The sequence below is a fragment of the Sebaldella sp. S0638 genome (assembly GCF_024158605.1).
In the GTDB taxonomy this organism is placed as follows: Bacteria; Fusobacteriota; Fusobacteriia; order Fusobacteriales; family Leptotrichiaceae; genus Sebaldella.
On sequence record NZ_JAMZGM010000002.1, the window covers coordinates 1 to 57,671 of the forward strand.

47 protein-coding genes and 1 riboswitch (1 of these 48 running past the window's edge) are annotated in these 57,671 nt (G+C 33.7%); of the genes, 9 read left to right on the plus strand and 38 right to left on the minus strand.

The window, feature by feature from the left end; all coding sequences use genetic code 11:
* Positions 1–216: 216 nt before the first annotated feature.
* The 10 genes from NK213_RS01005 to NK213_RS01050 all read right to left on the minus strand — a co-directional run bounded on the left by NK213_RS01005 (position 217) and on the right by NK213_RS01050 (position 7,888).
* The gene (locus NK213_RS01005) at positions 217–915 is read right to left on the minus strand and encodes an SMI1/KNR4 family protein (protein WP_253346075.1); all 699 of its coding nucleotides are present in this window, start codon (positions 913–915) and stop codon (positions 217–219) included.
* A 26-nt stretch (positions 916–941) separates the two neighbouring features.
* Positions 942–1,094 carry a hypothetical protein gene (locus NK213_RS01010; protein WP_253346076.1) on the minus strand — a complete coding sequence of 51 codons (153 nt, stop codon included), beginning with the start codon at positions 1,092–1,094 and terminating at the stop codon, positions 942–944.
* Positions 1,095–1,544: 450 nt separating this feature from the next.
* Positions 1,545–1,805 carry an HPr family phosphocarrier protein gene (locus NK213_RS01015; RefSeq protein ID WP_253346077.1) on the minus strand — a complete coding sequence of 87 codons (261 nt, stop codon included), beginning with the start codon at positions 1,803–1,805 and terminating at the stop codon, positions 1,545–1,547.
* The gene (locus tag NK213_RS01020) at positions 1,783–1,965 is read right to left on the minus strand and encodes a hypothetical protein (RefSeq protein WP_253346078.1); all 183 of its coding nucleotides are present in this window, start codon (positions 1,963–1,965) and stop codon (positions 1,783–1,785) included. The genes NK213_RS01015 and NK213_RS01020 overlap by 23 nt, the downstream gene beginning before the upstream one ends.
* Position 1,966: 1 nt before the next feature.
* Positions 1,967–2,626 carry a class II aldolase/adducin family protein gene (locus NK213_RS01025; protein WP_253346079.1) on the minus strand — a complete coding sequence of 220 codons (660 nt, stop codon included), beginning with the start codon at positions 2,624–2,626 and terminating at the stop codon, positions 1,967–1,969.
* A 15-nt stretch (positions 2,627–2,641) separates the two neighbouring features.
* Entirely contained in the window at positions 2,642–3,583 is a 942-nt protein-coding gene (locus NK213_RS01030; RefSeq protein ID WP_253346080.1) for a 1-phosphofructokinase family hexose kinase, read from the minus strand.
* 1 nt (position 3,584) lies between these two features.
* Positions 3,585–4,946, minus strand: coding sequence for a PTS galactitol transporter subunit IIC (locus tag NK213_RS01035; RefSeq protein WP_253346081.1), 1,362 nt, complete (start codon positions 4,944–4,946; stop codon positions 3,585–3,587).
* 24 nt (positions 4,947–4,970) lie between these two features.
* Positions 4,971–5,249 (minus strand): PTS sugar transporter subunit IIB, encoded by a 279-nt coding sequence (locus NK213_RS01040; protein ID WP_012861187.1) that lies wholly within the window; start codon positions 5,247–5,249, stop codon positions 4,971–4,973.
* 15 nt (positions 5,250–5,264) lie between these two features.
* The gene (locus NK213_RS01045) at positions 5,265–5,735 is read right to left on the minus strand and encodes a PTS sugar transporter subunit IIA (protein ID WP_253346082.1); all 471 of its coding nucleotides are present in this window, start codon (positions 5,733–5,735) and stop codon (positions 5,265–5,267) included.
* Positions 5,736–5,815: 80 nt separating this feature from the next.
* Entirely contained in the window at positions 5,816–7,888 is a 2,073-nt protein-coding gene (locus tag NK213_RS01050) for a BglG family transcription antiterminator (RefSeq protein WP_253346083.1), read from the minus strand.
* Between the two features lie 391 nt (positions 7,889–8,279).
* Here NK213_RS01050 and NK213_RS01055 point away from each other — a divergent pair, with 391 nt between their 5' ends.
* The gene (locus tag NK213_RS01055) at positions 8,280–8,609 is read left to right on the plus strand and encodes a DUF1622 domain-containing protein (protein WP_253346084.1); all 330 of its coding nucleotides are present in this window, start codon (positions 8,280–8,282) and stop codon (positions 8,607–8,609) included.
* Between the two features lie 139 nt (positions 8,610–8,748).
* Here the strand turns inward: NK213_RS01055 and NK213_RS01060 are convergent, their stop codons facing one another.
* The 3 genes from NK213_RS01060 to metK all read right to left on the minus strand — a co-directional run bounded on the left by NK213_RS01060 (position 8,749) and on the right by metK (position 18,077).
* Complete coding sequence (locus NK213_RS01060) at positions 8,749–15,420, minus strand: autotransporter domain-containing protein (protein ID WP_253346085.1); 6,672 nt, start codon at positions 15,418–15,420, stop codon at positions 8,749–8,751.
* 551 nt (positions 15,421–15,971) lie between these two features.
* Positions 15,972–16,778: a Cof-type HAD-IIB family hydrolase gene (locus tag NK213_RS01065; RefSeq protein WP_253346086.1), complete on the minus strand. Its 807-nt coding sequence runs from the start codon at positions 16,776–16,778 to the stop codon at positions 15,972–15,974.
* Positions 16,779–16,922: 144 nt separating this feature from the next.
* Positions 16,923–18,077: a methionine adenosyltransferase gene (gene metK, locus NK213_RS01070; protein ID WP_253346087.1), complete on the minus strand. Its 1,155-nt coding sequence runs from the start codon at positions 18,075–18,077 to the stop codon at positions 16,923–16,925.
* A gap of 148 nt (positions 18,078–18,225) precedes the next feature.
* Positions 18,226–18,313: riboswitch (SAM riboswitch) on the minus strand.
* 286 nt (positions 18,314–18,599) lie between these two features.
* On the opposite strand from metK, the gene NK213_RS01075 reads away from it, so the two are divergent.
* From NK213_RS01075 to NK213_RS01085, 3 genes are all read left to right on the plus strand, one after another.
* Positions 18,600–19,091, plus strand: a complete 492-nt coding sequence (locus NK213_RS01075) for a hypothetical protein (protein ID WP_253346088.1) — start codon at positions 18,600–18,602, stop codon at positions 19,089–19,091.
* A gap of 5 nt (positions 19,092–19,096) precedes the next feature.
* Entirely contained in the window at positions 19,097–19,366 is a 270-nt protein-coding gene (locus NK213_RS01080) for a hypothetical protein (RefSeq protein ID WP_253346089.1), read from the plus strand.
* Positions 19,367–19,461: 95 nt separating this feature from the next.
* A complete protein-coding gene (locus NK213_RS01085) occupies positions 19,462–19,845 on the plus strand; it encodes a hypothetical protein (protein WP_253346090.1) in 384 nt (127 codons plus the stop codon).
* A gap of 41 nt (positions 19,846–19,886) precedes the next feature.
* Here the strand turns inward: NK213_RS01085 and NK213_RS01090 are convergent, their stop codons facing one another.
* The 21 genes from NK213_RS01090 to NK213_RS01185 form a co-directional block, all read right to left on the minus strand.
* Positions 19,887–20,615 (minus strand): sulfite exporter TauE/SafE family protein, encoded by a 729-nt coding sequence (locus NK213_RS01090; RefSeq protein WP_253346091.1) that lies wholly within the window; start codon positions 20,613–20,615, stop codon positions 19,887–19,889.
* A gap of 90 nt (positions 20,616–20,705) precedes the next feature.
* Complete coding sequence (locus tag NK213_RS01095) at positions 20,706–21,923, minus strand: ROK family transcriptional regulator (protein ID WP_253346092.1); 1,218 nt, start codon at positions 21,921–21,923, stop codon at positions 20,706–20,708.
* Between the two features lie 110 nt (positions 21,924–22,033).
* Positions 22,034–23,398: a sulfatase gene (locus NK213_RS01100; RefSeq protein WP_253346093.1), complete on the minus strand. Its 1,365-nt coding sequence runs from the start codon at positions 23,396–23,398 to the stop codon at positions 22,034–22,036.
* Positions 23,399–23,415: 17 nt separating this feature from the next.
* Complete coding sequence (locus NK213_RS01105; protein ID WP_253346094.1) at positions 23,416–24,969, minus strand: DUF3604 domain-containing protein; 1,554 nt, start codon at positions 24,967–24,969, stop codon at positions 23,416–23,418.
* A gap of 17 nt (positions 24,970–24,986) precedes the next feature.
* The gene (locus tag NK213_RS01110) at positions 24,987–26,567 is read right to left on the minus strand and encodes a PTS transporter subunit EIIC (RefSeq protein ID WP_253346095.1); all 1,581 of its coding nucleotides are present in this window, start codon (positions 26,565–26,567) and stop codon (positions 24,987–24,989) included.
* A gap of 361 nt (positions 26,568–26,928) precedes the next feature.
* Positions 26,929–33,867, minus strand: a complete 6,939-nt coding sequence (locus NK213_RS01115) for an autotransporter domain-containing protein (protein ID WP_253346096.1) — start codon at positions 33,865–33,867, stop codon at positions 26,929–26,931.
* Between the two features lie 146 nt (positions 33,868–34,013).
* Entirely contained in the window at positions 34,014–34,139 is a 126-nt protein-coding gene (locus NK213_RS20365) for a hypothetical protein (RefSeq protein ID WP_256478624.1), read from the minus strand.
* Positions 34,140–34,902: 763 nt separating this feature from the next.
* A complete protein-coding gene (recR, locus tag NK213_RS01120; protein ID WP_253346097.1) occupies positions 34,903–35,487 on the minus strand; it encodes a recombination mediator RecR in 585 nt (194 codons plus the stop codon).
* A 17-nt stretch (positions 35,488–35,504) separates the two neighbouring features.
* A complete protein-coding gene (locus NK213_RS01125) occupies positions 35,505–36,212 on the minus strand; it encodes a GH25 family lysozyme (protein ID WP_253346098.1) in 708 nt (235 codons plus the stop codon).
* 129 nt (positions 36,213–36,341) lie between these two features.
* Entirely contained in the window at positions 36,342–36,998 is a 657-nt protein-coding gene (locus NK213_RS01130) for a nitroreductase family protein (RefSeq protein WP_253346099.1), read from the minus strand.
* 210 nt (positions 36,999–37,208) lie between these two features.
* The gene (gene pykF, locus NK213_RS01135; RefSeq protein WP_253346100.1) at positions 37,209–38,618 is read right to left on the minus strand and encodes a pyruvate kinase PykF; all 1,410 of its coding nucleotides are present in this window, start codon (positions 38,616–38,618) and stop codon (positions 37,209–37,211) included.
* Between the two features lie 20 nt (positions 38,619–38,638).
* Positions 38,639–39,601: a 6-phosphofructokinase gene (pfkA, locus tag NK213_RS01140; protein WP_253346101.1), complete on the minus strand. Its 963-nt coding sequence runs from the start codon at positions 39,599–39,601 to the stop codon at positions 38,639–38,641.
* An 8-nt stretch (positions 39,602–39,609) separates the two neighbouring features.
* Complete coding sequence (locus NK213_RS01145; RefSeq protein ID WP_253346102.1) at positions 39,610–40,554, minus strand: acetyl-CoA carboxylase carboxyltransferase subunit alpha; 945 nt, start codon at positions 40,552–40,554, stop codon at positions 39,610–39,612.
* Between the two features lie 12 nt (positions 40,555–40,566).
* Positions 40,567–41,418 carry an acetyl-CoA carboxylase, carboxyltransferase subunit beta gene (accD, locus tag NK213_RS01150; protein WP_253346103.1) on the minus strand — a complete coding sequence of 284 codons (852 nt, stop codon included), beginning with the start codon at positions 41,416–41,418 and terminating at the stop codon, positions 40,567–40,569.
* Between the two features lie 99 nt (positions 41,419–41,517).
* Positions 41,518–42,447 (minus strand): tRNA-dihydrouridine synthase, encoded by a 930-nt coding sequence (locus NK213_RS01155; protein WP_253346104.1) that lies wholly within the window; start codon positions 42,445–42,447, stop codon positions 41,518–41,520.
* A 27-nt stretch (positions 42,448–42,474) separates the two neighbouring features.
* Positions 42,475–43,287: a hypothetical protein gene (locus tag NK213_RS01160; protein ID WP_253346105.1), complete on the minus strand. Its 813-nt coding sequence runs from the start codon at positions 43,285–43,287 to the stop codon at positions 42,475–42,477.
* A gap of 549 nt (positions 43,288–43,836) precedes the next feature.
* Entirely contained in the window at positions 43,837–44,439 is a 603-nt protein-coding gene (locus tag NK213_RS01165; RefSeq protein ID WP_253346106.1) for a TetR/AcrR family transcriptional regulator, read from the minus strand.
* A 268-nt stretch (positions 44,440–44,707) separates the two neighbouring features.
* Entirely contained in the window at positions 44,708–45,577 is an 870-nt protein-coding gene (locus NK213_RS01170; protein ID WP_253346107.1) for a histidinol-phosphatase, read from the minus strand.
* Positions 45,578–45,676: 99 nt separating this feature from the next.
* The gene (locus tag NK213_RS01175; RefSeq protein WP_253346108.1) at positions 45,677–46,222 is read right to left on the minus strand and encodes a hypothetical protein; all 546 of its coding nucleotides are present in this window, start codon (positions 46,220–46,222) and stop codon (positions 45,677–45,679) included.
* A gap of 19 nt (positions 46,223–46,241) precedes the next feature.
* The gene (locus tag NK213_RS01180) at positions 46,242–46,814 is read right to left on the minus strand and encodes a dihydrofolate reductase family protein (protein WP_253346109.1); all 573 of its coding nucleotides are present in this window, start codon (positions 46,812–46,814) and stop codon (positions 46,242–46,244) included.
* A 32-nt stretch (positions 46,815–46,846) separates the two neighbouring features.
* Entirely contained in the window at positions 46,847–47,533 is a 687-nt protein-coding gene (locus tag NK213_RS01185; protein ID WP_253346110.1) for a tRNA1(Val) (adenine(37)-N6)-methyltransferase, read from the minus strand.
* A gap of 711 nt (positions 47,534–48,244) precedes the next feature.
* Between NK213_RS01185 and NK213_RS01190 the strand changes: the two genes are divergently transcribed.
* Entirely contained in the window at positions 48,245–48,574 is a 330-nt protein-coding gene (locus tag NK213_RS01190; RefSeq protein WP_253346111.1) for a hypothetical protein, read from the plus strand.
* Positions 48,575–48,703: 129 nt separating this feature from the next.
* On the opposite strand, the gene mglC is transcribed toward NK213_RS01190, so the two are convergent.
* From mglC to NK213_RS01210, 4 genes are all read right to left on the minus strand, one after another.
* Positions 48,704–49,696, minus strand: a complete 993-nt coding sequence (gene mglC, locus NK213_RS01195) for a galactose/methyl galactoside ABC transporter permease MglC (protein ID WP_253346112.1) — start codon at positions 49,694–49,696, stop codon at positions 48,704–48,706.
* Positions 49,697–49,713: 17 nt separating this feature from the next.
* A complete protein-coding gene (locus NK213_RS01200) occupies positions 49,714–51,234 on the minus strand; it encodes a sugar ABC transporter ATP-binding protein (protein ID WP_253346113.1) in 1,521 nt (506 codons plus the stop codon).
* Between the two features lie 68 nt (positions 51,235–51,302).
* Positions 51,303–52,364, minus strand: a complete 1,062-nt coding sequence (locus NK213_RS01205; protein WP_253346114.1) for a galactose ABC transporter substrate-binding protein — start codon at positions 52,362–52,364, stop codon at positions 51,303–51,305.
* A 337-nt stretch (positions 52,365–52,701) separates the two neighbouring features.
* A complete protein-coding gene (locus NK213_RS01210; protein ID WP_253346115.1) occupies positions 52,702–53,571 on the minus strand; it encodes a cation diffusion facilitator family transporter in 870 nt (289 codons plus the stop codon).
* 300 nt (positions 53,572–53,871) lie between these two features.
* On the opposite strand from NK213_RS01210, the gene NK213_RS01215 reads away from it, so the two are divergent.
* The 4 genes from NK213_RS01215 to NK213_RS01230 form a co-directional block, all read left to right on the plus strand.
* Entirely contained in the window at positions 53,872–55,623 is a 1,752-nt protein-coding gene (locus NK213_RS01215) for a hypothetical protein (RefSeq protein ID WP_253346116.1), read from the plus strand.
* Complete coding sequence (locus NK213_RS01220; RefSeq protein WP_253346117.1) at positions 55,616–56,302, plus strand: LytTR family transcriptional regulator DNA-binding domain-containing protein; 687 nt, start codon at positions 55,616–55,618, stop codon at positions 56,300–56,302. Before NK213_RS01215 ends, NK213_RS01220 begins: the two co-directional genes overlap by 8 nt.
* Positions 56,303–56,312: 10 nt before the next feature.
* Complete coding sequence (locus NK213_RS01225; RefSeq protein WP_253346118.1) at positions 56,313–56,966, plus strand: hypothetical protein; 654 nt, start codon at positions 56,313–56,315, stop codon at positions 56,964–56,966.
* A gap of 225 nt (positions 56,967–57,191) precedes the next feature.
* A protein-coding gene (locus NK213_RS01230) for a hypothetical protein (RefSeq protein ID WP_253346119.1) crosses the window boundary here: on the plus strand, positions 57,192–57,671 show its 5' portion. The gene runs 93 nt beyond the window's last position; only the first 480 of its 573 coding nucleotides appear in the window; its start codon is at positions 57,192–57,194; the stop codon falls past the right edge of the window.

Below are 57,671 nucleotides of genomic sequence, written 5' to 3' on the forward strand. Positions count from 1 at the left end.
AATAGATAAATCAATATATGAAAAACAAATCTTTTATTATATCAGATTTAATTTACAGACTTTCTTGCACACTCCCCACAATTGACCCACCTGCTTTATTTTGTTTTTCTGTTACTATTTTTTTCTCTTAAATATTATATAGCAATTAATTGTAATAATTTACTTAATTTTATGTCTTCGCATAATATCCAATCTTTTTTCGAAAGTCATCATTTACTACATTTCCAAACCTATATTTATCCACTCATCTACTACATCCCAAAAATTTATATTATAATCCGGCTGATCATCATGAAACCATAAAACACCTTTATCAATACCTGAATTTTCTAAATCTACCGCAACACAATCTCCAGATCCATTTTCAAAAAATCCGAAAGTACAAGCTAGGTCTATTTGAAGCGGTTCCTCTAATTCATCCAGTATCCCCCACTCATAATCTTCAAGTAAAATAACATCTTCCAACGGCATTAATCCCATTGAAATGCTCGAATAATGATAAAATCCATTATGTATTTCTTCGTAAAATCTTTTTAATTTATCTGGAACTAATTCCCATTTTTCATTTAATTTTATATTCTCAAATTTTTCTTTTGGAAATTTACCTTCATAATAGTTTATTTCCCCACTTAAACTTTTTATAGTGTACAAAACTGAATATTCTTCTCTTGATTTGATAATTTCAGCTTTAACTAAATTATCTTCCAAATGGGAAATTGTATTATTCATATTATGTCCTATTTTTTCTTTCCAGAAGCTAATAATTTCTTTATTTATAGTTTCATCATTTTTAGAATTAAAAATCTTTTTCCATTGATCTGGCAAAAAACTTAAATTAATATTTAGAAATTTATCATAATTTACTATTTCTACATCACTTCTATATTGTTTCAGATAGTCTGACTTTTCTATCATTGCTCACTCCCTATTTTATTATAATTTTATTTCATATCAATAAAAGCTTTATCGTATAATTCTTTGCTCTCAATATATCTGGCAGTTTCTTCATAAAACTTTATTTCCCCTTTCTCTCTTTTAAAAATAAAGCCGCTTAAATCGTATTCAAAAAATACAAAATCTTCATCAGTAAACATTCTATAATTCTTTTACTTTTTAAATTTTCTGAAATATCTTCAAAAACTTCACTTATATAATATAGATCTTCTTTATTGCAGTTATTCAAATAATTAATTGTTTTATTTTCATTTTCAGAAAGTATTTCAGTAATTTCTTTCCAGCATTTTTCTATTCCAAAGTCATAATTTACACATTACAAATTTCTATAAAATTTCAAATTATTATCAATAATTTTTTTTGATAAAACATTAAATAAAACATCACTTTGTAAGTATAACACACTTTATATTAACTTAAAATATATTTTTGCTCAGATATATTAATATAAACTAATATGAAATTTAAACCTACAAAACATTATAAATTTTATAAGAAAAAACACTAAACCCTAACATCCCCACCAAAAATAACCCCAAAACAAAAAACAGACACGCCCCACGCGTGCCTGTTTCCCAAAAGCTAATCTTCTACTCGCCGAAATTATTATAAAACAATCTTTTTATTTCAACCATTGCCTCTTCCTCATCTTCTCCCTCAATGACTATTTTTATCCTGCTTCCCTTACTTGCCCCTAATTTCAAAAGAGATAAAATTCTCTTTGCATTTGCTGTTTTATCTCCGTTATACAACATAATTTCTGATTTAAATTTTACTGCTGTATTTACCAGCTTTCCCGCCGGTCTGGAATGCAGCCCTGATATATTGTTAACTGTCAGCTCTATTTCCATTTTTTCCTCCTCTGTAAGTATCCGGTTTTTTGTTTTTTTTCCATAATAATAAACTTATAAAAAGGGCAAACAGACTAATTATAATACTTCCCGAAATATAACCTATAATCAGAAGCAGAAAACTCAGAATAACCAATACTCTTTGTTCGAACTTTGTCACTTTATTCCTCCATATTATAATTTAATTTTCTATTATCACTCAAATCAATGTGTTCTGTAAGTCTCAAAAGTTTTGCCTGAATATTTACATATGCCTCATACTCTATTCTTTCCAGTACATCATATGCTGCTTTTAGCCCGCCCTTATCTGCAAGTATAAGCCCGTGTTTATTCAAAAGTGCTGCTATCGGATGCTTTTCCAGCTCGTCTTTTCTTTTCTCCATATAATCCTTTACCGTCTTTGCGAGTTCCTCAGTAGTAGCTGTAGAAAACGGAAGTGTCTCTACTTTCCCCAGTTTCACCGTATTCTCACAAAGATGTTCTATTTCCAGCCCGAGACATGCGAAAACCATTGCTTCTTTCGGATGAGCATGTATTACTGATTTTACTGCATCAGATACCTCATACACAGCCATATGCATATTTATTTCCCTTGTTACTTTTCCTCTCCCTTCTATTATATTAAGGTCTTTATCTACCACAAGAATATCCTCAGGCTCAAGTTTGCAAAGCTTCTGCTGCGCCATTAACGTAGGAGTCATAATAAAGTGATCTTTATTCATTCTTTCACTGAGATTCCCCCCCGCTGCATTTGTCAGATCCCTGTCAAACATTACCTTTACTACTTCGCACATCTCTTCTCTTTCTTTTTGATATAACATTTTATTCCTCCTCTGTTATTTTAGTTTTTTTATTTTTATTTCTTTTAAAAACTCTTTTACTTCCTTATTGTCAAATCCCGAACTCATCCCGCTCGCTACTTTTGAAGCGCTTATTGCCGTGGCAGATTTCACAGCCTCAAGCAGATCGCCGTCTTTAGCAATTCCTGCTACTACTCCCCCAACGAATGAATCTCCTGCTCCTGTATCATTTACTTCTTTTATTTTAGGCGGGTATATTCTGTAAATTTCCCTGTTTTCCATTGCAAGCATACTTCCGTCTTTTCCCAGAGACAACAAAACATTTTTCACACCCGAATCCAAAAGTTTTTCCATATGCGGGATATACTCATTTTCATCATTTATTCCAGTCTTTGATATAAATTCTTCAAATTCATCCTTGTTAGGCTTTATCAAAAAAGGGTTTTCGTTTATTGCTGTTTTAAGAAATTTTCCCGAACAGTCTATAAAAAGTTTTGTCTCCTTTTCATTTGCTATTCTTAGCAATTTTCTGTACTTTTCCTCATCTATTCCCGGTGGAGGACTTCCTGCGAATACTGCTACATCACCGTTTTTCAGCTTTTGGTTCATATAGCTGGTAATTTTTTCATATGAATCTTCATTTATGGTGAAACCTTTTTCAGTAATCATAAAACTTCCCTTACCTGAATTATCCACAAGTATAAAAGATTCCCTTGTTTTTCCTTCCTGAACTATAAATTCAGATTTCACATTATATTTTCCTAAAAGTTCTGTAAGAATCTCACCTTTTTCAGTTCCGATAAATCCTGTAGCGATATTGTCTATCCCCAGCTGTGATAAAATTATGGAAACATGGGTTGCTTTTCCGCCCACATCATATATATAACGGGAAATCTTATTATTCTTTTTTCTTTCCAGTTCCTCTTCAAAGTAAATTATTCTGTCTACTGCTGTGTTCAGAGTAAATGTATATATCATTCTACGTCTCCGCCATTTCTGCTTTTAGTTCTTCTTCCCTTCTTTTTTTCATACCTTTTACATAGAAAACCCATAAAGCTAACCATATTACAAGGAAAATAACTCCCATAAAGTTGCCTTTCATTACCCCCGAAGCATATGACCATACGAATCTGAATACCGGTGCTTCCATACTCGACCATGTTATCATTGAGTTAGCAGGAATTTCCACTGTTCCTACCTTTCTTGCAAGCTCGGTAATAGTCGGTGCAAAGTAAGTTCCCACATAAAGGAAAATCGGCGTAGTTATTATTCCTATTACTATCATTCTGAGAAGATTTCCTCCTGTCACTATCAGTAACGGAACAGCTATACATATATTTATGATTCCCCCGAACGGCAGTACATTATTTCCCGGTAATATTACCGCAAATAATATTGTAATAGGAACCAAAATTATAGTTGTTACCCATAATTCAGACGATCCTGCAAGAAACGGCCAGTCAAGCCCTATATAGAATTCTCTTCCCGGAAATCTTTTTTTCATAAATTCGCTGGCAGCATCAGAAATAGGTGCGAGAGCTTCCATAAACAGTTTTGCCACCATAGGAAATATTCGGAGGGCCGTAGCAGCCTGTACTCCCAGCGTTAGTATCTGACTGACATCATATCTTGCAAATATCCCGATGAGTATCCCTACTATAAATCCCATTACGTGATTTTCAGCAAATATTCCTATTTTATCTTTCAAGTGTTCTGCATCAAGCTGTCTGTTAAAAAACGGTATCTTTCTCAAAAGCAGGTCAAACGGGTAAACTATAACATTAAACAGTGCCATTGAATGCGGGCATGCCACTCCCGGTATCTTAGTTATTTTATACACTTCAGCTTGTGTAAGATCTGAGTTTTTAAGTTCAAAATATACTTCTATTGCACCAACCACAAGTCCGGCTATTACACTTCCCGAAATTGCAGTTACAAACACTGCTGTAAGAATCTTATTCCATACATTCCATAAATCCACATTCAGTGTATTAGTCTGCTTTGTTGCAAGCATAATAATATTTATACCTATCTGTATCGGAAAAAGGAAAAATGCATACGGCCATCCCCATGCGACAGAAGCCAGCGGAGACCATCCTGTATCAATTGCGTTTAACTGTAACCCTGTGTTTCTTACAAAGCTTTCAGATGCAGGCCCTATGGAATTAAACATAAATCCAAGAACCATTCCCATACCCAGAAATGCCACACCAAGTGTTAATGCTGATGAAAACGCATCTTTGAATTTCATTCTGACTATCAAACCTACAATTATCATTATCATAGGTAAAAAAACGTGTGCTCCCAAATCGTTCAGAATATAGTTGATAATCTCTTTCATAACTTAAATAACCTCCTTAGATATTTAACTGTTTATTATTTTTATTAATTTCTCCAGTTCTTCATTTACCCCTACTCCTGTTAAAAAAGGAATTCCGCTTAATACTGGTATTCCCACCTCCTCTTTAGCCGGTACTATGGAAATATACACATCACTCTGTTTCAAATATGTTTTCAGTGATTTTATATCCACTGCTTCTACTTTTGCATTGATTTTTTTTTCTTTTAAGAGCTTCTCTACTTTCGAAGCCACTGTCTGTGATGTTGCCACTCCTGAACCACATGCTACTATAATTCTTTTCATAATATTTCCTCCTGCTTATTTTTTTAATTTCTCTCTTAACAAATTGTACGTGTCTTCACTTGTTTTTACGTTTTTCAGTTTATCCAGAAGTTCTTCCTCTGAAAGAAGATTCATCAGATTTTCCAGCACTTCTATCTGTTCTCCGTTCTTTTTTACCAGCAGTAAAAATATAAAATCAGTTTCCAGATCATTCAGATCCATTCCCATATCCCTGAATATTATCCTATTTTTATTTCTTACAAAAACTACAGCTTCTGTATTAATGTGTTCCGGATTGGTATGAGGTATTGCTATTTTGTATTTTCCCAGATCCAGCCCAGTGGGAAATTCCTTTTCTCTCTCTATAATCGAAGTCAGAAAAGAAAATTTTACATCACCCCTTTCTTCGAGTATTTTATAAATCTTACCAAAAAAATTAATTTGATTATCAGATTCAAAATCGAGAAATATAAGATCCTCTTTAAAATAATCAAATAAATTATGCATTCTCTACCTCCTTGTATATATGATTAAAAATATTATGAATAATATACGGTATGTCTAATCCCTTAAATAAGACATAAATACTAACTTTCCACATTTGAAATAAATTTTATAACATTTCTTTTTCTGCTCTCTTTTTTCAGATATGACCTTATGTCATACTTTAGTATCAAATCGATTAACTCGCTTATTGCGTTTAAATGTTCCTGTTTTTTATAAATCGAAAATATAAAGAAAGTGTCCACTGACTGCCCTGCAGGAAATGTTACCGGATTTTTCAAAGTAAGAAGCATCATTCCTGTTTTGAATACATTTCTTTTATTTTTGGAATGAGGTATTGCCACACCTTCGGAAATTACTATATATTCACTGTATTTATTTGACATTTCCAGCATATCGTCTATATAGGAACTGCTTATATACCCTTTTGATTCAAGCACTTTACCTCCGAATATAATAGCTTCCTGCCAGTTTTTTACTTCCTGGTTCAGATAAATATTTTCTTCTTTGAGAATCTCAAGTATTTCTACTTTTTTCTTTCCTATATCATTTATTATTTTGTTTTCAAGCTTTGTACTAAGGCTGTCTATGAGCTTTTCCCTGTTCAGGATTTTCGTTTCTTTTTCTATTCCGTCTATTATTTCAGAAAGCAGTATAGTTTTATTGCTCTGTTCCAGATTTGCCTCATTGAGTATTTTGATATCCTCCAGCGTAAATATCGGATTTATTTTAATTACGGGGACATCTTTGGGTTTCTTGCTTTCCTTTATATCTACAGTGGTAATTATAAGATCTATTCCCTTATATTCCTTTATGGATTCTCTCAAAGCATAATAAGGAAGTATTTCCATAATCTCCACTTCATATGTATCTCTTATATTCTGTGCGAGCAGTGTAGCTGTTCCATATCCGAGACTGCACACCAGCAGAACTTTTTTTACATGTTTCGGACGGTTTCTCTCTATAGATGCCCTGAAATGTATAATCAGCAAAAACAGCTCATCTTCTGGAATTTCCTGCCCTAACATATTTCTTAATTCTTCTGTGGCTTCTTTTACATAATAATAAAAATCATCTTTCTTTATTTTCATGTTCTCAAATATGGGATTTACTATTCTAACACCTTTTTTTATCCTGTAAATCGTAGGTTTCAAATGATGAATAAGGCATCTGAATAGTATTTCATCATTTGATATATCCACCTCAATTCTTTTGTTCACATTATTTATAAGCTTTTTAGCCAGAAGGTCTATTTCTATCCAGTTTTCATAGAAGTCATTTTCTATGTGAAATGAATTACTCCCTAAAACCAAATCCGCCAGTTTCAATATCTGGGTATTTCTGAATTTTATTCCCTCTGCTGTTTCTATCTCGCCTATATGATTCATTATTGCTATATATTCATCTGTTTCTTTCAGGAACCTTTCTTCCAGCATAACAGGTTCCTGCGAGTTATCTTTTCCTGATTTATTACTTAATATTGCTATTAGCATATAGCTGGCTATTATGCCGAATGGTTCGTCAGATATAATAATTTCAAGGTTTTTTGCCACATCTTTAATAAATTTTCTTACCAATTTTGGATTATTAAGTTTAAAAATATCTTTCATCATACTAAGTATAATTTTTTCAAAAGACTTTCCCGGTCGGTTATCAAGGTAAAGCTGCAGATATTTCATCAGAAATTTTATACGGAATTTCTCTATATCTTCATACTCCCCGCTTATCTGAAGACCTCTTTTTTTCACCTGTTCCACTAGTAATTCCGATTCGGAAAGTTCTCTTTTTACTTCATCAAAATCTTTTTTCAGAGTTGTTCTGGAAACCTCCAGCTTTTTATACAGCCTGTTTATATTAAGACCGTTAGGATCAAGGGCAAGTGTAAGCTTTAGTATTTCCATTCTTTCATAAGGTGATAAAATTTCCAGTTCTTTCAGAAAATCCAGCATTCTGTTCAAATTTTGATTTTTTGATAATGTAAGATATCCTTTTTTTGTTTTCTGTATGGTATTAAAATTCAAAAGCTCCAAAACCTGATTTATTTTTTCGATATTATATCTTATACTCCTTTCTGTGACATAAAACTTACCAGCTAATTCATTAATGTTTACCTCATCTGAAGAAATAAAAATATTAAAAATCTCAATTTCTTTCAAGTTAAGTATTATGACCACCTCCAATTATCCTGTTTTGAAGTTTGATTCTTTTACCCAAACGTAAGTTTTTTTTACACTGGTAATTAACTCTTTTACTAATCAAACTCTTCCCTATAATAATAGCCTGAAAAAGATATTTGTAAATTTTCACCAAACTTCAAATTTTTCGGAAGAGATAATTTTATTGCTTTATTTTTTACTTCACCTGTTAAATTTGACTTTCAGTTATTTATATTCTTATTTTTCTTTTTTTGGGAAATAATATTTCATAAATTAATTTTTTATACAGACAATTTTTGGAAATATATTTCTGCTTATCTTTTATTAATAAAAGATGATATAATAAAAATAAAATCCTCTGACGGGGGTTTACGGGAAAGGAGCAGAAAATTTGGAATACGTTAGGTATATAGGTAATTTTATAAGTTTTTTCTCTGGTTTAATTATTATCTGGGGTGTTATTATTTCAGCTTTCCAGTTTATCAAAAATGAATTTTCAAAAAACAGTGACAATGAAAAAGCCATGAAGCGGGGATATATCAGAGCTTCTCTGGGATCTTACATCCTTCTCGGGTTAGAAGTACTTATAGCTGCTGATATTATTGACACCATCGCTCATCCTGAACTGAATGAAATTATTATTCTTATTGTAATTGTGTTTATTCGTACTTTTATCTCTTACTTTTTACAAAAAGAGATAAAAGAAGCTTCTTCACACTAAAAAATATATTTTACAGACAGAAATTCAGCCGCAGATGAAAATAATAAATATTAAAAAAGGTACTGTACACAGGTTTCATTCCTGTTACAGTACCTTATATTTTTTATTACAATAAAATCTTTTATTATTCAGCCCTATATTAGAATACCGCTTTCAAAGTTACTCCTGCTCTGTATTCTTCCTGACTTTTTTCACCTGCTACGTATTCTCCTGTTAAAAATACTCCGTATCTTTCTTCGACTTCCACTCCTATTGATGCTCTTGTTTTAAACTGCCCTTTTTCTTCCTCAGGCTTTGCAAGATCATGGTAACCATCTTCCGCCGCTACAAGCTGTGCTCTTTCTCTTTCATTCAGATTAGCAAGCTCATATTCATAAGCAAGATCCAAAGTCCCCTTTACTTTCCATGCACTGTTTTTACCCATTGGAACAGAAGCTTTCAGTTCTACCCCGGCTCTTGGTTTTACACTCCATGCATCATTTCCTTCGACTTTCAGTCTTTCCAGTCCTTCTTCCTCGAAAGTCGGTCTTACTACATACATTGCCTTAATTCCTCCATAAGGAGTTACAGATGTATTTTTCCCGATTCCAAACTCTTTCCCAAGTCTGTTATCACTTGTCAGGCTGTATGTTTCATATGTACCGTTCATTTCGGATCTGCTGTTCGGTGACGGCCAGTCGATATTTCTGTCTACATTATGGATACTTCCTCTTGCTGTAAGGTCATTTCTCAGTTCCCAGTTATCTGCCTTATACTTGCTGTGCATTCCAAACTGTAATGTATCTACCCATTCTTCACTTTCATTTCCGTCTTTGAATTCAAATCCTGAATGAAGATATCCTGCTGAATATCCAAATGTATGTCTGTATGTTCTTTCTACTTCTCTTAGTGCCATTATTCCTGTATAAGAAGAATCATATTCCACCACACCGTCTGTTTTTTCTTTTCTGTTTCCTTTTCCGGCGATTACATTTATCTTTACATTTTCTTTTGTATTATTATGCGAATTTTGAAGAAGACCTAATGAGTTTTCAAATACTTCCGCTATATCTTCTTCTCTCTGGTTAATATTGGAATATACATTTCCTCCGAGACTTGCCATAATATGTCTCAGGTCTTTTTCATTATCAATGTAATCTATTTTATCAAATATTTCTATTCCTTCTGCATTTGCCCCGGCATAATTTGCATCAAGCGACTTTCCGAAACCATCATACCAGAGACCGTAAGTATAAACATTATATGGAATCTTTACCATCCAAAGGTCTATATTTCCATCTGCATTTTCATTAGGAATAACATCCCATGTGATAGACTTGCTCTTTACTCTGACTTTTCCCGAATTCGGCCCTCCATCCGGAGTAGTCGGCACGAATACATCTTCCAGCTTATACGCCAGTGCATTTGTATGCTGTGAAAAATCAGGCAGTACCACTACAGGCTCTGTAGCGGCAAAATACGGCGCCACAAAACTTACTGCATTTGAAATCAGATATCTTCCGTCTATATCTTCAAGTGCGTAATTATCTGAGAATATTTCAGATGCTGTAGGCTCTCTGAATGAAGAAGCAGCTGGTTTTATTGAAATTTGAAAATCCGCAGGAACTTCAAATTTTTCTGCTACTTTTATTATCCCGGCATTTTGTATTTCCGGTATGTCATATCCTGTTGAGTATGATACTTTTACAGAGTCCGAAAGACCTGATCCCAGTATTATAGTTCCCTCATTCAGAAGTACAGATTTTCCCTGAAGGTGTATTCCCGTGCTGTTATTTCCCAATACTTCGATCGTTCCTGTATTTATTACAAAAGAACCTAAATTCGCAAAAATCCCTATAGAGTTATCTCCATGAATTTTTATAGTTCCGGAATTAGTCAGTGTCGATCCTGTTTTACCAGCAAGTCCCACTGAATTAGCTCCGTATAGTTCAATAAGCCCTTTATTTTCAGCTGTACCATTATCAATGAATACTCCGATTGCCCCGTCTTTTGTTGAAGTTATTTTCCCGCTGTTTACGATAGTTCCGCCCACGCCATACAGTCCGGCAGAATTTTCTCCCACAGAAACATCGCTGCCTGTATCATTCCGTATATTGGAATTTTCTCCGTAGATTGCCACTGAATATTTATTTACAAAAGGATTATATTCATCAACGATAACAGAATCTCCCATTATTATTTTTCCGCTGTTTGTTATATTACTGTCTTTTGCATATATTCCTATATTGCTTCCCTGTGTTCCTCCTGCATCTATTATTCCGGTATTAGTCACTGCAGAATTATTAACTCCGTATAAAACTATATTATCAGTACCTGTTAGTGCAAAATTTCCATTATTATTTATTACGGCATTATCCGAATATGCAAATACTTTTCCGTTATCCAGTGTTACACTTGCTGCATGGTTATTTAAAACTGCTCCTGAATTCAGCACAAAAGCATATGAGTCCGAAGGATAAACTATATCTGAGCTGTAGTTATCAATAACAGTTCCACCAAGTGCATACACTCCTGCCGCATTCAAAGCTCCCAGATTTAGTTTTGCACTGCTGCTGATATTTACATATGATCCTGAATCAGCATATATTCCTGTTCCGTTATCTCCGGTTTTTATGTTTCCTTTTATGTTTATTGTCGTATTTTTAGCATAAATTCCCATTGAATTTACTCCGGAATTTATTTCAGCATTTACATTATGATTTATTGTGAGAGAACCGTCTGTAGAGTATATACCCACATTTGGACTGTCCGCCGACAATGAATCCCCTACTGTTATTTTCCCGTTATTCTCAATAGTTCTGATGCCTGTCCCTGTATCATAAATACCGATATTATTCTGCCCGCTTAATGTGATCGTACCGTCATTTCTGAACCCTGCTGTCTGATTATCCATATAAACGCCTACAGCATTATCAGAACTACTCATTATTTTTCCGTAATTTTCCGCAGCAGATGCATTGTTAAAATATATTCCTATTGAAGATTCACCTGTATTTATATCTCCTCTGTTTACTATTGACCCTGAATTTTTTGCATATATTCCTTGCGAGCTGTCTCCTACATTTATAATTCCCGATACATCATTAAGAACTCCGGCACCATCTTCAGCATAAATACCTGTAGAAGAATCTTCAAGTCTTATTTTCCCGCTGTTAGTTACTTCATTTGATACTCCCAGCGATCCTGTCACAGAAGCCGCGGCCTTATTCTTGGCATATACTCCTATATTTCCAGTTCCTGTAGAATTAATATCTGAATTTGTTCCCAGAAGAACTGCTGAAGCATCAGCAACTATAAAGTTTATATTATCTTCTATATTAAATGCTCTATCAAATGTAAACGAGCTGTTTTTCATATCAGCATATCTATAGTTAGAACCTGAGGCAACATTTACTATGAAGTCATCTTTTATTCCTGTTGAATCCTTTAGATGAAAAAGAATAATCCCGTCTCCGTCTATATTAAATGCAGCTCCTGTCCCTGTAAACTTTGTCGGCTGTATATTTTGAAGAGCAAGTCCTATTGAATTATCTTTATCTAAATTAATAGTACCGCCTGATATATTTGTATTTCCGCCGTTTATATAAAAAACTATCCCGTTTTCAGCAGTATTAATATCTCCTGCTGATTTTAAATCTGTGTCTTTCACAGCTACTGCCACTGCTTTATTTCTGTCCATAGCTGAAATTTTGCTCAGGTCGATTAACCCGCCGCTGAAATTAACATTGGAATACCCGTCACCTTTTGAATTATTCGCAAAAATACCATAAGCTTCAGTAGTCCCGTCAGCTGTGAGAGTTCCAGCTGACATTGTGATGTCTATTTTATTATATGTAGAAGGCACTGTAGACCCGTACGTATTTATCCCGTAAATTCCTATCCCGGAATTTCCAAAATTTATATTTCCTGTATTTACAGTTTTTGCATTATTTGATGAGAAAATTCCTGTACTGCTGTCTCCTGTTGTTATATTTCCAATATTTAAAATTTCTGTGTTATTTCCGTATATACCAGTTGTTCCAGAACCTGTAAGTATTATATCACCTTCATTTTTCAATGTAACACTGGTATTATCATAGTTTTCCTGCCCAATTCCATACTGCCCATTTTTACTTCCTGATATGCTGTTACCAGCTGCGAGATTTATGCTGGAATTAGCAATATGACTCTGATTTTTTTGGTATGTATCTGTTGTAAGATCAAGATCAGAATCTTTATCTATGTTAATTATACTTTTTTCCGCATAAAATATATCGCTTCCGACTAATTTAACACTGCCTGTTCCAAGACCTGTTTGTATCTTAGAAACCTCGTCTATGCTTATTGTAGAATTCTTGGCATGAAATGCTGTCCCGCCTATATTAATAGTTGTTATCCCGCTTTGTACATCCAAAAGATTATTTTCTACATAATTTAGGAGACTTCCAGAAACATTTTTAAAGTCAAAAGCTATAGCTCCGGTTTGAACATCAGCGTCTAAGTCTCCGTTTATGACAAAAGTCTGATTTGGAAGACTTCCTGTTTTAAAACTGCTGTCATAAAATAAATACGATGAATCTCCTGATACTGTTACTGTTGTTTTTGTCCCTGTGTTTGGAGATATGTTTATTTTCCCACCGTTTGTGTAGAATACTGCACCTTTTGTTCCTGAAAGGCTTATTGTATCAGCTTTTATATTTGTATTATTTGTCCCGTCACTGTATACAGCTATTGAGTTATTACCATCTATCTTTATATCTCCTGCAGATGTAAACTTACCTTTATTATAAAATGCAACGGAAGAATCTTTGGTCATTTCTATATTCCCAGTACTATTTCCTTCAGAATCACCATCAATGTTAAAAAGAGATACTCCGGAAGAATTAACAGTTAGATTCGCAGTATTAATAACTTTTCCGCCTTTAGTTGCATAAAATCCGCCTGTTGAAGCACCAATTATAAAGTCCTTACTATTATTAACCGCCTCAGAATTCTTACCTGCGGCAACCATTCCCATTCCAGTTGTAACTGATATTGTACCATTATTTATTACTCTTGTAATCTCGTCACGTCCGCCTACGGCATACATTCCTGCTCCATTTGTTACAGTAATCGTTCCGTTATTTACTGCATCTTCTACTTTGCTGCTTGTTGACAATGGTGCAAGATAAATTCCTGTCCCGTTTGCTACAGTTATTTTCCCTGTACTACTGTTTTCTACAAAGCCTTCTCCTGTACTTCCATTTACTACAGCTATTCCAGCTCCGTTACTTATGCTGATTATATCATTATTCAAAATTACTTTCTTAGTTGCATCATTAGTAACAGTTCCGTCTAATTTCATACCAAAATTAGAATATCCGGTATAATTTCCAGTATTTATATCTATAGTTCCGTTATTTCTCATTTGTATGTCGCTCAGCCCATTGCCTGCCGAAGTATACATTCCTATTGAACTGTAGCCGTTAAATCTTATCGTACCGTCATTTTGTATAGTTGTATCTGACGGCGTTAAATTACTATTTACAAACATTCCCACTTTATATCCCAGATATCCGCCGAGATATGATCGAACAGTTGTTGTCCGCTTGTAATCTATTAAACCAATTGTTGTCACTGTTGATGAAACATCAGGACTGTCTGCAGTTCCTCCATGTCTGTATACAGGTCTTCCATTCACATATATTATATTCCCGTCAGGATGCTTATCTACTGTTGTTGTTCTGGACGGATCAGTTATTATTGTACCCGGATCGGTTGTAGATTTTTCCTGTGTATATGTTATAGTTTCCCCAATATGTGGAATTTCATTGTTATACCATGTATCAGCAGTGTCATTTTCCTTGTCATCACTGATAACACCGCTTGAGTTATTTGTAAGGGTACTTCTTCCGCCTTCAGCAACCATTCCATAGCTAAACGGCCCTTTCAAATCCATTTCATTACTATTAGTAACATTTCCTGCTCCGCCGAACACCCCTATTACCCGTGTTCCTCCGCCATAAAATGCCGGGTTGCTCGCTGTACTTCCATAAGAAGTAGATATTGAATTCGTTCCCCAAATCACTTCAGAATCACCGTTTGCGAAACTTTTATTATTACTAAAAGAATCTATAACAGTATTTACCGTTATATCCAAACCAGTATTAACATTATAATTCACTTTGTATGAATTAGCAGCCACTATCAGCAGTGTGGCTCCATCACTTTTTTCAGTAGTATATGTTGCTGATTCAAAGAGATTTTCATAAGCCGCAAGAAAACTTTTCATACTCCCTGTAGGAGTAAATTCCTTATAACTCCCCGAACTCGCACTTGGGCTTACACTGGGATTAACCTCAGGATTTACATCCAGACTGTTAAGATTTATTTCCGGCGGATTTACCAGCTTTAGTTCCACAGGATTTCTCTTGATAGTACGCTCTGGAATATATAATCCCAGATCTACCTGCTTTGCTTCTCCCAAAGCAGTATAAAACTTCCCGTTCACATTACTCGGGTCTGAATGGTAAGTTCCATTCGCAAGGGTATTATCCCCTGACTCTCTGTGAGCATAAAAACCGCTGAAAAATATCTGCCACTCCAGATATTCCGGCTTTACTATATAGTCACTCTGTAAATAAAGATCTTTCAGCTCTTTATTTCTTTTTTCCAGTATTTTTTCCAATACATCATAATTTTTAACGTTAGATTTTCCAGCTTCTATATTCTGGATCATCCCGTTATAAAGTTTTTCATATTTTTCCGAACGGTTTATGCTGTCTGCTGCTCCCTGAGAAACTGCAAATGCATTTACTGCCAGAAAAAACATCAAAAAATTCTTATTTTTCATCTTCTCTCCTACTCCTTCAAAAAGTACATTTTATCTGAATAATAATTAAAATTAATCTAATATGTATTACAGGTATTCCCAAATAATCATTTTATTTGTAAAAAATAAAAAATATAAACATACAGCCGGATTAAAATGGTACAAGACATAAGTTTATATTTCCCAGATTTATTTTAGAAATAATGTAAACTGATAAAGTTCCTGTAATATCAAATTAAAAATTCCCATTCATTTAATAAAATAAACAAAAATTTCACTTTAACATAGAACCATTTTACACATTTAATCTCAATTTGTCAACATCATCAAGTAATTATTTTACAAGCCCCGGAACACATGTTCCAATTTTTTTTACCATTGTAAAATCAGCACATCCTTTTTTAATAATTTCAAAAACAATTCTAATTATATATATTTTATATAAAAGTTACAATTTTCATTCACAAAAAAAATACAGCTTTAAAATCTGTATTTCCTTTATATTTAGCCCTAGTTCTGTTATTATTAATTTTATTAATCACTGCTGTTCAGACTTAAAAAACGGAAAAATACTAATGTTTTTTCATCTCTTCCACAAATCTGGCAAGACCGCTGTTATTGTTACTGCTGCTGATAAATGATGCAGTTTTTTTCGCCTCATCGTTTCCATTTTCTACAGTCCCTGAAAATCCTGCTATCTCAAGCATACTTATGTCATTATAACTGTCTCCTATTGCCGCTACTTCATCCAGAGTTATTCCCAGCTTATCAGCTATGACTCTTACAGCATTCCCCTTACTGGCATTTTTATTAATAAATTCCAGAAAAATAGGTTTTGATATAGTCAAAGCTATTCTCCCGTCAAATAAAGGCTCCAATTTATTTTTTGTTTCCAGTACGATTTCCGTTCTTCCTACAAGCATACATTTTATAAGTTCGTCGAATTCTATATCCTGAAGATCTTCAAATTCCAGATATTCGAAATTTGTTATTTTCAATTCTTCATCCACGAATTCATCTTTTTCTTTTCCAAGGACAAAATTATCTTTGTATGTTATATATTTTAAGTCTATGTCTTTTGATTTTTCATATATTTCCAAGAGTTCTTCCCTTTTCAGCCCCATTCTTTTCAGCATATTTCCCGAACTCATGTCCAGTATTTCCCCGCCGTTATATCCTGCTACGAAACCGCCGTATTTAGGAAGTTCCAGTTCTCTTGCTATACCTGTTATTGCTTCTGTGGGTCTCCCGCTTGCAAGTACGAATTTCACACCGTTTCTCTGAAGCTCCATTATAGCTTCCCTGTTTTCTTTTGTTATTTCATGACCATCAGTTAATAATGTATCATCCACATCAGTAACCAGCATTTTATACTTCATTTTCCCTCCAGATTTAATTGTTAGTCAAATTTTAGCATAATTATATAAAAAGTTCCATAAAGAAATTAAAAAAGCTCTGTTTTATACTGGCAAAATATATTGCACAATATACTTACAGAACTTTTCTATCAAACTATCTCTTTATTATAACAAAATTTTCTTTAATTCCTCTGCTTTATTTACTCTTTCCCATGGCAGATCAATATCTGTTCTTCCTATATGTCCAAATGCTGCCAGATCCTGATATCTGAATTTTCCCTCTCTCAGCTCAAGACTTTTCTCTATTCCTCTTGGTGTCAGATCAAATATCTGTGCCACAGCTTCCGCTATTTTTTCCTCTGAAACCTTTGATTTACCGAACGTGTCCACCTTTATAGACGTAGGCTCGGCTACTCCTATTGCATAAGAAAGCTGTACTTCACATTTATCCGCTATTCCTGCTGATACTATATTTTTAGCTATCCATCTCGCAGCATATGCAGCTGATCTGTCCACTTTCGAAGGATCTTTTCCTGAGAATGCCCCTCCGCCGTGTCTAAAGAATCCGCCGTATGTGTCCACTATTATTTTTCTTCCTGTAAGTCCTGTATCTCCGTGAGGCCCTCCTATTACGAATCTTCCTGTAGGATTTATATGATATTTTTTTACTTTTTCAGGATCAAGTCCGTATTTTTCAAGTACAGGCTTAATAACTTTTTCTTTCAGTTCTTTTTTTATTTCTTCCTGAGTTACTTCCTCGTCATGCTGTACTGATAATACAACAGTGTCCACATATTCCACTTTTTCTCCGTGTTCATCATAAGCAAGTGTAACCTGTGCTTTTGCATCGGGTCTTGCCCATGCAAGTTCATTTGATCTGGTAAGTATTGTTAATCTGTTTATTATTGCTCTGGCTAATGTAAGAGCAAGAGGCATTAATTCAGGTGTCTCATTTACCGCACCGCCGAACATTATCCCCTGATCTCCGGCACCTCCCGTGTCCACTCCCATGGCAATATCCGGAGATTGTGAATGAATGGTATTCAGTACACCGCAGTCGGCATCAAAGCCCATTCCCTGTCTATATCCTATTTCCTCGATCTTTTCTCTTATTATTTTTTGTATATCAATATAAGTGTTGGTAGTAATTTCTCCCCCGACCATTACGAGACCTGTTGTAGCAAAAACTTCACATGCCACTCTTGACTGCGGGTCATCTATAAGACACGCATCCAAAACTGCATCCGATATCTGGTCGCATATTTTGTCCGGATGTCCCGGTGATACAAATTCTGATGTAAAAAACAAATTTTTTGACATTTTTATGTCCTCCTTGAGTATATAGTTTATCGGGATATCATCAATGTTATCTCAAGAAAATACAGCCCGTTCACCTGTTATTTTCTGTTAAATTTTTTACGGAAATAAAAAAATCTTCAATCCCGAAAGCAAAATTGAAGATAACTCATTTTCATCTTTCAGGAATTAGCACCACACGATATACGTAGGTTGCTGGAACGTCACAGAGCCTGTCTCTCAGTTCCTCTTGATGATATTTTCTAATAAATACTATACTACATACTTTTTATTTTGTCAATAAAATTTTTCTTTACAAATATTTTTATTATAAAACTAATTTTCGCCTGACTTATATTTAAAATAAAAAATATTCTTTTATGCAGAGATCCTAATATATTCGTTATTATTCATCATCAGCTTTCTCTTTATTTTAGTGCGGTCAAATATTTCGGCTGCTGTACCTATGAATTTCTCTTTCATTGCAATCTTACTCCTCTCAGTGGTATAATAAATTAAAATTTGTATTAGTCAGGTGGTATTAAAATGGATAAAACATTAAATGATTATGTTTCTTTGTATAAAGCCCAACTGCAAAACGAAGATATTCAAACTGCTTATGAAAGACTGCTCAAATATCTAATGGCTGTAAAAGCATATTTTGAAAAGACTCTTCCAAATAAGTATTCCTGTGGAAATGTTTCGCCGGGTTATATGGACTTCTCATATTTTCCTTATTCCGATGCATTTCTGAAAAGTAAAGAATTACGTTTTGGAATTGTATTGAATCATAAAGAAATGAGATTCGAGCTTTGGCTGATGGGGCGAAACGCAAAAATTCAGAAGGAATACTGGGACTTCTTGAAAAATACCAAATGGAACAAAAATAAGCCTGCTATGCCAAAGTACTCAATTATTGAAATTATTTTAGTCAAGGAACCCGATTTTGATAAATTAGATGAATTAACAGCTGAAATAGTAAAGCAAGCTGATTTATACTCAGATGAAATAATAAGTTACATTAAGAAACAGAGGTGAGTAATTTGCTGGTTGAAGTTTGGTTTTTAGACAATAATACGAGGAAAAATCCTCCTTACGGTACAGTATACAGACCGCATTTTGTCATAGAAAATACCAATGAATATTTGGGAATTCAATTTAAAAATTTAGAAAAAAGCAAATTTAACGAACATATTCTCTGTGATATAATTTTATTATATGAAGGAGTCGACTATTCAAAACTGAAAAAAGGAGCTTCATTTGAAATAAAAGAAGGCCCGCACACTGTCGGCAAAGGTCTTGTTATCGGATAACAGCATCTTATGTTACAAAGCTAAAAATACTCTGATACCACAGCTTTACTCTTAAACGGAATTTCTAATTTATAAAGAATATAAGGAGAATCTGAATGTTAGAAATAAAAGATTTTACCAGTATAAACGATCTGTTTTTCTCATTTCGCTGTGAACTGGGTGATGCTTTATACAGTTCAGGGGTAATATTTGAAAATAAATGTACTAATGAACAATTCATGGATTTTTTTCCTGAAATAAGCGAAACTCTGGAATGGATAAACAGCAATATCACAGATATAAAATCACAAACTGAGAAAAACTTACCGGATAATGCTGATTTGAAAATATTCAAAAACTGTATGATATTATCTTTTTCTCTTAGATTTAATAAGGATAATGTATTGTCATCCCATATTGCATACGGAGACAAAGAAGGAATTTATTTAATATCAGATATTAAACACAAGAAAGTCTTCTCTGTAGAAATGAATTTATAAACAAACTAAATCCGGATTTCTCCGGATTTTTTTTGCAGCTGTTATTTGCCGGCTGCCAAAGCTGCCAGACTGCCTAAAAATAACATAATCATAATAATATTATATAAGTTTATTACTGTTTTATCGCTTATTTTCCTGTTTAATTTTGTTCCGATGACAGAACCGATTATAGCCGCTGCTGCAAGAGGCAGTGCCTTTATATAGTCAATATTATTATCAAATATATGCTGTGCCAGACTGAACAATGAGCTTATAAACACTATAAACACGCTTGTTCCCGGAATCTTTTTTATTTCTGTCTGAAATACAAACATCAAAAGCGGTATTAGAAACGGCCCGCCTCCTATACCCAAAATTCCTGCACAAAATCCTATTATAAGGGAAATCAGCAGTTTGAAAAAATAATTCACTTCTATCTTATGTATTTTTTCCTTAAAAAACATAAGACATATCAAAACAAACAAAACAAATAAATATGTGAAATTTATAAAACTTTCAGGTACATAAGCAATGGCAAATGTCCCGATATAGCTTCCGGGAACTATGAACAAACCTGTTTTTATACCTGTTCTAAAATCTATTTTTTTATTCTTATTATATTTATATGTACTAAAAGCAGCCATTATAAAAACCGTAAATGTAGAAAGAGCCGCCGCTGATTTTGCACTCTCTCCCAATAATTTCAGAGAAGGTCTTAATATTACCCCTCCTCCTATTCCAATAAGGCTTCCCAATGTGGAAGTCACTAATGATAAAATAAAATATAGCATTCTGTCTCCTGATTACAACAGTTTCGTTTATAATTCAGAAAGAGACTGTTTACTTATCTTCCTTTTACAAAATATAAAACTGCCGTATTATCAATTGTAGAATTCCTTCTCCAGAATAAGAGCCACTGCACCCAAATACTGCGGTATTTTGTATATATCATTTCTTACGAATATTTCCCTGCTTATTTTTCTGTTGCTTAATTCATAAACATAATCAAGAAACAGTCTGTTCAGGGTTTCATCGGTAAAACCATAACCTGTGATAAAAACCTTGTCGGGATCAATAAATTTTATCGTATCCACCAGTACAGAAGCTATGGCGTAATATTTTCTTTCCAGTATTTCCTTTATCATTACTTCTCCCTGTGAATAAGCATAAAATATATTCTCTATATTTATGTTATCTTCTGCCCCTTCTGTTTTACCAAATAATACAGGAGTGCTTTCCTCTGAATATACTTCTTTTACTTCTTTTATAATTCTGTAAAAATTCACCACTGCATCAAGACAGTTTATATCGCCGCATGAACATTTCACCACAGACGGGGATTCCACACGTATATGCGATAATTTCCCCGCGCTGAAATGAATCCCGTCCTGTATCTCATTATTCATTATAAGAGCAGATCCTATTCCCATACCGTATTTCAGGAAAATATAACTCCCGCTGTCAGTCTTCATATTTCCAAACATTTTGTATGCAAGAAAATATGTGTGTATATTATTAGCCAAATGAACGGGAATATCAAAGTTTTCTTCAAATACCCGGGTTACCTCTATTTTTTCATTCCACAGACCCTGTGCATTTATACTTATTCCGTTCTCCTGATCTACTATACCTACAATAGATATTCCTATTCCGAGAATTTCATTCTTATTGATTTTTAATTTTTTTAATTTTTCTTTTATATTATCCGAAATATCCTGAAACATATACATCGGGTCTTCATCTTTTTTATAAATAAGACTTATTTCATCTATAGTTTCTGAATTGAGATATGTTATCCCAGTCTTCACTTTTATAAATTCGTCATACTGATGTATATATATTCCGATTATCTTCTTATATTCATAATTTATACCTATAAGAATTTTTTTTCTTCCAATATTTTTCTCTTCTTTTTTCCCTATTGTTTTTAATATTCCTTCTTCTATCATTTCATTGGCAATGTTGGAAATAGTCATCGGCGTCATGCCAAGAACCTCTGCTATTTCCTTTTTCGGTATCTGGCCGTATTTATTCACTGCCCTTAATACTGCCTTTAGATTTCTCTGTTTTATATCCTGAAGATTTATTCCGATTTTCATATATAACCCTTTCCGGTATTTTAAATAATTACCGCTTTTATCAAAATTACATTATACTAAATATATAACATAAAAAAGACTTTTTTTCTATTTATATATGAATTCATATTTTATTCCGGAAATTTTTCATAGTCATCTTTATTTTTTGATCCCGCTGACATACTCCCTTTTTTATTTATTTTTGCCCCTTCCGGTGCATCTATTTCCCCCAGAAGTACAGGGTCTCCTGTTTCTGTCTGCCAGCTTTCCAGCTTTCCTCTCATCTGTGCAAGAACATCGCTGTATTCGGCTTTTCCTGCAACATTATTATTTTCTCCCGGATCAAAGTATAAATCATAAAGTATCTCCATTTCTTTTTTCATATCCAAAAGACCGTTTTCCGTGAGAAATTCTTTTACCTTGGAATCATCCATATTGGAATAATTATATTTGTCATATGTTTTGTCAAAATATTTTATATACTTATATCTTTCATTTCTTACACATCTTGCTGGTTCATAGGACGTATGATAATTGATCTCGGCATATATTTCTTCCCTGACCTTTTTATTTTCATAAAGAAGGGGAACCAGTGATTTTCCCTGAAGCCATCCCGGTTTTTCCACGCCTGTAAGCTCACATAGTGTGGGAAAAATATCTATATGCGAAACCATTGCATCTATTACTCTTCCCTGCTTTTCCTGTTTCGGATCCCTTATTATCAAAGCAACGCCTATTCCGCTGTCATTTAAAAAACACTTGTCAAAAGGATTCGCCACACCGTGATCAGTAGTAAAAATTATTATTGTCTTATCATAAAGCCCTGAATCTTTTAATGCTTCTATTACAGTTTTTATACAATCATCTGCCATTTTTGCCGAATCCATATATTTTGCCGTATCAGCCCTGTTGTTTTCATTGTCATAAGTTCTCGGAGGCAGTTCCACATAATCGGGATCTGTTTTATTTTCGGAAATAACAGGATATTTTCTATGAGTGCTGAACATACCAAATGACATAAAAAATTTATTATTGGTTTTCGCAGCGTTTTTTATATATCCCGCAGCTTCTCCTGCATTATTTCTGTCCCAGTAAACAAGTTCTTCTTCATTATTTTTTTCAGGCACAGTGGTTATATCACAACTGTAACCTATTATTTTTGCTGCCTTGTCAAAGTTCAGCCATGAGTCAGCCTCATGCTGTACACCGGATAAAACTGTTTCATAATCATAATTTTTCAGATAACTCGCAAGGTGTTTGCTATAGTCGTTTATTCTGAAACCTCTGTGTGCAAGCCCCAGCATTCCGTTATTATGAGCATACATACCCGTAAGCAGTACTGATCTGCTCGGTGAACATGTAGGCGCCCCGCAGAATGCCTTCCTGAAAACCACGGCGTCCTTGGCAAACTCCAGTAAATAATCAGTGGGTACGTTAAATCCGTATGGTTTCAAAAATCTTCCCGAATCATGTGTGTGTATGTATAAAATATTCATTATGTTAAACCTCCTTGTTATTCAACCCATATAGGCGATGACCACGCTATATTTCCGTCTCTCTGAAATACTTTTACCATATAAAAGTCTTTTTCTTTCTTTTTACCAGATGTCGCAGTTTCCCAGTGTACTTTGTACCCGTCTTCGGGAGTTCCCCTGTGAAGTAATACCTTATATGCATTATGGTGAAAGTTATCATTTCTATAAAACTCGTCAAATCCGAATCTTTCTTTTGAAAGCTTTCTCGCTTCATCTTCAAAGCTGATAAGCTGTGTATTCTCAAGAATACTTCTGACAGAATATGTAAAAGTTTTACCGTCAACCGTCATTATGATATCCGAATCTATGTCTGCCTTTATTTCAAATATAAAGCTTTCTGATGTTACAGGTGAAGGACCCATCCATTTGCCGCTCTGGGAAGTCTTATGTGTAGTCAGCTCAAATTCACATTTATTTTTTTCTTCCCAGAAAAGTTTTTGTCCATATGAAGTCCAGCATTTTTCTATACTTATAATTTCTCCCGAAGTTTCAAGGCTTCCCGACCATTTTTTCGTTGTTATGTCGGGATATATACGTAAATCCGGACCCCATCCGAATTCTGCACGGAATTTAAATGTTACTTCTCCGGTAATCTTTTTTTCTTCCCATGTTCCTGAATGTGTATGTACTTTTTCTATTATTCCGTTCCTAATAAGTTCAATTCTATCTACAGCATCTCCGGCTTCAGTTTCCACCACATGGTTGTAAGACGGTCTCTCGCTTATTTTATCTCCCATCATGGCGTCGCCTATGTTGTATTTCAGCTTTATTTTATTTCCTGTAACACCGTAAACATGTTTTTTCAGCATTGCTTCCCAGATCTTTTCTTTTGTATTATCTTCTGCGTAGCATGCCATCAGACCATGTCCATACATTGCCGGTACTGAATGATTATCCCCTGAGGCTATTATTCCGACCTCATTACCTCCTGTCAGCCCGTCAAACACTGATGTTCCGCCTGTTCTCGGCCCCATATGTATATGGCGCTGCATATGACGGTCTGTATAACCGCTTTCTGATGAACCATGAGATGAAAATATTTCTATAAAAGGAGAATAATCAGAATTATGGGTTTTCCAGTTTTTACCTCTGCTTCCCAATGCATATGCAGGATGATGCGGTATGGCAATTGCTTCGCCTAAAGGAAGCATATTACATAATTCTTCATATCTCAAAGGATTAAAAAGCTCGCCGTCATCTCCGAGAAAAAATACATTATGATCGCCGTCAAGCCCTGATCCCTGCCATTCATAACCGGCAAACACGGGAATATTTCCGTCTTTCCCAGCCATAGAACTCTTTTCCCTGCAAAATTCCAGTACTTCTTCCCAGTCTTTCTCCCTTATATCTTTATCATAAATATCTTCTATACCAAGTCCTGAATCAAGTTTTCTCATAAAATAGGGATAATATGCCACAGCCCAGAAATCTGTCACTTCTTTGGCAAATTCATACCATTTTTCCATTTCATCAATTTGATTATGATGTATATTTGAGTGTAAATCCCCCCAAAGCAGTTTTTGTTTATCCATTTTTTTCTCCTTGCTTTTTATATTTCAATACTTTTTATATACGCTTCCAAATCATTTTTTATTATATTTACAGTTGGTCCGTATACTACCTGAATAGAATTTCCTTTGCTTATAATTCCTACTGCGCCTGTTCCTTTTAATCTTGGCTCGCTTATTTTTGTTCCGTCTTTCACTGTTACACGAAGCCTTGTAGCACAGTTATCAAGATCAACTATATTTTCAAGTCCCCCGAGTCCGTCAATAATAGCCTGTTCTTTTTTGCCGTCTGTTACTTTTCCGCTTCCCGGCTCATCCATCATTACATCATCTGCTTCATCTCCTCTTCCCGGAGTTTTATAGTTGAATTTTTGAATCATAAATTTGAATGAAAAGTAATACACAAAAAACAATGGTATTCCAATTAACAACAGATATAAATAACCGGTTTTTGCATTGCCCTGCATTACCCCGAATAGCAGAAATTCTATTACTCCTGCTGAAAAAGTAGAACCTATTGTAATATCAGCTACTGTAGTTATCACAAAACAAAGGGCAAAGTATACACAGCTTACAAGATACAGTACGGGTGAAGCAAAGAGCAGAGCAAAGTCAATAGGTTCTGTTACTCCTGTTATAAATGATGTTAATGCTGCTGAAAGCAAAAATCCCATTGTGGCTATTCTTCTTTTTTTATCTGGTATTGCACGATACATTGCAAGGCATACCGCAGGAAGTCCTATCATAATGTGAAGATATCTTCCGCTGTTAAATTTTGCAAGATTCCCAAAAAACTTAGCAGTATTAGGATCACCAAGCTGTGCAAGAAAAACTGCCTGAAAGCCTTCCACATTCTTACCGCCTACTTCAAGCGTACCTCCAAGTGCCGTTGTCCAGAATGGGAGATAAAACACATGGTGAAGTCCCAGCGGCAGCAGCAAACGCAATATAAATCCATATATAAAAGCTCCTAAAAGCCCTGTTTTATTTACAAGTATACCAGCTGATGCAAATAATGCCCCAAAGAAAGGCCAGATAAAGAATAAAGCTGCTCCGGCAAACAATGCTGCCACTGCTGTTACTATCGGCACAAATCTCGAGCCTCCGAAAAACGCAAGATATGTAGGGAGTTTTTTCTGATAATATCTGTTATGCAGATATGCTACCATTAACCCTATTATAATTCCTCCGAATATACCTGTCTGCAAAGTAACTGTACCTAATATATTTCCCTGTCCGAACAGTTTCGGATCCATATCTTTCGGTGCTATTGTTCCTGTAATAGTCAATAATGCATTGATTGTACAGTTCATTATTAAATAACCTATTACAGAAGCTAAACCTGCTGTTCCTTTATCAGCTTTAGCAAGACCTACTGCTATTCCCACTGCAAATATTAAAGGCAGCGCCGAAAAAACACCATTTCCCGCAGCATTCATTATTTTAAATACTGCCTGCATCGCCACATGATTTAATGCGGGATACGTTTTTACTATAACCGGATTTGATAATGCCGCCGACACTCCCAGCAGTAATCCCGCTACAGGAAGTATTGCTATTGGCAGTAATATGGCTTTTCCCAATTTTTGTCCCAAATTAAAAGCCTTTTCCTTTATTCCCATATTTCCTCCACTTCTAATTAATAAAAATATTTTACTAAATTCTTTTCTTCTGTCAAAAAAACATGTTTTTTCATCTTATAACGTTATTTATAATTCTATATTACCCCGTTTTCAAAAATAGTCAATAGTATTTGATAAAATATTTTTATTAATTAAAATTAATTTATACATGAACTCCTGTAAAAACAGCTCCTGTGAAATAGTATATATTTTTATTTTTTATATTTATATAGAATTTTTTTTATTTTCCTATAGGAAAAAAGCCGGAATATCTGATTCCGGCTTTTCTTGAAATATAATAAATAGTTTTTATTTTCTAAAAAATATGAACATATCTCTTTTCCAATCTATTTACCTGATGCTAAAATACTGCTTTTAATGTTACTCCTGCTCTATAGTCGTTTTCTTTATCATTTCCTGTAGAATACTCTCCTGTAAGGAATATTCCGTATCTGTCTTCTACTTCTACCCCTATTGCCGCCTTTGTTCTAAATGTTCCTTTTTCATCCTGTGGTTTTGAAAGTTTATGATATCCGTCTTCTATAGCTATTAATCTTGCTTTTTCTCTTTCATTTAAGTCTGCAAGTTCATACTCATAGGCAAAATCAAGTGTTCCTTTTAGCTGCCATGCAGATTTAGCTCCCAAAGGTACTATTCCTTTCAGTTCTACTCCTGCTCTCGGCTTTGCACTCCAAGCATCATTTCCTTCTACTTCAAGTTTTTCAAGTCCGCTTTCGCTAAAATCAGGTCTCATTACATACATTGCCCTGAATGCTCCATACGGCATTATACTTGCATTTTTACCAAGTTCAAATTCTTTTCCAAGAATATTGTCACTTGTTATACTATATGTTTCATATGTTCCGTTCATTTCAGATCTTCCCAGCGTTGACGGCCAGTCTATATTTCTGTCTATATTATGAAAACTTACTCTTCCTGTAAGGTCATTTCTTAATTCCCAGCCGCTTGATTTATACTTATTATGTAACCCAAGCTGAATAGTATCTACCCATTCTTCACTGTCATTTCCGTCATTGAACTCAAAACCTGTATGCAAATATCCTAACGAATACCCAAATGTGTGTCTGTATGTTCTTTCTACTTCCCTAAGTGCTAATACCCCTGTTGTAGTGTAATCGTATCCAGTAACACCATCTGTTTCTTCTTTATTTTTACCTTTTCCTGCTATTACACTTACTTTTACGTTTTCTTTTGTGTTATTCTCTGAATTCTGCATTAAATGCAATGAATTTTCAAATGCTCTTGCTATATCATCTTCTCTTTGATTAATATTAGCATACACATTTCCTGCGAGACTTCCCATTATATGTCTGAAATTCTCTTCATCAGGGATATATGCTGTTTTATTATATATAGTTACCCCGTCACCCGATGCGCTCAGGAAGTTATTTTCCAAAGCTGTTCCAAAATCTTCATACCATAATCCGTCTGTAAAATCTGTAAATGCTTTTCTCGACATATATACATCAGAACCTGTTCCTGTTGCTTTAGGCGTTGCTTCCCACAGAAGCGATCCGCTTACAAAATCATATTTTCCTGATGTTGCCTTTACTACACCTTCCAGTTTATAAACATCCGCTATAGTTCCATCTGCAAATCCCGGAAGTATTACTATAGGCTTTGACGTAGTTATCTGGTCAGCTATTATGGATGTTCCCGATAATTCAAAATCATAATTCGGGTCTGATGAAGGCTGTACAGATGTAGGATCAGGCTTTATCATTACCTGAAGACCATCCAGCGCCAGAACTCCGCTTGTTTTTATTATTCCTGCATTTATCAGTGCCGGAAGTGCATGTGTACTTCCTATTGACTGTATTACATTATCAAGAGAGCCGTTCACAGTTGCTCCTGTTCCCACACTATGTGCCGGATCATCAGGATCTGACGACACAAAAGCCTGTCCGCTTCCTGTTATTGTTATAGTACCTGTGTTGGTAATTATTGTTCCAAGGTTACCATACATACCTATTGCATCATTACCTGTTATCTGTATCAATCCATGGTTTATTATCTGTGATCCTGGACCTTTTCCAGCCATACCTATTGCATTGTCACCTGTTACATTTATTGTTGCTCCAGATTCATTTACTATTATTCCGCCTTCAGTATACATTCCTGTGGAGTAGTCTCCGCTTGTTGTTATATTACCAAAGTTGCTCGCACTTCCTCCTTTTGCTACTATTCCGTATCCTCCATAGCCGGCAGATATGTTACCGCCTGAATGGTTTACTATTGTAGAATTTTCTCCATATATTCCCACGGAATATTTACTGTTGTCCACATCCACTTCTGTTGTCCCCGGTAAAAATGCAAGGTCTGAGTTACCCACAGCTACAGTACCAAAGTTATCCACTGTACCGCCGTAATTATATATTCCCACATTATTATTTCCTGCTGTACCTGTTATAATACCGTTATTTATCATAACAGCACCGCCGATAAGGCTTACAGGATCCTGCGCCATGTAGAATCCCACGTTATCTGTTCCTGTCATTGTAAGATTACCGTCATTTGTTACTGTTGTTCCTTCTGAACTGTACATATATACAGTATCTGTTCCTGTAACACTGTTTGTTCCCAGACTGTTTATAAATGATCCGCCTTTTAATATAAATCCATAGTTACCGCTGCCTATATTCAAATCAGCCGCATTTGTCACTGCTGATGATATACCGTATACTCCCACAGCTCCGTTTGTCCCCATGTTTAGTGCCGAACCTGTATTCAGATTTACAATTCCGTTCGTAGAATATATTCCGATTCCCGAATCTCCTATATTTGATACACCGTAATTATCTACTGTTCCTCCGTCACTGTAAATACCTATTGAACTGATTCCTGATGTTACTGTTCCCCAGTTTGTAACTGTACTTCCTGCTGCTGCACTGTATATTCCTATACCTGGGTCAGATGTATTAGTAGAATCTCCTATTTTTATTATACCTGTAGAGTTATTAATTATCGAATGATTATTTGTTCCTGTAAAATAGATACCTATAGATCTGTCTCCCGAAAGATCTATAGTTCCGTCATTTATTGCCTGCATTGTACCCGAAATACTGTCTGTGGCATATATTCCCACAGAACCTGCCCCGCTGCTTAATATATTTCCTCCGACCAGATTCTGAACATATGAACCGTCTTTCAGATACATTCCCTGAGAACCTGTTCCTATATTTATCGTTCCGCTGTTTTGTGCAAAAGCACCGCTTCCTGAAGTCATTAACCCAGCTGAAGCATTATCTACTGTTATTGTTCCTTTGTTACTTATTTTTGATCCATTTTTCCCGAAAATACCTACCGAACCGTCTCCTAAGATAATAGTGCCGTTATTTTCTCCGTCTGTCCCGGGAGTCATTCCTGCCGGCAAAGTTCCAAGCCCTGTATATGTCCCGTCTAATGCCACAGCTGCCACATTTGTTGCTCCTGGAGATGATGTTATCGTAGAACCGTTCAGATATATTGCTGAATTTTTTCCCGATACAAGAGTCCCGTTTGAAGCGAGATTACTGCTTCCTGTGTACTCAAATATTCCTCCCGCTATATTCCCAAGTGTATAAGTAGACCCCGGTGTAACACTTGTGACATTAAATGAATTATTGATTGCTCCGCTGGAATTCATGTTGAATAACACTACATTCTGACCATCTATATTTATGTTACCGCTTCCTGTAAAACTTGTTGTACCGTCAAGATAAAGTCCTAACGAATTATCTCCAAACAGATTAATTGTAGTTCCTGTCAATGTTACGCTGCTGTCCTTGGCATAAAGCGCTACACCGTTTTTACCTACAGTTATTGTTGATCCTGCATCTGTTACAGTTCCTTTGTCTACAAAAACACCAACAGCATTTTCAGAAGCTCTCAAATCTATAGTTCCGTTTGACAGGTTAATTTGTGCATCTCCTATACCTACTGTACTGTTATTATTAGCATATACTCCTATTGCATTAGTCGATGTACCAGCTTGTATCAGTCCACTGTTAATTATATTAATTTTCCCATCACCAAAAGCTTGTGCAACGCCCTGTTTATATCCTTCAGCATATATTCCTACTCCTGAATCAGAAATATTAATAACTGATCCGGTTTGATTATCAATCAATGAACCATTTGCTCCGTACATTCCTATAGACCCTGTTCCGCTTACATTAATTGTTCCCAAACTTATATTTTTCAATTCTCCATAGTTTGAATACATTCCCACGGAAGAAGCACCTGATAATGTTATGTTTCCTCCGTCATTTGTTAGTGATACCGTACTTCTCGGCAAAGAACCCCCTAGAGTATCCAGTCCGTTTTCCTGTCCCATTGCTACTTGATTTGCAAGATTTCCAGTTATATTGAACCCATTATTATATATACTTGATGATACTATTTCCAAATTATTATATGCATCAGAAGCTGTATCCAGACTTATATTCTGATCTATTCCAAGCAGACTCTTATACATCATATATGTTTTATAATCTGTACCATTTACTACAGGTCCGCCTGCTATTGATCCTAAAGGTGTGGCTGTTACACTCAAATCAATCGATACATTATCTACTATAAAAAGTCTCGATCCAGATTCCATATTTAATGTTAAATTAGGAGCTGTTCCGTTAAATGTACTTGTAAAATATGCTGATAAATTACTTGTTGTCAATGCCGGCAGAACTCCTGTCCCCACATAATAAAATGCTGTTCCTCTGTCATTTGAATTTGCTGCACCTTTTATTGTCGCATTTACATTATTTAATTCAAAAGTTCCTCCACTTTCATTATAGAATAACAGTGATCTTTGTCCCGTTTCCATACTTGCATTTGTTAATTTTATTTTCCCTGTACTTCCTTTTGCATATAGGTTAAATGCTCCGTCAGAAGTTTTTATTGCTCCGTTAGTTATGTCAATTACTCCTGTATCAGCGAATAATCCTGTAGATTCTTTACCAGAAACATCCACTGTTACATTACTTCCGACTCCAGAAGAAGTAAATGTCGAACCTGCATCTTTTACTGCTACTCCCACAGAACCTGATTTATTATTTGAAGAATCTGTATACACTCCGCCGGCCACATTAATTACACCAGTATTTATTATAGAACTCGCGGTATCCACTACAATTCCTTTTGTCCCATCGCCAGTTGCATTTAATGTTCCGGCATTATTAATCCCTGAACCTGTGTTAGCATATAAACCTACCTGCGATTTACCGTTTTTCACCTCAAGAATAGTGTTTACATCTGTTGTTACAGAAGATGAAGCACCAATCCCTGCAATTAGTATATTCCCTATTCCGCCGTCACTTGTCAATGAATGCTTTGTTGTTAAATCAGACATATTACTTCCCAAAGTCAAATTACCGTTTTCAATTCTTATTCCAATACCTTTCTGTGAATATCCCCCCATCTTTATTTCATAGTCATTCAATGTAAATGTTGAAGCTAAATTAATATACATTCCAATTCCGTTATCTGTGTGTTGGTCGCTATATCCCGGATTTGCTATATGTCCGCTGTTCTCAAGGTTATTTACTCCAGTAGCACTGGCAGCAGTCTGTCTTGGATCTTCTGTCCCCACATCTACTTTTATTTTTGAATTTGCAAAGTTTAATACTCTTTCTATATCTACTCCAATACTTTCGTCTCCCAGAACTGTTATCGGATTATACAGTTTTATTTCTGTTCTTGTAAGATTTGTTGTCCCGGATCTTGTATATACTCCTACATTTTGTCTTCCATAAAGTTTTATATCTCCGTTATTCATGAGAAGATGTTTTCCGTTTCCAGAAGAACTTGCACTGGCTGTCATCAGGTATATAACATTTCCCGGTGCTCTCATTTCTATTAATCCTGTATTATCAAAACCTTCCTGTTTTTGACTGCTTGTTCCTTCAGTAAACATAAAGGCAACTTGATTTCCAACCAGATTATTATTTGTACTTGCTTCATTTAATCCTATTATTTTCCCTCTGTTCATAAATATACTGTTCGCAGCTTGGCTTCCGCTGTGTGCCTGTAAGTTTACCGCTACTATACTGGAACCTTTCAGATTCCATGTAGTATTATTTTCTACATATTGAAACATTCTGTTTGCAGTTGTATGTCCCAGAACAGTATCCAAAAATTTATCTGCAAGTTCTGTTTTTTCTGCACTTGTTATCCATCCCTGTGTCTCTAGTCCATCAAGATTATATTGTGTCCCAAGATAATGCTCATCATAGTGTAAAATTTGTCCCAAAAATACAGGATTTGGATCATCTCCTTCCAGAGTTACTACTAAATCAGAAGGATTCCCTCCTGCTGTTCCATATCTTGTTATTGTATTGTCTATTACCTTGAATATCCCTTGAACACTTGTATTCGTGGTAGAATTGTACACTCCTGCCGGAAGAGCCTGTGCTGCTCCGCCTGATAGTGTCAACCCAGCTGCCGGTCCTCCAGTAAGATTAGTCAATGTATAATTGTCATAAATTACTTTTGAACCATATCCTCCTCCTCCTGAGTGATTAGCAATATGTGCATAAATTTCACCTGAAAGTACATCCATTTGCGATATTATAGCATTTCCATTTGGATCCCCTGTAGGATAAAATCCAGTATAACCACTATTTCCTCCGCCTGCACCACCAATTGTTATTATTGGAATTGGTACTAGCTGAGGTAATTCCACTACTGGTTCCAAAGGCTGGAATTCCAAAAAGCTTAAAGATGGTATCGATACCCCTGTTGGTGCATTTACTGTGAGTGTACTTGGATTTATACTAATTTCACTTGCCGGAGACAAAGACAATGTAAGCGGTTCTCTGCTCATTCCCTTTAACGGAATACTAACCCCTAAATTTATATCTTTAGGCTGCTGCAGCGGCTTATAAGGCTTTCCTGCAAGTCCTCCTCCTATAGTTCCGCTTGTTGTCACATAGTTTCCGCTTGCATCATAATATCCATTTACTTTCGAATGATATAATGCGTTTTCAGAGCTGTTATCCACTCCGTCACCATATTCGTCATAAAATCCCGAGAAAAATATCTGCCATTCCAGATATTCCGGTTTTACTATATAGTCTCCCTGTAAATGTAAATCTTTTAATTCTTTATTTTTTTGATTAAGTATTCGTTCCAATACTTGATAATTTTTTTGGTTAGATTTCCCCTGTTCGAGATTCTTTACCATATTATTATACATTCTGTCATATTTAGATGAAGCCGAAGTTTCTGCACCACTGGTAGTTGACGGTATTACTGCATTCAACGCTAAAAATGATATTAATAATTTTTTATTTACTTTCATTATTCCTCCTTGATTACCTTATGCTGTTTTTTATTTTGTAATATTCTATTCTAAATAATAAATTCTCTATTTTCTGTATTGCACTTGATTTTTCCCCTGTCTGTATATTTGCTCTCATCAGTTTTTTTCCAGCTTCTGTCCGCTGTTTAGATACTGCTCACATCACTCCGCCTGCCTTTTAGATCTTCCCTGAATTCCCTTTTATATTCATACAAAGTAATCGTAGCGGCACTTATTGTTGTAAAAAATAATAATATTGTTACCTTTTTCATATCACTCTCCTTTACTGGCAATTTTATTTTAAATGTTTAAATATTTAAAAATCTTATTATATTCGCATGTTGTCGGACTATATCATTTTAAGGCTTTATATCTAACATAAATTCTCTACTAATTCAAATATCGCTATTTTCCTTTTACACCAGCTGTTGCTGCCATTCCCGACATTAACAAAAATAATAAAAAGAATTCCCCTCTATACCTCCTTCTGTTATTCTACCAGCTTAAACCCGGTTCCCAAAACATTTTTCCAGTATAATTCATCTTCCGCATAAGCGATTTATAGATGTTTTCGATATCTTTACCATTTATTTTCAAATAATTATTAGAATATAAGTTTTATAAACTAAAAAAATTATATTTTGATTAAAACAATAATTATGGCATAAAGTATCACTATAATTATAACACAAATATCATACTTATCAGATATACCTTTTCCCTTTTTTAATAAATTAGTTTTCATTTTTTATTTATTTTATATATAAAAAATTGAAGTACAGCTTTAAGGTTATGATACCTCAAAATTTTAAATAATCTTATATCTTATGATTTATTTATCAAAAATATTGTTCTTTTTTATTTCAAATTAACTATAAAACAGCTTTTTCTTTCACATACAATTGTATAACAAACAATTTTATTTGAACTTATAAATAAATCACATAAAAAAAGACCATACAAACCAGGTTTATTAAATCATCATTTATAATTTAAATTCTCTCTGTTTAATACAGTCTTTTAATATTTATGCGTTTATATTTCCTTACGTCCTTCCAGCGACCTTGAAAGAGTGGCTATATCTGAAAATTCAATATTGCCGCCCATAGGAATACCGCTTGCTATTCTTGAGACCTTTATTTCCTTGTCCTTTATGATCTTGGAAAGATACAGCGATGTCGTCTCTCCTTCAAGGCTGGGATCCAGCGCCAGAATCACTTCTTTTACACTGTCTGTAAGCCGGTTGGTAAGTTTATCTATATCCAGATCATCTACTCCTATTCCGTTCAGCGGATCTATTATTCCTCCTAAAACGTGATAAAGCCCGTTATATGTTTTTGATTTCTCAAAAGCTATAATATCTCTTGAATCTTTTACAATGCATATAATACTGCTGTCACGCTCTTCATCGGAACAAATTTCACAAATATCATCTTCTGTAAGATTTCCGCATATCTTACATTTTTTTATTTTCTCTTTTGCTTCTTTCAGAACTGTCATAAAATTAAGCAGTTCCTCATCTTCCATTTCGAGAACATAAAATGCTATTCTCATTGCACTTTTTCTTCCTATTCCCGGAAGTTTTGCGAATTCATCTACTATATTATCCAGTGATTTCATATTTATATTATTTCTCCTTATTTTATAAATTCCTTATATTCTTTTTCAGAACCATAAAAGACATTCAGATCGACAAAACCATCTATTCCTCTCAGCCGGCCTCTGTTTGCATATTGCCAGAATGCCCATTTCCTGTCATTTTCCAGCTTTGGCTTTGATATAATATCCCTTATCCATATATTATAATCCAGATAGTCATTCTCTATGTAATCTTTATAAAAAGAATCTGTTGCATAAAGTACGGGAGTTTTTCCATAATAATTTTTTACTGTTTCCAGAAAAATATATATTTCCTTCTTTACTTCATCCCTGCTTTTATCAGTCTTACAGTTCCCGCCATATTCCAGATCTACAAACGGCGGCAAAGTAATTTCAGATTTTGGAACTGTATTAATAAAATTTTCTGCCTGCTCATTTCCGCTTCTGCATAATCTGTAAAAATGATATGCCCCTGTTTCATATCCTTCTTTCAGTGATTTATTCCAGTTCACGCTAAAATTAGGATCCTGATAGTCTACGCCTTCAGTAGCTTTAATTATTACAAAGTTTATTTTTTCATTTCTTAGTTTTTCCCAGTTAATTTTCTTCTGATGATGGGAAATATCTATTCCTCTCACAGGAAAGGCTTTTCTTCCGGGATAGTTAAACCTGAGATAACCTTGTTCAAATGCAGTATAAACTCCAAAAATAATTACTAAAGGAACCAGTAAAAATATCTTTTTCATATTTTCTCCCTTATATCTGTTATCATATTATATCATAATACTGTATGTTTATGAATATCTGCCTGTTTTCACAAAAAACTTATTTTAGGGAATAATATAATTATTCATCCTGCTAATATTTTACTTTTTCTAATACCATGTAATAGATTTATCCACATGGATATCTTCTTTTGTTTCCGGCTTAGTTACCGGATATCCTATTACACATCCTGTATAAGTGTATTCATCATGTTCAAGTTTTAGAAGCTTGCTGAATTCTTCGCTGCTGCTAAGACTTTCTATTATGGAAAACAGATGCATCCCCAGATCCATAGCCGCTACTTTCAGCCACATATTTTCCAGAACATGCGCCAAAGACTGTCTTTCTACCGACGGCAGCCCTCTTTTTTCAGCAATTACTATCAGGCACGGCACTTCTGACATTCCGATAAAACCGTTCATAGCAAAGCTTTCTAGTCTTCTTTTATAAGATTCAGAATCTTCTTTAAAATTCGGTTCTTTTTCCAAATCTTCCCTCAATTTTTCCAGATTCATTTTTGCTGCTTCTTTTATGTATGTATTTATTCTGTCCAGATACCCGTGATTCTTAGTAAAAACATAAAAACGTCTGTACTGCGAGATGTCAGTTACCGCAAGTGCTGCAAAAGGTGCATATGCTCCTGCCCTTATTACTTCTTTTATTATTTCTTTAGACGGCACCATACTTTTAAAGGAACGGATACTTCTTCTTTTACGTACAATTTCATCAAATACATCATTTACATTTTGATTAATCAAATTTTTCAATATAATTCTCCTCTCTGAGTTTGTTATATATTGCCATATTTCAAAGTTTTACAAATAAATTAAGTGATACATTCACTATTAGTATAGCAATCTACACACTAAAATTCAACATTTTATATTATTAAATTCTATTATCTTTTATTTTTTTATTTAAAATTTTTAAAAGATTAAAAAAGAGGTCTGAAATACACAGCACCTCTCTCTATTTATTTATTCTCCTACTATTCCTACTTTAAATGTATTTGTAGTTCCTGTTTCAGATATTCCTGTAACTAATACTACTATATCACCGTTTTTGATAGTTGGTAATGTAGATACCAGTTCCATTGCTCTTGAGAAGAATTCATCTGTTTTGTCCAGATTTTTATCTACAAAGCTTGTTACTCCTCTTGTTAATGAAAGCTGTCTTGCTGTCTGCTCATTGTCAGTAAGTGCTACTATAGGAACAACCGGTCCGTATTTTCTTACCATTCTTGCAGCTCTACCGCTCTTAGTCCATACAAGTATTGCTTTTGCACCAAGAAGATTTCCTGCTTCCACTGCACCTTTAGATACAGCTTCTGTTATAGTAATATCTCCGTCAAAAATAAGATCTTTATATTTTTTGAATCTGTCTGTTCTGTCAGCTATAGCTGCCATAGTTTTCACAGTCTCCAACGGATATTTTCCTTTTGCCGATTCTCCTGAAAGCATTACTGCATCTGTACCATCAAGTATTGCATTTGCTACGTCTCCCACTTCTGCTCTTGTTGGTCTTGGATTTCTTATCATTGAATCCAGCATTTGAGTAGCTGTAATTACTACTTTTCCTTCTTCATTACATTTTTTTATCATCATTTTTTGTGCAAAAGGAACTTCTTCTACTGGTATTTCTACCCCGAGATCTCCTCTGGCTACCATGATTCCGTCTGATAATTCCAGAATTTCGTCAAAATTATCAAGACCTTCCTGACTCTCTATTTTTGAAATTATTTTTATATTTTCTCCGCCGTTTGCATCAAGGACGCTTCTTACTTCCGCTACATCTCCTGCTTTTCTGATAAATGAAGCTGCTATGAAGTCTACTCCCTGTTCACATCCGAATTTCAGATCCTCTATGTCTTTTTCAGCAAGAGCCGGTAAACTTACAGATACTCCCGGAAGGTTTACTCCTTTATGCTCTCCTAATTCTCCTGTATTCTTAATTAAACACTTTATTTCTGTTCCGCTTATTCCCTGTACTTCAAGAGCTATTAATCCATCATCAAGAAGAATTATATTTCCTGGTTTTAAATCATTGATGATTCCCTGATAAGATACTGCGAACTTATCTTTATTTCCTACAAATGAATAGTCAACTGTTATTATTACTTCTTTTCCTGTTTCAAGAAGAACATCTTTCCCGTCTTCCAGTTTTCCTGTTCTTATTTCAGGTCCTTTTGTATCTAATAAAATTGCTATATGCTTATTTGTTTCAGCCATTATTTCTCTGGCTGTTCTTATTCTTCCACCATGTTCTTCATAATCTCCGTGTGAGAAATTCAGTCTCATAACGTTCATACCATTGTCTATCAGACTTGTAAGAACTTCCTTACCTTCTGATTTTGGTCCAATTGTACAAACAATTTTTGTCATTTTCATTTTAAAAATCCTCCTAAATATTATATAGATAAAAGATGAGTTAAGTTATAATCATCCAAAGAAATGTTAGTTTTATTTTCCCATGCGTAAGAGATAGCGTGAGTTACCATTTTGTTATTTTCCATACCGACCATTATTCCGCTCTCACCTTCCATAAGAAGTTCAAATGCTCTTGCACCCATTCTTGTAGCTAATACTCTGTCGAATGCAGTAGGTGAACCTCCTCTTTGGATGTGACCTAATACAGTTACCCTTATTTCTGTATTTATTTTCTCTTTCAGCTCTTTAGCTATGTCAAAAACATGACCTACGCCTTCTGCCACGATAATAATGTCTGATAGTTTTCTTTGAGATCTTCTTTCTTTTATATCTTCTGCCAGCTCGTCTATTGATCTGTTAACCTCTGGTATTAATACACCGTTAGCTCCTCCGGCCATAGCAGAATATAATGCTAAATCCCCGCAATCTCTCCCCATTACTTCAATTAAATATGTTCTCTCATGTGAATTCGCAGTATCTCTTATTCTGGAAATAGCATCTAAAATAATATTCAGTGTTGTGTCATAACCGATTGTATAATCAGTACCGGCTATGTCATTATCTATTGTTCCTGGAATTCCTACTACCTTTATTCCATGTTCTCTAAAAAGAAGATCAGCTCCACGATAAGAACCATCTCCTCCTATTACTACTAACCCTTCAATTCCATGTCTCTTCAAGTTTTCAGCTGCCTTTGCCCTTACCTCAGGCTGCTTGAATTCCGGAAGTCTCGCCGACAGCAGAATAGTCCCTCCTCTATCTGCTATACCTGATACATCGAGAGGATTAAGCTTAAATATTTCATCATTAAGCATTCCCTTATATCCTCTTTTAATACCGTACATCTCACAGTTGTAGTTCATTGCCATTTTAGTAACGGCTCTGATCGCTGTGTTCATACCTGGTGAGTCTCCACCACTTGTTAAAATTCCGATCTTTTTCATTTTTCCTCCTACTCAAAAAATTCACCAATTCGCCTAAATTTATTATATCTGTTTTCCAACAATTTTTCAATTTCTATTTTTTCTAATTTTCTAAATTCCTTTACTACGGCACTTTTCAAATTTTTGGCAGTTTCGTCATAATCTCTGTGTGCCCCGCCAATAGGCTCTTTTATAATTCCATCTATTATCCCAAGACTTTTTAAACTAAAAGCATCTATTCTAAGACTTCTTGCTGCCTCAGGTGCTTTTTTGGAGTCTTTAAATAAAATACTTGCACATCCTTCAGGTGAAATTACAGAATAAATACTGTTTTCCATCATAAGTACAGAATCAGCTACTCCGATTCCAAGAGCTCCGCCGCTTCCTCCTTCTCCTATTACCACTGCTATTATCGGAACAGTTAATCCGAACATTTCAGCAAGGTTTTTCGCTATTGCTTCAGCCTGTCCTTTTTCTTCTGCTTCCAGTCCCGGATATGCTCCGGAAGTATCTATGAATGTCAAAATAGGTATCTCAAATCTCTCAGCCATTCTCATGAGCCTAAGGGCTTTTCTGTACCCTTCGGGACTTGCCATACCAAAATTTCTATATATATTTGCTTCCATATCACGGCCTTTTTGATGTCCTATTATCATGACCCCGTTTCCGTCTATAGATCCCAGACCGCCCACTATTGCATGATCATCTTTTGACAGTCTGTCTCCGTGAAGTTCTACAAAGTCATCTGCTATTCTCTCTATATAATCCATTGTATAAGGTCTTTTTGGATTTCTTGATATTTGTGTTCTTCCCCAAGCATCTATCTCGGTTTTTGAAAATTCTTTTATTTTCTCTTTCAAAACTTCTTCCAATTCTTCTATCTGCTTGGAAAAATCTATATTTTGTTCCTTTGAGAATTTTTTTAATTCCTCTATTTTAGATTCCAAATCTCTCATTTCAGCTTCTATACTCATATAACCTCCAGTTTACACTAATTTTTCAAGAACTCTGAATATTGTTTCTTTCAGGTCTTTTCTTTCAGATATTATGTCTACCATTCCATGTTCTAATAAGAATTCAGCACGCTGAAATCCTTTTGGAAGTTTCTGGTTTATGGTCTGCTCTATTACTCTCGGACCTGCAAACCCGATTAATGCATCAGGTTCTGTTATTATGACATCCCCAAGCATGGCAAATGAAGCTGTTACCCCTCCTGTGGTAGGATTAACCGGTACAGAAATAAAAGGTACTCCTTCTTCGTTTAGTCTTTTTACCGCACCTGAAGTCTTAGCCATCTGCATAAGAGATACTATCCCTTCCTGCATTCTGGCTCCTCCTGAGCTTGCTACCACAATAGCCGGAACTTTTTCTTTAAGAGATTTTTCCAGTATTCTTGTAACTTTTTCACCAACTACCGAGCCCATACTTCCGCCCATAAAGTTAAAATCCATTACTGCGATATTCACATCAATTCCGTTTATTTTTCCGGAACCCGAAATCACAGCATCTAACATTCTGCTTTTATCAATACTTTCTTCCAGCTTTTCTTTGTACATTGGAAAATTTAAAAAATCTTTTGAATTAAGCGTGATGTCCTGCTCTTCAAAAGTTCTCTCATCTATTAATAATTCTATTCTTTCAAATGCATTCAGCGGAAAATAATTGCCGCATTTCGGACAAACGTTAAGATTATTTTTCAGATCTTCATTATATATTATCTCATTGCATTTCGAACATTTTTTCCATTGGCTGCTTTCTGTTATGTCTAAAGTCAGTTTAGATTTAGTTGTAACTTTAGCATATTGATTTTTCGTTTTTTTAGCAGAAAAAATTCCCATAAAATCACCTCTCCAGTATTTTATATTTTACTAGATTGTACTTATTTTTGCAAATAAAATTTCATGCTGACCCTAAATTTCTTCTTGTCAGATCATATTCTATATATTGTCTACAATATATTTAAGTACATCTCTTATAGTTTTAATTTTTATAATATCATTTTTTATTTTTTCTATATTTTCCAGATTCTTTAAATACCAAAAGATATGTTTTCTCATATCTAAGTTTGCCCTTATTTCTCCTTTATCCTCTATACAGTAATTTATATGTTTTATCAGGGTATTCTTTATTTCTTCCCTACTTACTTCATATTCCACGGACTCACCTGTATTAAAATAATCTTTTGCTGCTTTTATCAGCCATGGATTGCCGAGCAGACCTCTTGCAAGCATTATGCCGTCAGGCTTTGCTAATTCTGTTTTTTCCTTTATTTCTTGAAGATTTGTTAAATCGCCGTTTCCTATGATAGTTACATTTTTATATTTTTGTTTCATTTCTTTTATTATATTCCAGTCTGCATAACCGCTGTACATCTGCTCCTGAGTTCTTCCATGGATGCATATTTGGTACAGATCATACTCTTCTGCGAGATTTACGTAATATTCGGGGTTTGAAAAATTTTTATAACCTGTTCTTATTTTTATTGATAACGTAATATCGCTGCCATACTCCTTTTTTATATCCGCAGTCAGGTTTTTCACAAACTCGTATTCTAAAAGCAGGGCGGAACCTTTCCCTGCCCTGACTATTTTCTTCATCGGACATCCCAGATTTATATCTATATGCCCAAACCCTTTATTTATAAGAATCTTTACTGCCTGCAAAAAATCGTCATTTTTATTTCCAAAAATCTGTACTGCTTCATTTCCTGCTCTTCGCAGTATTTCATCCAATGTTCTGTGATTATTGTATTTTAATGCATTTACATCTACCATTTCAGTAAATATGATGTCCGGAGAAAATTCATACAGTATTTTCCTAAAACTGTAATCAGTCACTCCCGCCATAGGTGCAGTCATTACCTGCATAATTACCACCTTTTATTCCGTTTCTTTTTATCCTACCCATGCATAATTATTTATAACATGGCAGAAAGCAATGGATAATAATAATAAGACAGTTATTACAATCAATGCCATAACAAATCTCGGAATATCCTCTTTTAATGTTTTCAGTCTGTCCCGTCCCAGAAAGTTATTTTTTACATAATGTGTTCCAAAGAACCCTTCCTGCATCTGTATTTTTACATATGTTTTATTTCTCAGCATTTTATATGCCCTGTTTGAAACTTCAAATTTATATTCTCCTACACCGTCTCTTACATAAAGCTTACTTTGTATCATTCCGTGAAACATTCTGTATCTCATAGCCTTCATAATGAAAAACGAAGTTATTTTCTTACCCGGCTTTAATCTTGATAAAAATACCAGCATATACCGCGGAACTACTCCTAATACCAAAATTACAAATGCTCCCGTCACTATGCACAAAATCACTGATCTTGGATTTAAAGTAAAATTCCTTATAAAGGAATAAGTGCGGAGTATCTTTAAGAGAGGAACCGCTATCACCAGCAAACATAATATCCTTATGATTTTCTGCCGAAGATTCATCTCCATTATTCCCATTTCTATCCACATGTCGATATCAAGCATAATAATGAGCGAAATAAGCCCTAAAACAAAAAAGCCCAGACCGTAAAGCAGATAAGACTCTTTGTTCACTGCCGCTAAAGATACCGTCATACATAAAAACATTGAAATAAAGCTTAGTTTTTCTGTTATTATGTACATAAATACCGAAAATGATAATAATAACATAAAAATCAAGAATATTTCATCTTGTATTCTTTCTATAATTTCTTCCATATATACTCCTACTCCAAAAAATTCTGAATGTACCTGTTCTTTATTGTAACAAATTTTCTTAATTAAAGTATTAAAAAATAAATAATATTAATTAATTTTTCTCAAATATACTTTTTTTACTTTCCGTCTATTTAAAAAAATTATCCGAAAATATTTTCAGATAATCATTGTATACAATTAGATTAGTAATTTTTATTATTGATTTTTTATAAATATATTTTTAGATAATAAAATATTAAAATAATCAGTGTACTGAATGTAATATTCTTATTATATAAAATATTTTATCTCATTACCACAGCATCATCGAACTTCTGTATCAAGCATTCTTTATTCTCCCATCCGATTAATTTTTTTACTCATTTAATTAAATAATTTCAGTGTTTACTGTCCTTAAACGATTAAATTCAAAAGGGCTGCTTTAAAATAAAATTTTTCATTTCAAATGTAATTTTATGCTAATTCTTATTACATCATTAGAAAATTTATATATAAACAACCCTTTTTTTTCACTAGATTAAACGTTCGATCATTCATGAATAAGCACTTTTAAACAAAAAGTGTCATGACATATTCTGAAAATTTCTCTCCTGAATTGAAAACCTTATGTACATGTGTATGATCAGATATGTATTGCTGTAGAATTCCATCTATTGATCCGACAATAAATCTTGCGTGATCTATAGGTGAAGTGCTTTTTTTGAAATCTCCCTCTATGATCCCGTCTATAAGGATCTTTGCTATTGACTCTTTATAGTTTGCGTATATTTCTCTTATTTCTTCATGAAACTCACTGTCTTTATGTAAGAATTCACCTAATAATTTAGATGGTATAATACAAAGATGCACATCAGTTTCACTTTTTTCATAAACAAATGATAAATAATTTTTTAGTTTTTCACTTGCAGAAAGATTTTTTTCGTCACATATCTCACTAATTTTACTAATATACTCTAGTTCAATATATCTTAAAACCTCCATCAAAATATCATTTTTACTCTTGAAGTGCCAATATAACGCCGCCTTCGTTATATTCAGCTCCTTACTAAGATTTGATAAAGTAAAATTACTGAAACCATATTTTGATATTTGCTTTATTGCTGCTCTGATTATATCCTCCCTGTTAATTTGAAATCCTGCTCTTCTCGCCATTTTTTTTCCTTTCCTAGTTACATTTTTTTCACTTTGTGATAAATAAGTTGAGTTTTAACTATCAGTTTAATTTTTTCTAAGTCATCCTCCTGTTAGTAGAATGATTATACTACTATATTCAACCATAAAAAAATAATACTGTCAAGTTTTTATTCATAAGATTTTATAAAATTAATTATTTCAATAGTTAATTTTTTTCATAAGAAATAAAAAATTCTAAAAAAACCAGACATTTTAGAATTTTCATTTACCTTATTTTAAAATAAAATTATTTGTTTTTTAAATCGATGATTTCAGAAATACTTCTTCTTTTGTCAAATTTCAAAAAACTGCTTATTCCGAATTTTGAAGCATATTCTGCCGCTTCTTTAATCATAAATCCCGCATGACCGGGTTCATGCGCATCACTTGATAAAATTACCGGTATTTCATACTTTTTTACAAACTTCATAAAATCTTCATAGGGACTTATTTCATTTACAGGGTATCTGTAATAAGTTCCTGTATTTATATCCACTGCCATGTTATTCTCTTTTAAAATTTTTGCTGTTTTTTCAAGCAGACTGTCTACATTTTTTTCTGGCAAATTATTAAACAGTCTCAAATTAAAAGGATGTCCTAACACATCATAAAGACCTGTAGATGCGACATTTTCAATTTCTTCTGTATAATCTTCCCATATGCTGTAAACACTTCGCTTTTCAAAAACATTTTTTAAAGCTGAAAAATCAAAACCCCAGCCTTTAATAAAATGTATTGACACAATTATATAATCAAATTCATATTTAGATAATATTTCAGCGACTTTTTCCTGATTTCTGAAATTACATACCTCTACCCCAAATTTCACAGGATAACCTTTTTTCTTCAGACTGTTTATAAAATCCCTGTACTCGTCAAGAGTATGGATAAATTTTGACTTGGTATTGCCAAGCCATTTTTTCTGAAACTCACCAATTTCACTATTATCCAGTATCAGTTCATCATAATATAAATCTTTGAACTCTTTAAATCCATGTGTATGCTCTGTTATCCCAAGTTCATCCACGCCTTTTTCACGCGCTGATTCAAAAAATCCCTTTACCCATTCCTCGTCATAACTTCCATATTCAAAATGCATATGATAGTCTGCAAGCATATTTATCTCCTGCCTTTACTAAATACATTGTTTGTTATTTATTAAATAAGACCTGTTTATTTCCTTTACTAAAATTACAGCATCCATTTATGATCTAAACTAGTTCTCAAAAGCACCTTTTTCTTTAAGCATCCATTTACCGGCTATTTTCTCAAATTCTATTTGCGCTGTGGCCACTTTTATTTTCTTTGATTTATTAACAAAATCTTCCACGCTTAAAATATATTTTTCCATATCTATTGATATTTCACCGTTTTCGCCTTCCTGAACGAACTGTTCTATATTCTGATCTATCATTTCAGCAATTTTGCCTTCATCATACCCGTAAACGTCATAATCAACCACAGCTTTGCTGCTTCCTTCCATTTTTGGAGTATTTGCTTTAATTTCATACGGCTCTGCAAGCTTATTTCTTACACTTTCCCACTTTTTCTCCAATGCTGTATTACCGCTGTTTTTCAGAAATCCTGCAAGATTATCCCCTGTAGTATTGAAGTCTTCCCTTGAAGCATAATTAAGCAGTTCCTGCATTACTTTCCCGTATTCACTTACTGCTGTATTAAGATTATCAAATGTTTTCACATTCCCGTCGGAAAATCCCAGTAAGCTTATTATCAATGTTAAGATCAATATTACTTTTTTCATTTAATTCCTCCTGATTATTTCACTTATTATTATAATTATTTATTTCAAAATTTGCAATTTTTATTTTCTTTTTTTCATATTTCAATTCTACTATTCCATCGTATTCTATTACCTCTTTAAAATCCAGATGTTCTTCTGTGTCAGCTGTAAAAAGCGGTATACCCGATCCTATTATAGCAGGAATAACAGTTATTCTGTATTCATCTATAAGCCGTCTCTCCAAAAAAGCGTTTATTATCTCAGCTCCGCCCAGAAGCCAGATGTTTGACCCTGATTCCTGTTTCAGCCGGATAGTAAGATCTTCAACATCTGTATCAACAAATTCAATATTAGGATTATCAGTATTTTTTGATGTATCAGCAGTTAGTACATAAGTATTTTTCCCTTTATATCCCCACTCACCAAAAGTAAGGATCTGATCATAAGTTTTTCTTCCCATTATTATTGTATCAATAGTATTATAAAATTCCAGATAACTTCCTTCTGCACCATTGCCTGCATTTTCCAGCCAGTCCACGCTGCCGTCTTCTTTTGCTATGTATCCGTCAAGGCTCATTGCTATATATAATATAACTTTTGGTTCTGCTTCCATTTTTCCTCCTTATATTCTGTTTCTCTATTATATTAATCTGATAATATCAGTGGATTTTCTATTACTAAAGACTTTTTGGCACCTTTCACTGCTTCTATAAGGAGTGTTTTTGCGGGTGCATCTTTTTTAGTATGACAAAATCTTATCCGTTTTGGCTCAAGCTTATATTTTACCAGAAGATCAAGTATTTCCACCAGTCTTTCACTTCTGTGTACCATAGTAAAATATGCACCGTTTTTTAATAATGCAGAAGATATTTGTATTATATCTTCCAGTTTTATGTTATATTCATGCCTTGCCACAGAAAGCTGTTCCAGATCATTTATCTGGTCGTCATTGCCGTCATATTTAAAAAAAGGGGGATTGGTAATTATCTGGTCAAACTCTGCCGGTCTGAAATAATCCTTCCATTTTTTTATATCACCTTCAATGATTTTTATTCTGTCAGATAGTTTATTTAATTCTACATTTTTTACAGCAAGATCTGCTGATATTTCCAGTATCTCTATTCCTGTAATCTCTGCTTTTGATTTCTGTGATAACAGCAGAGGCAATATTGCATTTCCTGTACCTATATCAAGAATTTTTTTTACATGTCTGTTTATTCTGCAAAAGTCTGATAAAAGCCTTGAATCCAGAGTATAATTCTGGTGGTCATTTCTCTGTATTATCTTTAGTCCGTTTATGGCACCTAATATTTCTTCCCCTGTCTTTTTCATTATACTCCTCATTTTTTCTATTTATTATATCATTTTATTTCAAAAATTTCACTATTCTTATTCATTCTTTTTAGTTATTTATAACTGAGGATATTATAAAAAAACTTCTTTTTTAAAGGAAATAATGAGAGTTAACCGGTTTAATTTTATAGTTCTTTGGCATAGCCCTGCTGATATGATAATAAATTGTGAAATACGAACATTCAATTCTGAGATAACTGTATTAGCAATTAAATCTCTTAAATTTCTCTAATTATACCTCAAATAAATATTTCTGTCGATATCTCTATTCGCCCTAAGTTCAAAAAATGTTGCTTACATTCTTCAGACTAAAAAATACAGGTCTGTTTTCAGGTCATACAGTATAAATTTTAGAAATAAGCAAAATTCTGTACTAACAGTCCCCAGCCCTTCCGGGCTGCATACCTACTTGACTTATTCTGCTAATATGGTATACTAATTATGAAAACAATGTATATAAATTTAAACTGCTAGAAAAAACTAGGTTTGTCCCTGGTTTTTTTATTTACGCTTTTTTCTGGTTCATCTTCCTGTGTTATTATGAACAACACTTGACTCATACAATTAAAAATTGCCAGAAAAGACAGTTTTAATAGTATCCTGACTTTTTCATTTATCTATTTATCATAACTGTAAAATATTGAATATAATTTAATTTAATGTTATACTAAATAAAAAAGGAGATAAATAATGAAAAAAATATTATTTTTACTTATTCTGACAGGCTGCATAGCTTTTTCTGACTGTAAAGCCAAGTCTGAAATGGGAGTAAAAAAATTAGCGGCAGAATCAAAAAAAGTTGGTTTTGAAAAGGTATACTATACTTTTTTAGGAACAATGCCTGACGCGGCTTTTCTATATTTATATAATTTCAATATGGAAGTTGAAGATAAAAAAATCCAGTATACTATTATTGTAAATGTAAAAGACGGCTATATGATGGCAAGCCAAAGCGGAAATTATGATGATCTTGAGTTAGTCGAAGCAAATATGAAAGAGATATTATGTTCTGACTACTAAACATATAAATAAGAAAGGGCAATTCTGATAAAATTCATTCAGCATTGCCTGTTTTTTTGTTAAAAAAATAAGGCTGTCAGTCCTGTATGACTAACAGCCTTCCCAAATTTAAAACCATTTTGTATAAAATTATTTTTTAGCAAGATATTTTCGTATATCTAATGCTACAGCAGTAATAATTATTATACCTTTAACTATATTTTGTGCATTTGTATCAACACCCAGTATTACCAATCCGTTATTTAACACTTCAAAGATCAGTACCCCTGTGATAATTCCCGAAACTTTTCCTATTCCTCCTGATGTAGATACTCCTCCTATTGTTGCCGCCGCTATGGCGTCAAGCTCATACATCAGACCGTAGTTATTAGTGGCTCCTCCTGTTCTTGCTGCAAGCAGTGTTCCGGCAAGTCCGTATAATGCTCCTGCAAGAATATATATTTTCAAAAGATTGGCTTCTACTTTCACTCCTGATACCTCTGCAGCCACAGGATTTCCTCCGATGGCATAAATATTCTTTCCGAATACGGTTTTATTCAGCAGAAACCATATTAGTATCATTATAATAATCGCGATAAAGACAATATTTGGTATAAGTACGTTCTTCCCCGTGGCAAGATTGGTAAAGTCATCTCTTAATCCTCCTATAGGCTTCGCTTTCGTATACATACTTGACATACCGTACACTATTACCATTGTCCCCAATGTTGCTATAAACGGAGGAACTTTTAAGAATGAAACTACTGACCCGTTTATTAACCCAATTACCATACCCACTACTACAGCAGCCAGTACAGCTGCTATTATCGGAAGATGAGGAAGATTTTTATACATTTTATCAGCATAATCTGCTCTTTGCATAAGACTCGCAGCCACACAGGCAGTAAGTCCTACTGTTCTTCCTGAAGAAAGGTCTGTTCCCTTGGTAATCAGGATTCCTCCCACTCCGAGGGCTATTATGATTCTTACAGATGCTATTATCAATACATTAGTCAGGTTATTTATCTGAAGAAAATTTTTATTAAGCATTCCTATAATTAAAACCAAAACAACCAAAACCATATAGATCGCATTCTTAGCAAAAAAGTTTTTCATTTTATTTATTTGAAAAGTTTGATCCATTGTTTTTCCTTTCCAGTCTACATATATTTAGTAGCTAATTCCATGATTTTTTCCTGATTTGCTTCTTTTCTGTCGAGTATCCCGCTTTTCTTCCCTTCACACATAACAACTATTCTGTCGCTTAACCCTAAAAGCTCACTCATTTCCGAGGTTATCAGGATTATACTTTTACCTTTCTGTGCGAGATCTATTATTATATTATAAATTTCAAATTTAGCACCTACATCTATTCCCCTTGTAGGTTCATCCAGTATGAGTATATCCGGCGAAGACAGAAGCCATCTTGCGAATACCACCTTTTGCTGGTTTCCGCCGGAAAGATTTCTAATCTGTGTTTTTTCATCAGGTGTTTTTATTTTCAGATTATCTATGCTTTCTATTGTTATACTCTTTCCAAGCTTATCATCTACTGCAACATGATACTTTATTAAATCTGCATATGTCGTAATAAGAACATTATCCTTTACCGACAATACTTCAAAAATTCCTGTTGCCCTTCTTTCCTCTGTTACCAGTGCCATCTTATTTTTTATAGCTTCTGACGGGTTATTTATATTTACTTCCTTACCATTCAGAAAAATTTTTCCGCTTTTGATCTTACGAAGACCAAATATAGCTTCTACAAGCTCAGTTCTCTGAGCACCTACGAGACCTCCCAGTCCTAATATTTCACCCTTTTTCAGGTTAAAACTGACATTATTAAAAGATTTTTCATTTATAGATGTCAGATTCTCTACCCTTAGTATATCCTCATTTTCAGGAATGTTATTTTTTTCAGGAAATCTTTCATTCAGCTCTCTTCCCACCATTTTTGATATAATCAAATCAGTGGTAAGCTCTTTAGCTGCCCACGTTCCTATATACTTCCCGTCTCTCATTATACTTACTTCATCAGATATTTTCAGTATTTCTTCCATTTTATGAGATATATAAATTATTGATACTCCTTCTGATTTAAGCTGTTTTATTATTTCAAATAATTTATCAACTTCATTTTCTGTAAGTGATGATGTCGGCTCATCCATTACTATGACTTTGGCATTATATGATATGGCTTTTGCTATTTCCACCATCTGCATCTGCGATACCGACAGATCTTTCATTTCAATCCGCGGACTCACATCAAGCTGAAGCTTTTTCAGCAGTTTCTCTGTTTCGGCATATAGATACTTTTCGTCTACTACCTTCACTCCCACTCCGAAAAGTCTCTTTGTCTTAAATCTTCCAAGCCATATATTATCTATAATATTTCTAAAAGGAACAGGGCTTAATTCCTGATGGATCATAGAAATTCCATTTTCCAGAGCCTCTTTAGGATTCTTAAAATTCACTTCCTCATCTTTAAACAGTATTCTGCCGCTGTCCAGACTGTATATTCCAAAAAGGCACTTCATCAATGTTGATTTTCCGGCACCATTTTCTCCCATTAGTGAGTGAACTGTACCTTCTTTCACTTTCAGGGTTACATTATCCAATGCCTTTACACCTGGAAATTCTTTAGTAATACCCAGCATTTCCAGTACATCATTGTTTTCCATATTTCCCTCCGGTTTACCTTTCTTACTTAATAATGTGAAGTATAAAACTTCACATTATCAGGTGTTGACTAGAATTTATCTACATTTTCTTTAGTTACTTTTTGGTATGGAATCCATAAATATTTTCCATCTGTGATACCTTGTACTTTTTCTGCTGGTTTTTCTTTTTTAGCAAGTGCATATGCTATATCAAAGATACCTTTTCCCTGACCTTTTGAGTCATTTAGCACTGTTCCGTATAATAATCCCGCTTTTAACGAATCTTTAGCAGGTGCTGTAGCATCTACACCAATAACCGGTATGAATTTTCCGTCTGATAAATATCCTGCGGCTTTTAGTGCTTCTATTGCTCCTAATGCCATATCATCATTATTAGCCAGAACTAACTCTATTTTATCTCCGAAAGCTGATATCCATGCAGCCATTTTTTCCTGACCGTTTGCTCTCTGCCATAGTGCTGTATCACTTGCTAATTTATCTACTTTGAACCCTGCTGTTTCAAGTGCTTTTATAGAATACTCCGTTCTCAATAATGCATCCTGATGCCCCGGTTCTCCTTCTAACATTACATATTGTATTTTTCCGTCTTTATTTTTATCTGCGTCTGGATTTGCTTTGAAATAGTCTGCTGCTATTTCTCCCTGAATTGTTCCAGATTCTTCGGCTTTAGCTCCTACATAGTATAATTCATCCCACTTTGCCATATCCTCTGCTACAGGTTCTCTGTTAAAGAATACTACCGGAATTCCTGCTGCCTGAGCTTTCTGTATAATCACTGAAGCTGCAGTTCTGTCCACCATGTTTACTGCTATTACGTCATAACCTTGTGTTATAAATGTGTCTACCTGATCGTTCTGAGTTGCCTGCTGTCCTTGTCCGTCTACCGCGTTAATAGTTATTTTTTCTCCCGTTTCTTTTGACTTTTCAGCTGAAACTTCGTTTATTGCATCTTTTACTGATGATATAAATGTATCATCAAACTTGTATAATGCCACTCCTATCTTTATTTCCTTTTTAGCTTCGCCACCCGCAGGTGCCTCACCTCCTGCAGCAGGTTTTTCCCCGCCTTTTCCGCAGCTGATAAGCAGCATCATGATACTTAAAACAATTGTCCATTTGAATTTTTTCATATAGTTTGCTCCTCTTCTCAATTATATTTTTTTATTTTAATTACCAATAATAAAAAACTCATTCAAACTACTGTTACCAAATCTAAACATTTTAAAAAAATTCTACAACTCTTAAATTTTGTTACGAACATGAAACCTATACTAAATTATATCTCATTTTTAAGTTTTGCCAAAAGAAATACTTTCATTTTGTATATCTTATTTAACTTATTTTCAAAAACACGAAAAAGAACAGAGCATTCATTAAATTTTTTGCACTTATTTATTTAACTTTGTTTATTACATTTCCTTTTTGATTTTGAAAGTGCTATTTTACAGTCCATTTTATTTTTTACTTTTATTCATACTCTATTTCTATTGTTATATGATTAATTCCTATATACTTCAGATATTTTTTCAGTTTATATTTTATTTTGACTACTTCATCTGTGAGCAGCCCGTAAGGAACAACACAGTGGAACGATATGATGTTGTTTATTCCGTCAAGAGACCAGAGATGAATATCATGAACATCCATAATCCCTTTTATTCTTATCATTTTTCCCCTCAGGCTGAGTATATTATATCCTGAAGGGACAGCCTGCAAAAAAATCCCCGCTGTTTCCTTAAAATTTTTAAAAACATTTGAAAGCACAAAAGCTGCTATTACTATTGATAAAATCGTATCTATTATGTACAGTTCGAAAAGCTTTATGAAAATGCCGGCAACTAATACAGCTGCCCATCCCAGTACATCTTCCATCAAATGAAGCATTACAGCTCTTTCTGTTAATTTTTTACTCTTCTTTAGTCTTAGTACAGCAAGGCCGTTTACTGCCACTCCGGCTATTGCCAGCAGTATCATCCCTCCGCTTTCCAGCTTCTGGGGATTGTTTATTCTCTTCAATGCCTCGGTTATTATCAAAACCGAACCTGAAACAAGAACAACAGTATTTATAACTACTCCTATTAATGAATATCTTCTGTAACCGTATGTATACTTTTCATCATCTTTTTTTACCGAGTATTCTTCCAAAAACCAATTCATTGCGAGTGTCACACAGTCCCCGAAATCATGAACTGCATCAGACATGACAGCCATACTGTTCGTTAGAATACCTCCTATAATTTCTACTATCATAAATACTAAATTCAGGAAAAATACCATTTTTATATTTTTAGTATCGCTGCTCTCGTCTTTTTGATGAAAATGTCCGTGATCATGCATATCTGACTCCTTTCTGTTTTCAATATTTTTTATAAAATCTTCAGATTAAATTTATTTGATTAGTTGCATTTTTTCAATTTTTATTATATTTCAATACAATAAATAAAATTTCTACTGCTTATTTTTTTCAGTTTGTGTATGAAATTTGACATTTTGTTCCTGACTTATTGAAAAAAATGAATATCTATATTATACTTAGTTACGAACTGAAAAATAGGTTAATAATTTCTGTTTGTTAACATTATGCTGTTTGTACAATAACAGCTAAAATATAAATTTATATTATTTAAGGATGATCATATGAAAAAAATTACAATTTTTGGCTTGTTATTTCTGAGTCTTCTTATGCCGTGTCTGCTGATCTTCTCCAGCGACAGGGCTGATACCAATGATTTTATCATTGTTAATACAAGATTTAGAAACAGGCCTAGAATTTTTACTGACAACATTGTACAAACAAGTTTGTATAAAAACAATCAGGAAATTGAAGGTTTTACTCTGCTTTCAAATACCATTTTTCAGGTAGAAAAAGGCGATTATATACTAAAAAGTGAATTTGAAAACCAGCATTTTGAACAAAATGTACATAAATCAGACAACATTCCGGAAAATGTTACATTTAATTTTGAAATGAATGGGAAAATCAGGTTTTTTGAGTTATTTAGCAGAACTGCCACTTTTATCTTATTACTTATGAATGTTCTTATTTATATGAAATCTGATAAAATAGTAAAGAGAAAGTCACCGCTAATTATTATAACATTTTTATTATTATTATTTAATAATTTTCTTTCTTTTACTAATATTTTCCCCCAGAAACTTCTTTTTGTATCAGCGGGGATTACTACAATCGCTCTCACCATTTCATTTATATTGTGTTTTTTCTACCTTGTATCCTCTAAGGAGAGAAAATACTGGAAATATATTTTTATATTTGCAATAATGACTTATTTTTCCTTGATCAATATTCTCTTTTTAGTATCGCCGAATATTCTTATGTATCTGGTAAAATTTCATATAAATACATTAATTACTTCTATTAATATTTATGTCGTTTTGGCATATTTTGTAGATTATATGATTCTATTCGTTCCTCTTTTTTGTTTGCTCCGCGGGCTGCAGAAAAATAAAGATAAAGACTTAAAAAATATGAAAATTTTACAGATATTATTTTTACTTTTATTTTTAATTCTCAATATTGCTACGGAATTTTCTAATTCGGACATTTTCTTTAATGGTGATATTCTTGAAAATATGCAGTATTCCATTATATTCTGGATTTTATTTTTTAATCTTAATATTGATGACACTGCTAAATACTATATCTCTATGCAGCGATGGGTTACTCTGGTTCTAAAATATATCGTCATTATAAACATTATCTATATTATCGGAATAGAGAGCAGTCAATATCGTTTCACTTTTTGGGTTATAATTTTCTGTATTATCGGTGACATTATATACTTATTAGTCATAAGATTAATGAACAGACTTAATCCAAGATATGATCAAATTTTAGCAAAATTAAAAGGAATTGATGATATTCACATTTTTGAAAATATATTGGAAAAAGAAATAAGTAAAAAAATAAATCCCAAAACGATTAAATTTATAATTTTCCTTTCTGATACCGAAGAAAAAGAATATATAAGAAATAAGAGCCGCAAAATTATAATTTCCAAAGAAGATTTCAAAAATAAATATGCCAATTTTGATTTTGGAATAAAAATATCTGTTGGTACCAACACCTGTATAGCTCTCTTGCTGATAGAACTAAATGAAAGAAAATATCATAATGAAGAAAAATTGTTTTTAAAAGGACTTTCTGAAGAATTAGTATACTCAGTAAATTATGTTAGAACCTTGCATTTAAGAAAATATATAGAGTCTGTTTCTGACAATAAATATATAAATGAAGAAATAAAAGAAAACATCCAGTTTATAAAAGATTTTGCGGCTCTTATTTATAATTTAAGCGACGATAAAAAAATAAAAGCTTACTCCAAAACAATAATAGAAAAAGCTGAAAAGCTTGGTGATAAACATGATTAGAATAGCACTTGAGGTGGAAGAAGCACTCCGGACACTCCTGATAGAGTATTTTGAGTATGAATTTATTAATACAAAAAATTGTAATTTTCAAAAAATCTATTCTGAACATTTTGATCTTGCGATCATTGACTCAATTCATGAAAATCTTGAAAACAGACTATGGGAGTATAAATCAAAAGAAGTTAAAGTTATCCTTCTCGCGACAGTTTTTGATATTATGCTTCTTCGGGATCTGCTTCATAAAAAACTTATTTATGATTTTCTGAATAAAAAGGATTATATGTATATTGACGAAATACTAGAAAATATCACTGGTGAAACTGAGAGAAACTCTGAATTATGTATAGAGGACAGTTTTGTGAAAACTTTTGTTTCAATTAATGATATTATTTATATTACCTATTCAAGATACACCAGAAAATCATGTGTGAGACTTTATAACGGAAATGAGTTTTTTAGTAAAAATAACCTTGTGGAAATAGAAAGGATCCTTTCCCAATATCCTGAATTTGCCCGGGTAGAAAGAAGCAATATAGTAAATCTCAGCAGAATAAAACAGATTAATTACAAAAAAGAAGTTCTTGTGTTTGATTCTGAAGAAACTTTGCTGCTCAGTAAAAGAACTTTGAAAAACGTGGAAGACATTTGTATTAACAATAAAAAAACTATAAAATTATAGGAGGAATAAAATGAAAAAAATATTGCTGGCAGTTGCTCTGCTAAGCTGTATTGGATTAGCGGAAAATAATGAAATTACAATAAGAGGCGGATTTTCCGGAACAAATTTCAACCAAAATGATAACACAGCAACAATAAATCAAAATACTAAAATGTCTGGCGGAGGATTTTTAGGTGTTGAATATGCCAGAGGAGTAAGCAGTATACCAGATTTAAAATTGGGTGTCGGTATGAGTATTGGAGGAGTCAGCGGCAGCGATGAAGATCTTCCTAATAAATCTGTTAACGGCAAAGCCTTTACTAATAACTACAGATATGAAAATTCTGTTATTGTCACTATACCGGTATATGCTCTTGTTAAATATGAATTCTCTAATTCATCATCGGTAACTCCATATGTAATAGGAAGAATCGGATATGATATAGCTGATACAAAAAATGAGGTAAAATTTTACCCAACTGGTGAAACTAGTGATCTAAAGATCAAGAATGGTTTTTACTACGGACTGGGCGGAGGAATAAAGCTCAGCAACTGGAATTTTGAAGTAAGTTATGACAACACTTCTACTAAAACTTCATATTCCGATAAACGTTATAGGATTGATGATTCCAAGAAGAATCTTGGAAAAGTTAATTTAGCGGTGGGGTATACATTTAAGTTTTAAGCTTATTGCCTAATTTGAACAATAATGCTTAAAGCCGGATTTTATATCTCACCCGATATAAATTTTTCATTATTCATTTGCCTTTATCTCTAAGTGCAAACAAACATTTTTTTGTATGCCGGATTTATCTCCCGGCATTTTTTATATAAGCAAAATAAAACGTTCTTTCTTTTCAAAATGTGTAATTTATGCTAAAATGTCAATACCAAAGGAAAGTGAGGAATCATGAAATCTAAATATATAAAATTAGGGCTGCTTCTTCTGCTGCTCCTGTCGCTTTTTTCCTGTAATAATTCAAAAAAGGAAATCAGAGTTATTGTAGATAACTATTATTCTTCATTGAAAAAAGGTGATTTAGATCAAATGTTAAATCTTTTTTCTTATGATATTAAGCTGTCTTATGACAATCTTTACCAGCAAAACCCTGAATTAAAGACCTTTACCTCTGACACTCTGAAAATCGTAGGTTCTTCATTTAATTATGAAATAGAAAAGGTAAAAATAAAAGATAATAAAGCAGTTGTAACCATAAAGGAAACAGGGCTTGATAAAGAAATGCTTGATAAGAAAATTAAAGAATTAACTGCAAAAGAGAGTTTTATACCAAGCAATAACAATGATTTTGAAAAAGCGAAAAAAGAATTTGTCGATTATCAGATGAATATTCTTTCAAAAGCTTCAAAAGAAGTGAAAGAAAAAAAGACT

Bases quoted from the DNA above. Each gene is read 5' to 3' on its own strand.
- NK213_RS01040 (WP_012861187.1), bottom strand. From the start codon at position 5,249: ATGAAAAGAATTATAGTAGCATGTGGTTCAGGAGTGGCAACATCACAG.
- NK213_RS01190 (WP_253346111.1), top strand. From the start codon at position 48,245: ATGAAAAAAATATTATTTTTACTTATTCTGACAGGCTGCATAGCTTTT.
- accD (WP_253346103.1), bottom strand. From the start codon at position 41,418: ATGGGAATTTTTTCTGCTAAAAAAACGAAAAATCAATATGCTAAAGTT.
- NK213_RS01220 (WP_253346117.1), top strand. From the start codon at position 55,616: ATGATTAGAATAGCACTTGAGGTGGAAGAAGCACTCCGGACACTCCTG.
- NK213_RS01085 (WP_253346090.1), top strand. From the start codon at position 19,462: ATGTTAGAAATAAAAGATTTTACCAGTATAAACGATCTGTTTTTCTCA.
- NK213_RS01035 (WP_253346081.1), bottom strand. From the start codon at position 4,946: ATGAAAGAGATTATCAACTATATTCTGAACGATTTGGGAGCACACGTT.
- NK213_RS01170 (WP_253346107.1), bottom strand. From the start codon at position 45,577: ATGCTTGCAGACTATCATATGCATTTTGAATATGGAAGTTATGACGAG.
- NK213_RS01210 (WP_253346115.1), bottom strand. From the start codon at position 53,571: ATGCATGATCACGGACATTTTCATCAAAAAGACGAGAGCAGCGATACT.
- NK213_RS01015 (WP_253346077.1), bottom strand. From the start codon at position 1,805: ATGGAAATAGAGCTGACAGTTAACAATATATCAGGGCTGCATTCCAGA.
- NK213_RS01025 (WP_253346079.1), bottom strand. From the start codon at position 2,626: ATGTTATATCAAAAAGAAAGAGAAGAGATGTGCGAAGTAGTAAAGGTA.
- NK213_RS01110 (WP_253346095.1), bottom strand. From the start codon at position 26,567: ATGGGAATAAAGGAAAAGGCTTTTAATTTGGGACAAAAATTGGGAAAA.
- recR (WP_253346097.1), bottom strand. From the start codon at position 35,487: ATGAAATCACTGGATAATATAGTAGATGAATTCGCAAAACTTCCGGGA.
- NK213_RS01090 (WP_253346091.1), bottom strand. From the start codon at position 20,615: ATGCTATATTTTATTTTATCATTAGTGACTTCCACATTGGGAAGCCTT.
- NK213_RS01200 (WP_253346113.1), bottom strand. From the start codon at position 51,234: ATGGAAAACAATGATGTACTGGAAATGCTGGGTATTACTAAAGAATTT.
- pfkA (WP_253346101.1), bottom strand. From the start codon at position 39,601: ATGAAAAAGATCGGAATTTTAACAAGTGGTGGAGACTCACCAGGTATG.
- NK213_RS20365 (WP_256478624.1), bottom strand. From the start codon at position 34,139: ATGAAAAAGGTAACAATATTATTATTTTTTACAACAATAAGTGCCGCT.
- NK213_RS01180 (WP_253346109.1), bottom strand. From the start codon at position 46,814: ATGGAAGCAGAACCAAAAGTTATATTATATATAGCAATGAGCCTTGAC.
- NK213_RS01030 (WP_253346080.1), bottom strand. From the start codon at position 3,583: ATGATATATACATTTACTCTGAACACAGCAGTAGACAGAATAATTTAC.
- NK213_RS01115 (WP_253346096.1), bottom strand. From the start codon at position 33,867: ATGAAAGTAAATAAAAAATTATTAATATCATTTTTAGCGTTGAATGCA.
- NK213_RS01165 (WP_253346106.1), bottom strand. From the start codon at position 44,439: ATGGCGAGAAGAGCAGGATTTCAAATTAACAGGGAGGATATAATCAGA.
- NK213_RS01160 (WP_253346105.1), bottom strand. From the start codon at position 43,287: ATGGAAGAAATTATAGAAAGAATACAAGATGAAATATTCTTGATTTTT.
- NK213_RS01185 (WP_253346110.1), bottom strand. From the start codon at position 47,533: ATGAAAAAGACAGGGGAAGAAATATTAGGTGCCATAAACGGACTAAAG.
- NK213_RS01155 (WP_253346104.1), bottom strand. From the start codon at position 42,447: ATGCAGGTAATGACTGCACCTATGGCGGGAGTGACTGATTACAGTTTT.
- NK213_RS01075 (WP_253346088.1), top strand. From the start codon at position 18,600: ATGGATAAAACATTAAATGATTATGTTTCTTTGTATAAAGCCCAACTG.
- NK213_RS01100 (WP_253346093.1), bottom strand. From the start codon at position 23,398: ATGAATATTTTATACATACACACACATGATTCGGGAAGATTTTTGAAA.
- NK213_RS01215 (WP_253346116.1), top strand. From the start codon at position 53,872: ATGAAAAAAATTACAATTTTTGGCTTGTTATTTCTGAGTCTTCTTATG.
- NK213_RS01060 (WP_253346085.1), bottom strand. From the start codon at position 15,420: ATGAAAAATAAGAATTTTTTGATGTTTTTTCTGGCAGTAAATGCATTT.
- NK213_RS01045 (WP_253346082.1), bottom strand. From the start codon at position 5,735: ATGCATAATTTATTTGATTATTTTAAAGAGGATCTTATATTTCTCGAT.
- NK213_RS01145 (WP_253346102.1), bottom strand. From the start codon at position 40,554: ATGAGTATAGAAGCTGAAATGAGAGATTTGGAATCTAAAATAGAGGAA.
- NK213_RS01005 (WP_253346075.1), bottom strand. From the start codon at position 915: ATGATAGAAAAGTCAGACTATCTGAAACAATATAGAAGTGATGTAGAA.
- NK213_RS01125 (WP_253346098.1), bottom strand. From the start codon at position 36,212: ATGAAAAAGATATTTTTACTGGTTCCTTTAGTAATTATTTTTGGAGTT.
- NK213_RS01105 (WP_253346094.1), bottom strand. From the start codon at position 24,969: ATGGATAAACAAAAACTGCTTTGGGGGGATTTACACTCAAATATACAT.
- NK213_RS01065 (WP_253346086.1), bottom strand. From the start codon at position 16,778: ATGAAGTATAAAATGCTGGTTACTGATGTGGATGATACATTATTAACT.
- NK213_RS01205 (WP_253346114.1), bottom strand. From the start codon at position 52,364: ATGAAAAAATTCAAATGGACAATTGTTTTAAGTATCATGATGCTGCTT.
- NK213_RS01225 (WP_253346118.1), top strand. From the start codon at position 56,313: ATGAAAAAAATATTGCTGGCAGTTGCTCTGCTAAGCTGTATTGGATTA.
- NK213_RS01010 (WP_253346076.1), bottom strand. From the start codon at position 1,094: ATGTTTACTGATGAAGATTTTGTATTTTTTGAATACGATTTAAGCGGC.
- NK213_RS01175 (WP_253346108.1), bottom strand. From the start codon at position 46,222: ATGAAAAAAGTAATATTGATCTTAACATTGATAATAAGCTTACTGGGA.
- metK (WP_253346087.1), bottom strand. From the start codon at position 18,077: ATGTCAAAAAATTTGTTTTTTACATCAGAATTTGTATCACCGGGACAT.
- NK213_RS01095 (WP_253346092.1), bottom strand. From the start codon at position 21,923: ATGAAAATCGGAATAAATCTTCAGGATATAAAACAGAGAAATCTAAAG.
- mglC (WP_253346112.1), bottom strand. From the start codon at position 49,696: ATGGATCAAACTTTTCAAATAAATAAAATGAAAAACTTTTTTGCTAAG.
- pykF (WP_253346100.1), bottom strand. From the start codon at position 38,618: ATGAAAATGACAAAAATTGTTTGTACAATTGGACCAAAATCAGAAGGT.